Annotated in this window: 49 protein-coding genes, 1 tRNA gene, 2 pseudogenes and 1 riboswitch (1 of these 53 cut by a window edge); of the genes and pseudogenes, 33 read left to right on the top strand and 19 right to left on the bottom strand. The window is 71.6% G+C overall.

Going from position 1 to position 56,029, the window contains the following annotated elements; genetic code table 11:
* On the top strand, window positions 1-1,264 hold the 3' portion of the coding sequence (locus tag ACFY4A_RS22300; protein WP_390831113.1) for a protein kinase. 281 nt of this gene lie to the left of the window's left edge; only the last 1,264 of its 1,545 coding nucleotides appear in the window; its start codon lies off the left edge, out of view; it ends in the stop codon at window positions 1,262-1,264.
* 34 nt (window positions 1,265-1,298) lie between these two features.
* Here ACFY4A_RS22300 and ACFY4A_RS22295 read toward each other — a convergent pair whose 3' ends face one another.
* Both ACFY4A_RS22295 and ACFY4A_RS22290 read right to left on the bottom strand, forming a co-directional pair.
* On the bottom strand, window positions 1,299-1,682 hold the full coding sequence (locus tag ACFY4A_RS22295) for a hypothetical protein (protein ID WP_390831182.1): 384 nt from the start codon (window positions 1,680-1,682) through the stop codon (window positions 1,299-1,301).
* Between the two features lie 136 nt (window positions 1,683-1,818).
* Window positions 1,819-2,517, bottom strand: coding sequence for a hypothetical protein (locus ACFY4A_RS22290; RefSeq protein WP_390831112.1), 699 nt, complete (start codon window positions 2,515-2,517; stop codon window positions 1,819-1,821).
* A gap of 224 nt (window positions 2,518-2,741) precedes the next feature.
* On the opposite strand from ACFY4A_RS22290, the gene ACFY4A_RS22285 reads away from it, so the two are divergent.
* From ACFY4A_RS22285 to ACFY4A_RS22230, 12 genes are all read left to right on the top strand, one after another.
* Window positions 2,742-3,569 carry a glycoside hydrolase domain-containing protein gene (locus ACFY4A_RS22285; protein WP_390831111.1) on the top strand — a complete coding sequence of 276 codons (828 nt, stop codon included), beginning with the start codon at window positions 2,742-2,744 and terminating at the stop codon, window positions 3,567-3,569.
* 256 nt (window positions 3,570-3,825) lie between these two features.
* The gene (locus tag ACFY4A_RS22280) at window positions 3,826-4,473 is read left to right on the top strand and encodes a SurA N-terminal domain-containing protein (RefSeq protein WP_390831110.1); all 648 of its coding nucleotides are present in this window, start codon (window positions 3,826-3,828) and stop codon (window positions 4,471-4,473) included.
* A 103-nt stretch (window positions 4,474-4,576) separates the two neighbouring features.
* On the top strand, window positions 4,577-5,557 hold the full coding sequence (locus ACFY4A_RS22275; RefSeq protein WP_390831109.1) for a nucleoside triphosphate pyrophosphohydrolase: 981 nt from the start codon (window positions 4,577-4,579) through the stop codon (window positions 5,555-5,557).
* 73 nt (window positions 5,558-5,630) lie between these two features.
* Window positions 5,631-6,884 (top strand): cytochrome P450, encoded by a 1,254-nt coding sequence (locus ACFY4A_RS22270; RefSeq protein WP_390831108.1) that lies wholly within the window; start codon window positions 5,631-5,633, stop codon window positions 6,882-6,884.
* Window positions 6,885-7,107: 223 nt separating this feature from the next.
* Entirely contained in the window at window positions 7,108-8,148 is a 1,041-nt protein-coding gene (locus ACFY4A_RS22265) for a transglycosylase family protein (protein WP_390831107.1), read from the top strand.
* 182 nt (window positions 8,149-8,330) lie between these two features.
* Window positions 8,331-8,498: riboswitch (cyclic di-AMP (ydaO/yuaA leader) on the top strand.
* 4 nt (window positions 8,499-8,502) lie between these two features.
* Complete coding sequence (locus tag ACFY4A_RS22260) at window positions 8,503-9,192, top strand: transglycosylase family protein (RefSeq protein ID WP_390831106.1); 690 nt, start codon at window positions 8,503-8,505, stop codon at window positions 9,190-9,192.
* 247 nt (window positions 9,193-9,439) lie between these two features.
* The gene (gene eno / locus ACFY4A_RS22255; RefSeq protein ID WP_390831105.1) at window positions 9,440-10,726 is read left to right on the top strand and encodes a phosphopyruvate hydratase; all 1,287 of its coding nucleotides are present in this window, start codon (window positions 9,440-9,442) and stop codon (window positions 10,724-10,726) included.
* A 128-nt stretch (window positions 10,727-10,854) separates the two neighbouring features.
* A complete protein-coding gene (locus ACFY4A_RS22250; RefSeq protein WP_390831104.1) occupies window positions 10,855-11,331 on the top strand; it encodes a septum formation initiator family protein in 477 nt (158 codons plus the stop codon).
* A gap of 25 nt (window positions 11,332-11,356) precedes the next feature.
* Window positions 11,357-11,902 carry a DUF501 domain-containing protein gene (locus tag ACFY4A_RS22245; RefSeq protein WP_390831103.1) on the top strand — a complete coding sequence of 182 codons (546 nt, stop codon included), beginning with the start codon at window positions 11,357-11,359 and terminating at the stop codon, window positions 11,900-11,902.
* Window positions 11,899-12,840: an exopolyphosphatase gene (locus ACFY4A_RS22240; protein WP_390831102.1), complete on the top strand. Its 942-nt coding sequence runs from the start codon at window positions 11,899-11,901 to the stop codon at window positions 12,838-12,840. The genes ACFY4A_RS22245 and ACFY4A_RS22240 overlap by 4 nt, the downstream gene beginning before the upstream one ends.
* Window positions 12,841-13,273: 433 nt before the next feature.
* Window positions 13,274-14,656, top strand: coding sequence for an NAD(P)/FAD-dependent oxidoreductase (locus tag ACFY4A_RS22235; RefSeq protein ID WP_390831101.1), 1,383 nt, complete (start codon window positions 13,274-13,276; stop codon window positions 14,654-14,656).
* Between the two features lie 209 nt (window positions 14,657-14,865).
* A complete protein-coding gene (locus tag ACFY4A_RS22230) occupies window positions 14,866-16,176 on the top strand; it encodes a class I SAM-dependent methyltransferase (RefSeq protein ID WP_390831181.1) in 1,311 nt (436 codons plus the stop codon).
* A gap of 68 nt (window positions 16,177-16,244) precedes the next feature.
* Here the strand turns inward: ACFY4A_RS22230 and ACFY4A_RS22225 are convergent, their stop codons facing one another.
* Complete coding sequence (locus ACFY4A_RS22225; RefSeq protein ID WP_390831100.1) at window positions 16,245-18,776, bottom strand: ABC transporter permease; 2,532 nt, start codon at window positions 18,774-18,776, stop codon at window positions 16,245-16,247.
* A gap of 68 nt (window positions 18,777-18,844) precedes the next feature.
* The gene (locus ACFY4A_RS22220; RefSeq protein WP_390831099.1) at window positions 18,845-19,627 is read right to left on the bottom strand and encodes an ABC transporter ATP-binding protein; all 783 of its coding nucleotides are present in this window, start codon (window positions 19,625-19,627) and stop codon (window positions 18,845-18,847) included.
* A gap of 428 nt (window positions 19,628-20,055) precedes the next feature.
* On the opposite strand from ACFY4A_RS22220, the gene ACFY4A_RS22215 reads away from it, so the two are divergent.
* The 3 genes from ACFY4A_RS22215 (at window position 20,056) to ACFY4A_RS22205 (ending at window position 22,769) form a co-directional block, all read left to right on the top strand.
* Window positions 20,056-20,142, top strand: a tRNA-Leu gene (locus ACFY4A_RS22215).
* Window positions 20,143-20,477: 335 nt separating this feature from the next.
* A complete protein-coding gene (locus tag ACFY4A_RS22210) occupies window positions 20,478-21,653 on the top strand; it encodes a 4-hydroxybenzoate 3-monooxygenase (RefSeq protein WP_390831098.1) in 1,176 nt (391 codons plus the stop codon).
* A gap of 204 nt (window positions 21,654-21,857) precedes the next feature.
* Window positions 21,858-22,769, top strand: a complete 912-nt coding sequence (locus tag ACFY4A_RS22205) for a Bax inhibitor-1/YccA family protein (protein ID WP_390831097.1) — start codon at window positions 21,858-21,860, stop codon at window positions 22,767-22,769.
* A 112-nt stretch (window positions 22,770-22,881) separates the two neighbouring features.
* Here the strand turns inward: ACFY4A_RS22205 and ACFY4A_RS22200 are convergent, their stop codons facing one another.
* Window positions 22,882-23,109: a DUF4287 domain-containing protein gene (locus ACFY4A_RS22200; protein ID WP_073949570.1), complete on the bottom strand. Its 228-nt coding sequence runs from the start codon at window positions 23,107-23,109 to the stop codon at window positions 22,882-22,884.
* Between the two features lie 98 nt (window positions 23,110-23,207).
* Here ACFY4A_RS22200 and ACFY4A_RS22195 point away from each other — a divergent pair, with 98 nt between their 5' ends.
* Complete coding sequence (locus ACFY4A_RS22195; RefSeq protein WP_390831096.1) at window positions 23,208-23,519, top strand: hypothetical protein; 312 nt, start codon at window positions 23,208-23,210, stop codon at window positions 23,517-23,519.
* Between the two features lie 676 nt (window positions 23,520-24,195).
* On the opposite strand, the gene ACFY4A_RS22190 is transcribed toward ACFY4A_RS22195, so the two are convergent.
* From ACFY4A_RS22190 to ACFY4A_RS22180, 3 genes are all read right to left on the bottom strand, one after another.
* A complete protein-coding gene (locus ACFY4A_RS22190; protein ID WP_390831180.1) occupies window positions 24,196-25,008 on the bottom strand; it encodes a hypothetical protein in 813 nt (270 codons plus the stop codon).
* 320 nt (window positions 25,009-25,328) lie between these two features.
* Window positions 25,329-26,549 (bottom strand): acetyl-CoA C-acetyltransferase, encoded by a 1,221-nt coding sequence (locus ACFY4A_RS22185; protein ID WP_390831095.1) that lies wholly within the window; start codon window positions 26,547-26,549, stop codon window positions 25,329-25,331.
* 406 nt (window positions 26,550-26,955) lie between these two features.
* Window positions 26,956-28,035 (bottom strand): SGNH/GDSL hydrolase family protein, encoded by a 1,080-nt coding sequence (locus ACFY4A_RS22180; protein ID WP_390831179.1) that lies wholly within the window; start codon window positions 28,033-28,035, stop codon window positions 26,956-26,958.
* Window positions 28,036-28,195: 160 nt separating this feature from the next.
* On the opposite strand from ACFY4A_RS22180, the gene ACFY4A_RS22175 reads away from it, so the two are divergent.
* Complete coding sequence (locus ACFY4A_RS22175) at window positions 28,196-29,587, top strand: cystathionine beta-synthase (protein ID WP_390831094.1); 1,392 nt, start codon at window positions 28,196-28,198, stop codon at window positions 29,585-29,587.
* A 467-nt stretch (window positions 29,588-30,054) separates the two neighbouring features.
* On the opposite strand, the gene ACFY4A_RS22170 is transcribed toward ACFY4A_RS22175, so the two are convergent.
* Window positions 30,055-30,483: a hypothetical protein gene (locus ACFY4A_RS22170; protein WP_390831178.1), complete on the bottom strand. Its 429-nt coding sequence runs from the start codon at window positions 30,481-30,483 to the stop codon at window positions 30,055-30,057.
* 304 nt (window positions 30,484-30,787) lie between these two features.
* Here ACFY4A_RS22170 and ACFY4A_RS22165 point away from each other — a divergent pair, with 304 nt between their 5' ends.
* On the top strand, window positions 30,788-31,630 hold the full coding sequence (locus ACFY4A_RS22165) for a MurR/RpiR family transcriptional regulator (protein ID WP_390831093.1): 843 nt from the start codon (window positions 30,788-30,790) through the stop codon (window positions 31,628-31,630).
* A 213-nt stretch (window positions 31,631-31,843) separates the two neighbouring features.
* On the opposite strand, the pseudogene ACFY4A_RS22160 reads toward ACFY4A_RS22165, so the two are convergent.
* From ACFY4A_RS22160 to ACFY4A_RS22145, 4 genes and pseudogenes are all read right to left on the bottom strand, one after another.
* A pseudogene (locus ACFY4A_RS22160) lies at window positions 31,844-32,041 on the bottom strand (roadblock/LC7 domain-containing protein); the annotation flags it as partial.
* Between the two features lie 13 nt (window positions 32,042-32,054).
* Window positions 32,055-32,899, bottom strand: a pseudogene (locus tag ACFY4A_RS22155) (transcriptional regulator).
* A complete protein-coding gene (locus ACFY4A_RS22150) occupies window positions 32,896-33,288 on the bottom strand; it encodes a hypothetical protein (RefSeq protein ID WP_390831092.1) in 393 nt (130 codons plus the stop codon). Before ACFY4A_RS22150 ends, ACFY4A_RS22155 begins: the two are co-directional and overlap by 4 nt.
* A gap of 207 nt (window positions 33,289-33,495) precedes the next feature.
* The gene (locus ACFY4A_RS22145) at window positions 33,496-34,881 is read right to left on the bottom strand and encodes a diaminopimelate decarboxylase (protein ID WP_390831091.1); all 1,386 of its coding nucleotides are present in this window, start codon (window positions 34,879-34,881) and stop codon (window positions 33,496-33,498) included.
* Between the two features lie 193 nt (window positions 34,882-35,074).
* Between ACFY4A_RS22145 and hutU the strand changes: the two genes are divergently transcribed.
* The 4 genes from hutU (at window position 35,075) to hutI (ending at window position 40,609) form a co-directional block, all read left to right on the top strand.
* On the top strand, window positions 35,075-36,739 hold the full coding sequence (gene hutU / locus ACFY4A_RS22140) for a urocanate hydratase (RefSeq protein WP_390831090.1): 1,665 nt from the start codon (window positions 35,075-35,077) through the stop codon (window positions 36,737-36,739).
* 83 nt (window positions 36,740-36,822) lie between these two features.
* A complete protein-coding gene (locus ACFY4A_RS22135) occupies window positions 36,823-38,025 on the top strand; it encodes an allantoate amidohydrolase (RefSeq protein WP_390831177.1) in 1,203 nt (400 codons plus the stop codon).
* Complete coding sequence (locus tag ACFY4A_RS22130) at window positions 38,022-39,410, top strand: formimidoylglutamate deiminase (RefSeq protein WP_390831089.1); 1,389 nt, start codon at window positions 38,022-38,024, stop codon at window positions 39,408-39,410. Before ACFY4A_RS22135 ends, ACFY4A_RS22130 begins: the two co-directional genes overlap by 4 nt.
* A 26-nt stretch (window positions 39,411-39,436) precedes the next feature.
* Complete coding sequence (gene hutI / locus ACFY4A_RS22125; RefSeq protein WP_390831088.1) at window positions 39,437-40,609, top strand: imidazolonepropionase; 1,173 nt, start codon at window positions 39,437-39,439, stop codon at window positions 40,607-40,609.
* Between the two features lie 41 nt (window positions 40,610-40,650).
* Here the strand turns inward: hutI and ACFY4A_RS22120 are convergent, their stop codons facing one another.
* Window positions 40,651-40,851 carry a hypothetical protein gene (locus ACFY4A_RS22120; RefSeq protein ID WP_390831087.1) on the bottom strand — a complete coding sequence of 67 codons (201 nt, stop codon included), beginning with the start codon at window positions 40,849-40,851 and terminating at the stop codon, window positions 40,651-40,653.
* Window positions 40,852-41,104: 253 nt separating this feature from the next.
* Here ACFY4A_RS22120 and ACFY4A_RS22115 point away from each other — a divergent pair, with 253 nt between their 5' ends.
* Window positions 41,105-41,278: a hypothetical protein gene (locus tag ACFY4A_RS22115; RefSeq protein WP_390831086.1), complete on the top strand. Its 174-nt coding sequence runs from the start codon at window positions 41,105-41,107 to the stop codon at window positions 41,276-41,278.
* Between the two features lie 254 nt (window positions 41,279-41,532).
* Here ACFY4A_RS22115 and ACFY4A_RS22110 read toward each other — a convergent pair whose 3' ends face one another.
* Window positions 41,533-42,456 carry an RNA polymerase sigma factor SigF gene (locus tag ACFY4A_RS22110; protein WP_390831085.1) on the bottom strand — a complete coding sequence of 308 codons (924 nt, stop codon included), beginning with the start codon at window positions 42,454-42,456 and terminating at the stop codon, window positions 41,533-41,535.
* Between the two features lie 250 nt (window positions 42,457-42,706).
* On the opposite strand from ACFY4A_RS22110, the gene ACFY4A_RS22105 reads away from it, so the two are divergent.
* Together ACFY4A_RS22105 and ACFY4A_RS22100 are read left to right on the top strand one after the other, a co-directional pair.
* Window positions 42,707-43,084, top strand: a complete 378-nt coding sequence (locus tag ACFY4A_RS22105) for an STAS domain-containing protein (RefSeq protein ID WP_100571008.1) — start codon at window positions 42,707-42,709, stop codon at window positions 43,082-43,084.
* A 252-nt stretch (window positions 43,085-43,336) separates the two neighbouring features.
* Window positions 43,337-43,885: an ATP-binding protein gene (locus tag ACFY4A_RS22100; protein WP_390831084.1), complete on the top strand. Its 549-nt coding sequence runs from the start codon at window positions 43,337-43,339 to the stop codon at window positions 43,883-43,885.
* A gap of 122 nt (window positions 43,886-44,007) precedes the next feature.
* Here ACFY4A_RS22100 and ACFY4A_RS22095 read toward each other — a convergent pair whose 3' ends face one another.
* Window positions 44,008-45,546 (bottom strand): peptide MFS transporter, encoded by a 1,539-nt coding sequence (locus ACFY4A_RS22095; protein ID WP_390831083.1) that lies wholly within the window; start codon window positions 45,544-45,546, stop codon window positions 44,008-44,010.
* 535 nt (window positions 45,547-46,081) lie between these two features.
* Between ACFY4A_RS22095 and ACFY4A_RS22090 the strand changes: the two genes are divergently transcribed.
* Window positions 46,082-46,759 carry a response regulator transcription factor gene (locus ACFY4A_RS22090; protein ID WP_100571005.1) on the top strand — a complete coding sequence of 226 codons (678 nt, stop codon included), beginning with the start codon at window positions 46,082-46,084 and terminating at the stop codon, window positions 46,757-46,759.
* 30 nt (window positions 46,760-46,789) lie between these two features.
* Window positions 46,790-48,061, top strand: a complete 1,272-nt coding sequence (locus ACFY4A_RS22085) for an ATP-binding protein (protein WP_390831082.1) — start codon at window positions 46,790-46,792, stop codon at window positions 48,059-48,061.
* A 129-nt stretch (window positions 48,062-48,190) separates the two neighbouring features.
* On the opposite strand, the gene ACFY4A_RS22080 is transcribed toward ACFY4A_RS22085, so the two are convergent.
* A complete protein-coding gene (locus ACFY4A_RS22080) occupies window positions 48,191-48,736 on the bottom strand; it encodes a GtrA family protein (RefSeq protein ID WP_390831176.1) in 546 nt (181 codons plus the stop codon).
* 292 nt (window positions 48,737-49,028) lie between these two features.
* Between ACFY4A_RS22080 and ACFY4A_RS22075 the strand changes: the two genes are divergently transcribed.
* From ACFY4A_RS22075 to ACFY4A_RS22065, 3 genes are all read left to right on the top strand, one after another.
* A complete protein-coding gene (locus tag ACFY4A_RS22075) occupies window positions 49,029-50,168 on the top strand; it encodes a 5-(carboxyamino)imidazole ribonucleotide synthase (RefSeq protein ID WP_390831081.1) in 1,140 nt (379 codons plus the stop codon).
* 77 nt (window positions 50,169-50,245) lie between these two features.
* Window positions 50,246-50,749, top strand: a complete 504-nt coding sequence (gene purE / locus ACFY4A_RS22070) for a 5-(carboxyamino)imidazole ribonucleotide mutase (RefSeq protein ID WP_390831175.1) — start codon at window positions 50,246-50,248, stop codon at window positions 50,747-50,749.
* Window positions 50,750-50,754: 5 nt separating this feature from the next.
* Window positions 50,755-51,933, top strand: coding sequence for a dipeptidase (locus ACFY4A_RS22065; protein ID WP_390831080.1), 1,179 nt, complete (start codon window positions 50,755-50,757; stop codon window positions 51,931-51,933).
* 44 nt (window positions 51,934-51,977) lie between these two features.
* Here ACFY4A_RS22065 and ACFY4A_RS22060 read toward each other — a convergent pair whose 3' ends face one another.
* A complete protein-coding gene (locus ACFY4A_RS22060) occupies window positions 51,978-52,334 on the bottom strand; it encodes a VOC family protein (RefSeq protein ID WP_390831079.1) in 357 nt (118 codons plus the stop codon).
* A gap of 118 nt (window positions 52,335-52,452) precedes the next feature.
* Here ACFY4A_RS22060 and ACFY4A_RS22055 point away from each other — a divergent pair, with 118 nt between their 5' ends.
* Window positions 52,453-52,959: a CGNR zinc finger domain-containing protein gene (locus ACFY4A_RS22055; protein ID WP_390831078.1), complete on the top strand. Its 507-nt coding sequence runs from the start codon at window positions 52,453-52,455 to the stop codon at window positions 52,957-52,959.
* A gap of 118 nt (window positions 52,960-53,077) precedes the next feature.
* On the opposite strand, the gene ACFY4A_RS22050 is transcribed toward ACFY4A_RS22055, so the two are convergent.
* A complete protein-coding gene (locus ACFY4A_RS22050; RefSeq protein WP_390831077.1) occupies window positions 53,078-54,421 on the bottom strand; it encodes a UDP-glucose dehydrogenase family protein in 1,344 nt (447 codons plus the stop codon).
* A gap of 171 nt (window positions 54,422-54,592) precedes the next feature.
* On the opposite strand from ACFY4A_RS22050, the gene ACFY4A_RS22045 reads away from it, so the two are divergent.
* A complete protein-coding gene (locus ACFY4A_RS22045; RefSeq protein WP_390831076.1) occupies window positions 54,593-55,750 on the top strand; it encodes an acyl-CoA dehydrogenase in 1,158 nt (385 codons plus the stop codon).
* The last annotated feature ends 279 nt before the right edge of the window (window positions 55,751-56,029 follow it).

Below are 56,029 nucleotides of genomic sequence, written 5' to 3'. Positions count from 1 at the left end.
GTACGTCGACGGCGCCGACCTCGCCGACCACCTCGCCGAACACGAGCCGTACCCCTGGCGGTGGGCGGTCGCCGTCGCCGCCCAGCTGTGCGCCGTGCTGTCCGCCGTGCACGCCGTACCGATCGTCCACCGCGACCTCAAACCGCGGAACGTGATGGTGAAGCCGGACGGCACCGTCACCGTCCTCGACCTCGGCGTCGCCTCCGTCCTCAGCACCGAGACCACCCGCCTCACCCGCACCGGCTCACCCATCGGCAGCCCTGCCTACATGGCCCCCGAACAGGCCATGGGCGGCGCCGTCGGTCCGTACACCGACCTGTACGCGCTCGGCGTGGTGCTGCACGAACTCCTCAGCGGAGACGTCCCGTTCGCCGCCTCCACCGCGGTCGGCGTGCTGCACCGCCACCTCTACGAGCCGCCGGTGCCCGTGCGTCGGCTGCGCCCTGAGATCCCCGACGCCCTCGAATCCCTCGTGCTGCGGCTGCTCGCCAAGGACCCCCAGCACCGCCCGGCCAGTGCCCAGGCGGTGTACGAGGACCTGCTGCCGCTGCTGCCCCCGCGCGGCCCGCACACCGGCGGCCCCCTCGATCCGACCCGCCCCTTCCTGCGACCGCACGCCCCCTGGCCCGACCGAGCCGTCATCCCCGCGCCGCGCCCCGAACCGGCCACCGCCGGGGCCGGCGGCCACCACGACGTCGCCACCGCCGTCGACGAGGTCAAGAGGCTGCTCGGCGAGGGCCGCATCACCCAGGCCGTCGACGTCCTCGGCGCGATCCTCCCGGCCGCCGCCGCCCAGCACGGCGAGCACTCCCCGGTGGTGCGCACCCTGCGCAAGCAGTACGCGGCCACGCTGATGGACGACGGTCAGTACCGGCGCGCCCTGCCCGAACTGCGGCGCCTCGCCGACGAACGGGCCACCGAGGCGGGCCCCGCCGACCCGCAGTCCCTCCGGTTCCGCTACGACGCGGCGCAGTGCCTCGAGCAACTCGGCGAGCCGGCCGCGGCACTCACCGAGTACCGGGCTCTGCTGCCCTACTTCGAGAACCGGTTCGCGGAGAACCCGTACACGGCCGCCGATCCCGACCTGCCCTTCGAGATCCGCCGCCGCATCGGGCACCTGCTGCTCGCTCTCGGCGACCGGACCGCCGCCCACGACACCCTGCTGCGCCTGCTGCACGACGCGGAGCGCCGGCACGGACCCGTGCATCCCTTCCCGGCCGAGATCCAGCGCACCCTGCACTGGCTGGGCCAGGTGCACGGCTGACCGGTGCGGTTCAACGCCCGTACAGGGGTGAGGTTCAGCGCCCGTACGGGTAGCCGTACGTGCCCTGCGGCACCGTGGGTGACGAAGGGCCCGCCCCGTACCCGGCCGCTGCCGCCGCTTGCGGCATCCGCCGGTCGAACACGGCGAAGAACAGCATCCCCGTCGCCGCCAGCAGGCACAGGATGATCACGATGCCGAGCACCGCGGCGGCGTCGCTGTCGTCGGGCACGACGAACAGTCCCGGCATCACGGCACACTCGTACAGGACGAACGCGGCGAAGGCGCCCCAGTCCGACCCGCGTCCGCGGCGGATCGCCACGTACAGGAACGGCACCCACACCAGCAGGCCCAGGGAGCCCCAGACCAGGACGGACCAGACGATCCGCTGGAACCAGCCGGCCTCCAGCCGCTTGTCCATCTCCACCCCCAAGCGCTCCGCCGCTCGGGGGACGGAGTCGTCGCAGGGCAAGGTTAAGGCCACGGCGGGGGGCGTGGAGGCCGCATGTGGACGACGGGACGGGCGGCGGGAAGGGGTGAGGGACAGGGGCGCGGGCTCAGGACTCCTTGCGCAGGGCGTCCACGATCCGGAGCGTGAGCTTCTTCGCCGTCGCCGCCCCGTTGTCGTGGCCGTCAGTCGACATGACGCTGACGACGTTCGTGCCGACGCGGGCCGCGACGAGGGTCGAGCCGTTGTCCCAGGACGGGTCCGTGAGGGTGAGGGTGTAGGCGCCGTCGCCCAGGCCGGGCGTGGAGCGGCCGGTGACCCTCACCTTGGTGCGGGTCTGCGAGTCGGTGAAGTCCGTGCAGGCCGTGGCCGCCTTCTCCACGGACTTGAGGACGCTCGCCGCCGTCGTGCCCCGGTAGGCGTCGATCTCCTGACCGATGTCCTCGGAGGTGTTCTTGTCGACGTAGTCGTTCTGCGCGAAGGACACGCCGCTGATCCCGGTGATGTCTATCCAGGCGGTGCCGCCCAGCTTGCCGCAGTCCGGCTTGGCCGCCGGGGCGCTCGACGGGGGCGTGTAGGTGCCGCCGGAGTCCCTGGCCCCGCTCGGGTCGACGGCGAAGCCGGAGGCGAAGAACGACGCCGGGGCGAGCGCCTTCTTCAGCTGGGTGCCCGTGAGCAGACCGGCGTTCGGGTCGCTGGAGGACCCGGAGGACGCATGGCCGGCGGAGCCGGACGAGCCGCAGGCCGTCAGGGCCAGGGGAAGCGCGGCCAGGGCGAGAACACGGGCGGCGCGGGGCGCGAAGTGCATGTGAGGTGCTTTCTCGGGCTGGGCCACAGAGGCGTGGCCAGCGGACCTTATGACGTCCGAGCAGGCCGGATCGGCGCCCGTCGCAGGTAACACGCATGTTTTTGCTGCGCCTTGAATGATTCTTGTGCCCTGCGAGGCGATCACTTTTCAGGCCGGAGAGGTTCCGTCGGTTAGCGTGCCTCCGCAAACGTGCAACATGCACCTAAACGACGACAGGGGTGGGGATGGCCGAGCACCGGCAGTCGAAGAAGCGCAGGTACATCACGTGGGCGGCGGCCGGGGCCGTCGTCGTCGCCGGCGCCGGGATCGCGGCCCAGACGTCCATGGCGGCCACCTCCTGGCCCGCCCAGAAGACCTTCACCGGCCGTGCCTTCGACACCTGCTCGGCGCCCTCGCTGAGCGCCATGAAGGCCTGGAACACCGGCTACTACGGAGCCGCAGCCGTCTACGTCGGCGGCAAGAACCGCGGCTGCGCCCAGCCCAACCTCACCGCCTCCTGGGTGAAGTCGGTGAGCTCCATGGGCTGGAAGCTCATCCCGCTGTACGTCGGCGCGCAGCCGCCCTGCCAGAAGAGCGCCAACCCCGAGCGGCTCACCGCCGCCACGGCCGCCTCCCTGGGCACCAGCGACGCCAAGGACGCGGTGGCCAAGTCGGCGGCGCTCGGCCTCAAGGCGGGCAGCCCCGTCTACCTCGACATGGAGCCGTACGACATCACCGACAAGGCGTGCAACAACGCGGTGCTGACCTACGTCCGAGCCTTCGACAAGGAACTGCGCGCCAAGACGTACCGGGCCGGCTTCTACGGCTTCACCAGCTCCAGCGCCAAGGCCATCGCGACCGCGACGAACAAGACGGACCTGCCGGGCAACCTCTGGTACGCCCTGTGGGACGGCAAGGACACCACCACCACGGACTGGCCCTTCGGCAAGACCCAGTTCACCGACCACAGCCGCGCCCACCAGTACAAGGTCAACAGCAAGGAGACCCGCGGCGGCCACACCATCACCGTCGACCGCGACACCTGGGACGCCCCGGTGGCGATCACCGGCTGACGCCGGGCTTCGGCCTCGGCCGGCGTCCGCTCGGGCGAGAGCGGCGTGATGGTGGGACATCCGTTCGGGCGGGTGTGGCGTGACGGTGCCTGAAGTCGTGGTGAATCGTTGGTCGAATGGGTTGGCCGGAGCCCGGCCGCTGCCTACCATCGATCATCGCAAGACTTTGTGCGCCCGCCCGTCGTTCTACCACCACCCCTGGTGGAGGCGCTGCGCGCCGCACCTGTCGAAGCAATCTCCACAACGGGAGGTTTCCTTGCACCGCCGCCGTCGCACCGCGCTCGTCCTGTCCGCCGCGCTCCTCGCGGCGGCACCCCTGCTCACCGCCTGTGGAAGCGACGCGCGTCCGGGCGCGGCGGCCGTGGTCGGCGGCCAGCGGATCACCCTCGGGCAGTTGCAGAGCCGGGTGAGCGAGGTGCGCGAGGCACAGCGGGCCGCGGTGGCCGACGAGGCGCAGTACCAGCAGGCCGTCGCCGCGACCGGCACGCTCACCCGGGACACGCTGCACCAGATGGTGCTCGACCGGGTGCTGGACCGCGCCGCCCGGAACGCGGGCCTCAGCGTCAGCCGCCGCGAGATCCAGCAGCTGCGCACCGGCCTCGAGCAGCAGGCGGGCGGCGCCAAGGCGCTCGAGGACACCTGGCTCCAGCGGTACGGGGTGCCGCCGCGGCGCCTCGACGACAACCTGCGCCTCCAGCTGGAGGCGCAGAAGCTCGCGGCCCATCTGAACACCGACGCCGGCCAGCCGGCCTTCTGGAAGGCGCTGTCCGAGGCCTCCGCCGAACTCCGCGTCGACCTCAACCCGCGCTACGGCGCGTGGGACGTCGAGAAGAGCACCCTCGTGAACGCGAAGACGCCGTGGCTGCGGGACGTCTCGGCGGCGGACGCGAAGCAGTCGGCCTGACCGGACGCCGGACGGCCGGGCCCGTGGACAACCGGGCCGGGGGACGGCCCTCGGCCTGTGGACAACCGGGGGTGACGTCGGCGGTGTGCGTTACGTTCGGACCGTGAACACCACCAGCGCGACCACCTCCGAAGCGGCCCCGGGCCGGATCATCCTGCTCACCACCAGCCATCGGGTCGCCCCCGGGCTGCTGTCCTGGCCCGCCTGGCAGGCGCTGCGGGCGGCCGACCGGGTGCTGTGCGCGGACGGTGCCCATCCGCAGCTGCCGTATCTGCGGGAGGCGGGCACAGCCGTGGACGAGGCGGCACCGACCGCCGAGGAGCTGGTGGACGCGTGCGCCGGCGGCCGTACGGTCGTCGTCGTGGCCACCGGCGAAGGCGAGCCCGCCCTGACCGACGGCCTGGCCCGCCTGGCCGGCTCCGGCCGTGTGCACATGCCGGAGCTGGAGCTCCTCCCCGCCTCCTACGACCTGCCCGGCGCCCGCCTGCTCGACCTCGTCCAGGTCATGGACCGTATCCGCGCCGAGTGCCCCTGGTCGTCCCGGCAGACCCACAAGGGCCTGGCCAAGTACGGCATCGAGGAGGCGTACGAGCTGGTCGAGGCGATCGAGGACGGCGACCGCGAGGAACTGCGCGAGGAGCTGGGCGACGTCCTGCTCCAGGTGGTCTTCCACGCCCGTATCGCCGAGGAGGACCCCGAGGAGCCGTTCTCCATCGACGACGTGGCCGGGGGCATCGTCGCCAAGCTGATCCACCGCCACCCGCACGTCTTCGGCGACGAGACCGCCACCACCCCGGAGGAGGTCAAGGAGCACTGGCTGCGCACCAAGGCCGAGGAGAAGCGGCGCACCTCCGTGACCGAGGGCGTCCCCCTCGGCCAGCCCGGCCTCGCCCTCGCCGCCAAGCTGGCCTCCCGGGTCCGCACGGCGGGCCTGGAGGTCCCCCTCCCGGCGAAGGAGGGCTTCGGCTACGAGCTGCTGGCCCTGGCCGCCCGCGCCGAGGCGGAGGGCGTCGACCCGGAGGCGGCACTGCGCGCGGCGGCGCGCGCGTACCGGGACGCGATCATAGAAACGGAGGGCACCTGAAGGCCTGAGGGGCACGGGGCGGCATCGGCACGCGGCTCCACCGCGCGGACGCGCCGACGCTAGGGTCAGCCGTATGCACGACCAGCCACCCACCCTGTTCACCTGGGAGTTCGCGAGCAACCCCTACCCGGCCTACGCCTGGCTCCGCGAGCACGCCCCCGTGCACAGGACCCGTCTGCCCAGCGGAGTCGAGGCCTGGCTGGTCACCCGGTACGCCGACGCCAGGCAGGCCCTCGCCGACCAGCGGCTGTCCAAGAACCCGGCGCACCACGCCGAGCCCGCGCACGCCAAGGGCAAGACCGGCATCCCCGGCGAGCGCAAGGCCGAGCTGATGACCCACCTGCTGAACATCGACCCGCCGGACCACACCCGGCTGCGCCGGCTGGTCAGCAAGGCGTTCACCCCGCGCCGCGTCGCCGAGTTCGCCCCGCGTGTGCAGGAGCTGACCGACGGGCTCATCGACGGGTTCGCCGAGCGCGGCACCGCCGACCTCATCCACGAGTTCGCCTTCCCGCTGCCCATCCACGCCATCTGCGACCTGCTCGGCGTCCCCCGCGAGGACCAGGACGACTTCCGGGACTGGGCGGGCATGATGATCCGCCACGGCAAGGGCCCGCGCGGCGGAGTGGCCCGCTCGGTGAAGAAGATGCGCGGCTATCTCGCGGACCTCATCCACCGCAAGCGCGAGGCGCTGCCCGCCGAACCCACCCCCGGCGAAGACCTCATCTCCGGCCTCATCCGCGCCTCCGACCACGGCGAGCACCTCACCGAGAACGAGGCCGCCGCCATGGCCTTCATCCTCCTGTTCGCCGGTTTCGAGACCACCGTCAACCTCATCGGCAACGGCATCTACGCCCTGCTCACCCACCCCGAGCAGCGGGACCGGCTCCAGCGGTCCCTCGCCGAGGGGGACGGCGGCCTGCTGGAGACGGGAGTGGAGGAACTCCTGCGCTACGACGGGCCGGTGGAACTGGCCACCTGGCGCTACGCCACCCGGCCGCTCACCATCGGCGGGCAGGACATCGCCCCCGGCGACCCGGTCCTCGTCGTGCTCGCCGCCGCCGACCGGGACCCGGAGAGGTTCGCCGGCCCCGACGTCCTCGATCTCGGGCGGCGTGACAACCAGCACCTCGGCTACGGACACGGCATCCACTACTGCCTCGGCGCACCGCTCGCCCGCCTGGAGGGCCAGACCGCGCTGGCCACCCTCCTCACCCGGCTCCAGGACCTGCGACTGGATACGGATCCGGCCGACTTGCGCTGGCGCGGCGGGCTCATCATGCGCGGACTGCGGACGCTGCCGGTGCGGTTCACCCCAGGCCGGTAAGTCGCAGGGAAGTCGGACAAGGCCGGAAAAGGCTCCCGCCACCGCACCACGTCCACCCACTGACGGGCACGAAGATGACACACGTTCAACTGTGTGATCTTCACGTGATCTGTGCGGCATGAACTTGTGACAAGCGATCGTCAGCCGATACTTTCACCCATCGGCGTGGCGCCGAGTCCGTGGTCGCCACGCCGGTCACCGCTGTCGCACGAAAGGTCTCCGTATGCTCTCCGGCAACGGTCGTCACCGTCGGCCCCGTCAGGCTCCGGCCCTCCTCGTCGCCGCCGGAGTGACCGGATCCGCCATCGCCATCCCGCTGATCGGCGCCGGCGGCGCCAGCGCGGCCGACGGCAACACGTGGGACAAGGTGGCCAAGTGCGAGAGCGGCGGCGCCTGGAGCGCCAACACCGGCAACGGCTACTACGGCGGCCTGCAGTTGGCGCAGGACGACTGGGAGAAGTACGGCGGTCTCGACTACGCCTCGAGCGCCGACCAGGCCAGCCGGTCCCAGCAGATAGCCGTGGCCGAGAAGCTGCTCGCCGACCAGGGGCCCGGTGCCTGGCCGACGTGCGGGCTGCTCTCCGGGCTCAGCGAGAAGTCCGGGGCGGCGAAGGTCGACACCGGCGTGGGTGATTCTTCGGGATCCTCCAACTCCTCCGGAAAGTCCCTCACGGACGACCTCGGCCTGTCCGACTCGTCGCAGACGTCGACCGGCTCGTCCGGCTCGTCGGACACCGGCCCCGGTTCGGCGGGCTCCTCCGACTCGCCGACCGCATCCCCCGCCACGTCCTCCCCCTCACCGTCCTCGCCCGCCGAGAAGGGCAAGCCGACCAAGTCCGACACGTCCCCCGATGTCGCGGTAAGCGGGCCCCAGTCGCCCGACGCCTCGCCCTCGATCACGCCGGAGCGGGGTGACGCGGACAAGTCGTGGCGGATCGGCGCCACTTCGGCGCTGGTCGACACCGGGGCGCTCGGTACCGGACGGCATCGCGGCGGCAGCGCCGTCGAGGACTCGGCCGACTCTCACGCGGCCGCGTCCTCCGGCCGTCACGCCTCACGCGGCGGGGGCTCCGCGCGCGCCGCGGTCGGCGACTCCTACACCGTCCGTGCCGGCGACTCGCTCGAGTCGATCGCCGACTCCCTTGGCCTCCAGGGCGGATGGGGCGCGCTGTACGCCGCGAACAAGGGGGTGATCGGGTCCGACCCGAACCACATCACCGCCGGTCAGGCCCTGAATGTCCCTATCGAAACGACCCACGACTAGCGGGAGTTCACGTCACACTTCGCGCCGAATGTCCCATTCGCTGAAAGTGTGGGATGAGTCTCAGAAGTACTGATCGTCTTTGGATTTCGGCGGAGCGCATGCCTACGGTCATGACCGCTCGTCACCGCGAGCCCCGGCTGCCGCAACGCCGAATCCTGCCAGCGGCCGCACGGGAACAGTCGTCGCGTCAAGCGCCGTGGGCAGGAGCGGGGGACCCAAGGTAAGTGCCGCGCCGGGCAGTTGACCGGAGCGGCTAGGGGTGGAGCCGTGCCTCACACAGGAGGCACGGCCGGGCAACTCAACCGGCCCGAACCCGACAGCTCACCTCGCAGGCGTCGGTGAGGGGATCCATCCATGCTGTTCTCCAGCAAGGGCAAGCACCGTCGTACGTCCAAGGCCACCCGTGTCATCGCGCTCGCCGGTGTCGCCGGCGCCGCAGTCGCCGCCCCGCTGATGGCGGTCGGCGACGCGTCCGCCGCCACCGCCTCCGAGTGGGACGCGGTCGCCCAGTGCGAGTCGGGCGGCAACTGGTCCATCAACACGGGCAACGGCTTCTACGGCGGACTCCAGTTCACCAACTCCACCTGGGCCGCGTACGGCGGCACCGCCTACGCCTCGCGCGCCGACCTGGCCTCCAAGTCGCAGCAGATAGCCGTCGCCGAGAAGGTCCTCGCGGGCCAGGGCAAGGGCGCCTGGCCGGTCTGCGGCAAGGGTCTGTCCGGCGCCGCCTACACCGGCGGCGCCCCCGCGTCCCCGTCGTCGAGCGGCAGCTCCGCCAAGAGCACCACCACCCGCTCGACCGAGCAGCAGGCCGCCAACCGCTCCGCGACGCGTCCGGCCCCGAGCAAGACCGTCACCACGCCCACCGGCGAGAAGGTCAAGAAGGGCGACGGCGAGTACAAGGTGGTCTCCGGCGACACCCTCAGCTCCATCGCTGCGAAGCACGGGGTCCAGGGCGGCTGGAAGAAGCTGTTCGAGCTGAACAAGGACATCATCGACAACGCCGACCTCATCTACCCGGGCCAGCAGCTCCACCTGAAGTAAGGGCCCGTCCCGCCCTCCATGGGCTCCCCGCCCCGGCGCGTTCCCCCTGCGCGCCGGGGCGGGGCTTTTCGTCTGCCGCTCGCCGGGCCGTTCCCGAACCTTCCCCTCTCCTTTGTTCCGAAAAGGAACAATGGGTGCCGTCACTCTGTCCACGAGGCGGTCGGTCGGCCGGTCGCCGCCCCGGGACGGTTAGGCTCTAGTCGCAAGGCTCACGCCCCGCACTTCCAGCGTCACATCCCAGAAGGAGATGCTCGTGCCGTCCATCGACGTCGTCGTAGCCCGGGAAATCCTGGACTCCCGAGGCAACCCCACGGTCGAGGTCGAGGTCGGCCTCGACGACGGCAGCACCGGTCGTGCCGCCGTCCCCTCCGGCGCCTCCACCGGCGCCTTCGAGGCCATCGAGCTCCGTGACGGCGACCCCAACCGCTACCAGGGCAAGGGCGTCGAGAAGGCCGTCCTCGCCGTGATCGAGCAGATCGGCCCGGAGCTCGTCGGTTACGACGCCACCGAGCAGCGTCTGATCGACCAGGCCATGTTCGACCTGGACGCCACCGACAACAAGGGCTCGCTGGGCGCCAACGCCATCCTCGGCGTCTCCCTCGCCGTCGCCCACGCCGCCTCCGAGGCCTCGGACCTCCCCCTCTTCCGCTACCTGGGCGGTCCGAACGCGCACCTGCTGCCGGTGCCGATGATGAACATCCTGAACGGCGGCTCGCACGCCGACTCCAACGTGGACATCCAGGAGTTCATGATCGCCCCGATCGGCGCGGAGTCCTTCTCCGAGGCCCTGCGCTGGGGCACCGAGGTCTACCACACCCTGAAGAAGGTCCTGAAGAGCAAGGGCCTGTCCACCGGCCTCGGCGACGAGGGCGGCTTCGCCCCGAACCTCGGCTCCAACCGCGAGGCCCTCGACCTCATCCTCGAGGCGATCAAGGAAGCCGGCTACGCCCCCGGCGAGCAGATCGCCCTCGCGCTCGACGTCGCCGCCTCCGAGTTCTACAAGGACGGCAAGTACGTCTTCGAGGGCAAGGAGCGCTCGGCGGCGGAGATGACCGAGTACTACGAGGAGCTGGTGGCCGCCTACCCGCTCGTCTCCATCGAGGACCCGCTGTTCGAGGACGACTGGGCCGGCTGGAAGGTCATCACCGACAAGCTCGGCGACAAGGTCCAGCTCGTCGGCGACGACCTGTTCGTCACCAACCCCGAGCGCCTCGCCCGCGGCATCGAGGAGGGCGCCGCCAACGCGCTGCTGGTGAAGGTGAACCAGATCGGTTCGCTCACCGAGACCCTGGACGCCGTCGAGCTGGCCCAGCGCAACGGCTTCAAGTGCATGATGTCCCACCGCTCCGGCGAGACCGAGGACGTCACGATCGCCGACCTGGCCGTCGCCACCAACTGCGGCCAGATCAAGACCGGCGCCCCGGCCCGCTCCGAGCGCGTCGCCAAGTACAACCAGCTGCTGCGCATCGAGGAGATCCTCGACGACGCCGCGGTGTACGCCGGCCGCTCGGCGTTCCCGCGCTTCAAGGGCTGAGCCGCCCCGGAGGCTGAGCCGCAAAGCGTAAGGCTTCGCCAGTCGCACGTACGTCCCCGTACCCGGTCCCGTACCGTGTCCGGGGACGTACGCGCGTGTGTGCACGGGCACGAACGGGAGGCGGGACGATGGCCGTCAAGGACCGGGACCGGTTCTCCACCACGACCAGGCTCAGGCTGCTCGGTGAGCAGACCGCGGCCCGTGTCTACCGTTCGCAGACCCGCCGCCAGGCCCGCCGCTCCCGCCTCACCGGCCGCGCGGCACTGCTCGCGCTGGTGCTGTGCTCGTTGGTGGTCGCCCTGGCGTACCCGATGCGGCAGTACGTCTCCCAGCGCGCCGACATCGCCGACCTGCAACGGCAGAAGCGGCAGGCCCAGCAACGGGTGGAACAACTGCGCGACCTCAAGGCACGCTGGCAGGACGACGCCTACGCCGAACAGCAGATCCGGCGGCGGCTGCACTACGTGAAGCCCGGGGAGACCGGCTACGTCGTGGTCGACCCGGGCCCGGCCGAGCGGTCCCGCGCCGAGCAGGGGGCGGCCCGCCGCCCCTGGTACGCCAACGTCTGGGACGGGGTCGACAAGTCCGACGCCTCCGACCAGTGAACTGACAGAGAGATGTACGCAAGGCATGGAAACCCCACCGCCGCCCACTGAGCGCACCGAGCCCACCGAGGCGGACGTCGAGGCCTTCAAGCAGCAGCTCGGGCGGCCGCCGCGCGGGCTGCGCGCGATCGCGCACCGCTGTCCCTGCGGGCAGCCCGACGTCGTGGAGACGGCCCCGCGGCTGCCCGACGGCACGCCCTTCCCCACGCTGTACTACCTGACGTGTCCGCGCGCGGCCTCGGCCATCGGCACGCTGGAGGCCGACGGCGTGATGAAGGAGATGACGGAGCGGCTGGCCACCGACCCGGAACTGGCGGCCGCGTACCGGGCCGCGCACGAGGACTACATCCGGCGCCGGGACGAGATCGAGGAGCTGACGGGCTTTCCCAGCGCGGGCGGCATGCCGGACCGCGTGAAGTGCCTGCACGTCCTGGTCGCCCACTCGCTGGCCGCCGGGCCGGGCGTGAACCCGCTCGGTGACGAGGCGATCGCGATGCTGCCCGAGTGGTGGCGCAAGGGCCCGTGCGTGACGCCCGCCGGGCCCGTCGGGACCGAGGAGGGCGGCGCATGACCCGGGTCGCCGCCGTCGACTGCGGTACGAACTCCATCCGTCTGCTGGTCGCGGACGCCGACCCGGCGACGGGGGAACTCGTCGAGCTGGACCGGCGCATGACCATCGTCCGGCTCGGCCAGGGCGTGGACCGCACCGGCCGGCTCGCCCCCGAGGCGCTGGAGCGGACCTTCGCGGCCTGCCGGGAGTACGCCGAGGCCGTCAAGGAGCACGGCGCCGAGCGGCTGCGTTTCGTGGCCACCTCCGCCTCCCGGGACGCCGAGAACCGGGACGAGTTCGTGCGCGGGGTGATGGACATCCTCGGCGTCGAGCCCGAGGTGATCTCCGGTGACCAGGAGGCGGAGTTCTCCTTCACGGGCGCGACGAAGGAGCTGACGGGCCGTGCGGACCTCGACCGGCCCTTCCTGGTGGTGGACATCGGCGGCGGCTCGACGGAGTTCGTCGTGGGCGACGACCACGTCCGCGCGGCGCGCTCGGTGGACGTGGGCTGCGTCCGCATGACGGAGCGTCACCTGGTGCGGGACGGGGTGGTCACGGACCCGCCGACGGAGGACCAGATCGCCGCCATACGGGCCGACGTCGAGACCGCGCTCGACCTCGCCGAGAAGACGGTCCCGCTGCGCGAGGCGCGCACCCTGGTGGGCCTGGCCGGCTCGGTGACGACGGTGTCGGCGATCGCGCAGGACCTGCCCGCGTACGACTCGGCGGCCATCCACCACTCCCGCGTCTCCCGCGAGCGCGTCCGCGAGATCAGCGATCGCCTCCTGCACTCCACGCACGCCGAGCGCGCGGCGATCCCGTCCATGCATCCGGGCCGTGTCGACGTCATCGGCGCGGGCGCCCTGGTCCTGCTGGCCGTCATGGAGCGCATCGGCGCACACGAGGTCGTCGTCAGCGAACACGACATCCTCGACGGCATCGCGTGGTCGGTGGCGTAGGCCCGTTTTCTACTGGTCGGTAGCCTCCGGCTGAGCAGTCCCGATACCGTGTGAGCGCACCCGAGGGGCCCGCCGGGCGCCCCTCGGTGACGCTCCGCCAGGGAAACTTCGTGAAGTTCTTCACAAGGAATTCGGCCCTGTCAAGGGCCGAAAGGGCCTCCGGGGGCCTTTTCGGGGTCTCAGCAGGGAGGAAACCGTGCTCGGGTGAGCGCCGGGAAGACGTTCCGGAAGGGTCGCAGGGCCCCTCCGCAGGGGACCTTCTTCGGTCGGAGGAGCAGCTCACGTGGCCTTGACAACGGTCCGAACCGGACGGTGGCCGTCTGCCGCCGCCAGGGCCCTCCGCGCAGGGGTCGCGCAGTTTAGCACAGGGTCTGCCCAACCTTGTGAAGGGGCGCACGAGCGACCCCCCTGGGGCAGGTGGATACTCGATGCCATGAGCACCACGGAGCGTCCCAGGATCCTCGTAGTAGGCGGTGGGTACGTAGGCCTGTACGCAGCTCGGCGCATCCTCAAGAAGATGCGCTACGGAGAGGCGACCGTCACGGTCGTCGACCCCCGTTCGTACATGACCTACCAGCCCTTCCTCCCCGAAGCCGCAGCCGGCAGCATCTCCCCCCGGCACGTCGTCGTCCCGCTGCGACGCGTGCTGCCCAAGGCGGAGGTCCTCACCGGCCGGGTCACCACCATCGACCAGGACCGCAAGGTCGCCACGGTCGCCCCGCTGGTCGGCGAGGCGTACGAGCTGCCCTTCGACTACCTGGTCATCGCGATGGGCGCGGTGTCCCGCACCTTCCCGATCCCGGGCCTGGCCGAGCAGGGCATCGGCATGAAGGGCATCGAGGAGTCCATCGGACTGCGCAACCACGTCCTGGAGCAGCTCGACAAGGCCGACTCCACTACCGACGAGGAGATCCGCCGCAAGGCGCTCACCTTCGTCTTCATCGGCGGTGGCTTCGCCGGCGCCGAGACCATCGGTGAGGTCGAGGACATGGCCCGGGACGCGGCCAAGTACTACACCAACGTGTCCCGCGAGGACATGCGCTTCATCCTCGTCGACGCCGCCGACAAGATCCTCCCCGAGGTCGGCCCGAAGCTCGGCCAGTACGGCAGGGAGCACCTCGAGGGCCGCGGTGTGGAGGTCTACCTCTCCACCTCCATGGAGTCCTGCGTCGACGGCCACGTGGTGCTCAAGAACGGCCTCGAGGTCGACTCCAACACGATCGTGTGGACCGCGGGCGTCAAGCCCAACCCGGCGCTGTCCCGCTTCGGCCTGCCGCTCGGCCCGCGCGGCCACGTCGACTGCGCGCCCACCCTCCAGGTGCAGGGCACGGACTACATCTGGGCCGCCGGTGACAACGCGCAGGTGCCCGACCTCGTCGGCCGCCGGGCGGGCAACGAGAACGCCTGGTGCCCGCCGAACGCCCAGCACGCGCTGCGTCAGGCCAAGGTCCTCGGCGACAACGTGATCTCCCAGATGCGGGGCTTCCCGCAGAAGGACTACGAGCACGCCAACAAGGGCGCGGTCGCGGGTCTCGGCCTGCACAAGGGCGTCGCGATGATCGTCATGGGCAAGATGAAGATCAAGCTCAAGGGACGCCTCGCCTGGTACATGCACCGCGGCTACCACGGTATGGCCATGCCGACCTGGAACCGCAAGATCCGCATCTTCGCCGACTGGACCCTCAGCATGTTCCTCAAGCGCGAGGTCGTCTCCCTCGGCGCCATGGAGAACCCCCGCGAGGAGTTCTACGAGGCCGCCAAGCCCGCGCCGGTGCCGGCCGCGAGCAAGACCGAGGAGAAGGCCAAGGCCTCCTGACCTCCCGGTCCGACGAACGAACCGAAGGACCTCCCGCCATCCGTGGTGCGGGAGGTCCTTCGGCGTTCCTCCGGGCGTGACGCAGCGCCGTTGCGGTGGAACGGTGGTGTTTGCCCAGTCGTAACTCCGTTGCGGGACTGCGCCCGGCGCGTCCCGGTGTTTACGTGGTGGATGACATTCCGGCGTTCGTCGTCATGGAGGTGTGCACCATGCCCGATGCCGCGCTGCGGCTCACACGACTCCTCGAACAGCTCCTGGGGGCCCCGCTTCCCGTGCGCGTCCGCGCCTGGGACGGTTCCGAGGCGGGGCCGCCGGACGCACCGATGCTCGTCGTACGCAATCGCCGGGCCCTGCGCCGGCTGCTGTTCAAGCCGGGCGAGCTGGGCCTGGCCCGTGCCTGGGTGGCCGGCGACCTGACCGTCGAGGGCGACCTCTACGCCGCCCTGGAACTGCTCTCGGGCCTGATCTGGGAGCGTGGCGAGGACGCCCGCGGCCTCACCCGGACGCTGCGCGACCCGCAGGCCCGCGCCGCCGTCCGCGGCCTGGTGAAGCTGGCCGGCCCGCCGCTGCCGCCCGCCCCGCCCCGCGAGGAGGTCCGCCGGCGCCGCGGCCACCTGCACACCAGGCGCAGCGACAAGCGTGCCATCAGCCACCACTACGACGTCGGCAACGACTTCTACGAGCTCGTCCTCGGCCCCTCGATGGTGTACTCCTGCGCCTACTGGCCGGCCCCGGAACCCCGCGCCACCCTCGAACAGGCCCAGCACGACAAGCTCGAACTCATCTCGCGCAAGCTGGACCTGAAACCCGGTCAGCGCCTCCTCGACGTCGGCTGCGGCTGGGGATCCATGGCGGTCCACGCGGCCCGCGAGCACGGCGCGGGCGTCGTCGGCGTCACCCTGTCCCAGGAACAGGCGGCGTACGCCCGCAAGCGCGTCGCCGACGAGGGGCTCACCGACCGGGTGGAGATCCGCGTCCAGGACTACCGGGACGTGGACGACGGCCCCTACGACGCGATCTCCTCCATCGGCATGGCCGAACACGTCGGCGCCGCCCGCTACCTGGAGTACGCGCGTGATCTGCACGCCCTGCTGAAGCCCGGCGGACGGCTGCTCAACCACCAGATCGGCCGCCGCCCGCAGCGGGACGAATCGGCCTACCACGTGGACGAGTTCATCGACGCCTACGTGTTCCCGGACGGCGAGCTCGCGCCCGTCGGCGCCACCGTCACCCAGCTGGAGCGGGCCGGCTTCGAGGTGCGCGACGTGGAGTCGATCCGCGAGCACTACGCGCTCACCCTGCGCCGCTGGGTGGCCAACCTGGAGGCGGACTGGGACCGGGCGGTGCGGCTCACCAGCCCCGGCCGCGCCCGCGTCTGGCGCCTGTACATGGCGGCCTCCGCGCTCGCCTTCGAGCGCAACCGCATCGGCGTCAACCAGGTGCTGGCCGTGCGGCCCCCCGGATCCGGTGACTCGGGGATGCCGCTGCGGGCCCGCACCTGGGGCGCGCCCGCCGCCTAGCGCCGCACACCGAAGGGGCCCGTTCCGTCACGGAACGGGCCCTTCGGTGCAGAGGTCGCGGAGGGCGGCTACTCCGACTTGATGGCCTGGAGCATGTTCAGCCGCGCCGCGCGCCGGGCCGGCCACAGGGCCGCCAGCACGCCGACCGCCGCCGCGAGCAGCAGGAAGACGGCCAGCCGCGACCAGGGCAGGATCAGCTCGTACGTCGACAGACTGGTGCCCAGCAGCTCACCGGCCGCCCAGCCGAAGAACACGCCGAGCCCGATGCCGAGGACGCCGCCGAACAGGGAGATCACCAGGGACTCCAGGCGGACCATCCGCTTGATGCCCTTGCGGTCCAGGCCGATCGCGCGGAGCATGCCGATCTCCTGGGAGCGCTCGAACACCGACATCGCCAGGGTGTTGATGACTCCGAGGACCGCGACGATCACCGCCATGGCGAGCAGGCCGTAGAGCAGGTTCAGCATCAGGGTGAACATCTGCGCGATGCCGTTGGAGATGTCCTTCTTGTCCTGGACCTTGATCGCCGGGTTGGAGCCGAGGGCCTTCACCAGCCGGTCCTTGGCCGCGTCGGACGCGCCGTCGGCGGTCTTGACCATGACCTGCATGTCGGTCGGGTGGGGCTGGTGCGGCGCGAGGGTGGCGTTGTCCAGCATGATCCCGCGGATCATCTCGTTGCCCTCGTAGACCCCGGCGACGGTCAGGCGCTGCTTCTTTCCGTCCTCGAAGGCGGCGGTGAAGACCGAACCGGCCTTCCAGCCGTGCGATTTGGCGGTCTTGCCGTCCACGACGACCTTCGTGCCGACGACCGTGAAGGAGCCGTCGTCGACCTGGAGATCGGTCAGCTCGCCGATCGCCTCGCCGTTCACCCCGGTCAGGAACTCGGATTGGCCGTCGATGCGGGAGGGCGCGTTGCGCAGCGGGCTGGTGGCCGTCACGTCCTCGGCGGCGCGCAGCTTCCTGTCGACCTCCGGGGAGAGGAAGTTGCCGTTCGCCATCGACACCACGTAGTCGGCGCGGATCGCGGACGAGGCCATCTTGTCGATCGCGTGCTGGAGGCTGCCCGCCATCACCGTCATGCCGGTGATGAGGGTCAGGCCGATCATCAGCGCGGACGCGGTGGCCGCCGTACGGCGCGGGTTGCGCACCGAGTTCTGCCGGGCCAGCTTGCCGGAGACGCCGAAGGCGCGCAGGACGGGGGCCGCGGCGGCGATCAGCGGACGGGACAGCAGCGGGGTCAGGACGAACACGCCGATGATCAGCAGCACCGCGCCGAGACCCATGGGCGCCTGGGCGGCTTCGATGTCGTCCATCGCCGTGGCCACCAGGACCACGGCGACACCGGCGGCCGAGAACAGGGCACCGATGGTGTTGCGCAGTACCAGAGACTTGGTGGTCGCCCGCGCGTGCACGCTGCTCATCGCCGCCACCGGCGGGATCCTGGCGGCCCGGCGGCCGGGCAGCCACGCGGCCAGCATGGTCACGAGGACACCGACCGTGAGGGCGGCGGCGACGGTGCCGGGCGTGACGACCAGCGGCCCGTCGGGCACGGTGGCGCCCATCGAGCCCAGCAGGGACTTCAGCCCGGCGCCGATGCCGATGCCCGTGACCAGACCGGTCACGGCGGCCACCGCGCCCACCAGGAACGCCTCGATCAGCACGGACCGGGTGACCTGCCGGCGGGAGGCGCCGACCGCGCGCAGCAGCGCCAGTTCCTTGGTGCGCTGGGCGACCAGCATGGTGAAGGTGTTGGCGATGATGAACGTACCGACGAACAGCGCGATGCCGGCGAAGACCAGCAGGCCCTGACGCAGTCCGCTCATCGAGTCCGAGATCATCCGCGCCTGGTCGTCGGCGAGCTGCCTGGCGGTGGTCGTCTCGGTCTTCCCCTTCGGCAGCACCCGGTCCAGCTGCGCCTTCAGCGCCGCCTGGCTGGTGCCCGCCTTCGCCTGCACGTCGATCTCGTCGTACGTGCCCGGCTTGCCGAACAGCTTCTGGGCGGTCGCCGTGTCGAACAGGGCGAGGCTGCCGCCGGCGGCGACGTTGCCGTCGTCGGTGGTGAAGACGCCGCTGACGGTGGGCGTCAGGACGGGGCCGTCGACGGAGACGCGGATGGTGTCGCCGACCCGGTACCCGGCGCGCCGGGCGGTCTCGGAGTCGATGAGGACCTGGCCCTCGCCGTGCGGGCTGGTGCCGGACTTCAGCGGGTACCGGGGGTCCTTCGCGCCCCAGTAGTTCCCGCCCCGGGACTGGAAGCCGCCGCCGATCAGCTTGCCGTCCTTGTCGGCGATGGCGGTGAAGCCGTGCACGACACCGATGGCGGAGCCGGCGCCGGGGACCCGGGCGCTGTCGTCCAGCAGCGCCTGGGTCAGCTCGGGCTGCTTGCCGACCCGGTCGCCCTTGCTCTGCTGGTACTTGGACCGCACGGCCACGTCGACATGGTCGAAGCCCTCGGCGGAGCTCTTCTGGAACGCGTCCGAGATGGTGTTGGTGAAGACCAGGGTCCCCGACACGAAGGCGACGCCGAGCATCACGGCGAGCACGGTCATGAGGAGCCGGGCCTTGTGCGCGAGTACGTTGCGCAAGGCTGTGCGGAACATGGGTTCGTCTCAGTCCTGGGTGTACGAGGGGGTGGTGGGAAGCAGGCGGGAGGCCAGCTGGTGCGGCTCTAGTCGAGATCGGCGGTCCGGGGACTCCCCCCGGGAAGACGCCGCATGCGGTCGAGGACCGCGTCCGCCGTGGGCTCGTACACCTCGTCCACGACCCGCCCGTCCGCGAGGAACACCACCCGGTCCGCGTACGCCGCGGCCACCGGGTCGTGGGTCACCATCACCACCGTCTGGCCCAGTTCGCGCACGGAGTTGCGCAGGAAGCCGAGCACCTCGGCCCCGGCCCGCGAGTCGAGGTTTCCGGTGGGCTCGTCACCGAAGATGATCTCCGGCCTGGCGGCCAGCGCCCGGGCGACGGCGACGCGCTGCTGCTGACCGCCCGACAGCTGGGAGGGCCGGTGCCCCAGCCGGTCGGCGAGCCCCACCATCCGGATCACGGAGTCGAGCCACTGCTGGTCCGGCTTGCGGCCGGCGATGTCCATCGGAAGGGTGATGTTCTCCAGGGCCGTGAGCGTCGGCAGCAGGTTGAACGCCTGGAAGATGAAGCCGATCTTGTCCCGGCGCAACCGGGTGAGCTGCTTGTCCTTCAGCGAGCCGAGCTCGGTGTCACCGATGCGCACCGAACCGGAGGAGAACGTGTCCAGGCCCGCCACGCAGTGCATCAGCGTGGACTTGCCGGACCCGGAGGGGCCCATGATCGCGGTGAACTCGGCCTGGTGGAAGTCGACGGAGACCCGGTCGAGGGCGACCACCTGGGTCTCGCCCTGTCCGTAGATCTTCGACAGATCCGTGGCACGCGCGGCCACGGCGGTGGTCCGGCCGGCGAGGGAAGAGGTGGTCACGGGTGGGCGCTCCTGACGGGACGACGACGTTTCGCGGGACGTAGACCATCGTCGCGGCCGATCGGGGCCGTGCAGTCAGCCGCTGTTCCCGTTCCGGGGGCCGACTCGGGTCGGACCGGGGCCGGGCACGTCATACCTGGGGATGAGGGCCGTCCCTGATACCTGGGACGAGGGACGGCCCTGAGACGCGTCCTCCCGGCCGGGTCGTCGAGAACAGGTGGAGCCCCCCGGTTCGGACGGTGAAATTCCGTCATTCCGCGTGCGCGTCCGGCGCTCGCCCGCAAGGCTGATGGCAAGTGCCGATGGCCACCCCCGCACGCTGATGCTCCCTCAGTTACCAATAAAATAAGACAACATGAGTCCACCCGCCCGCTGTTCGGGGAAGGCGTCCCGATAGGGTCGGAGCCGCAGCGCGGAGCCCATGGCCTGCCCGGATGGTGGAAAGCAGACACGGCGAGCTTAAACCTCGCTGCCCCTTCGCGGGCGTGCCGGTTCAAGTCCGGCTCCGGGCACCACCACGTCGGACACGGTCCGACCAGCGGGCCGTGCCCCGCGGTGGGAGGGCGGGTCCGAGCAGGTCTCCCCGCATCCGGGCCCGCGCGCCCCTCACTTCGGCCGCACGAGCGCGCTTCTTCGCGCGAGCTGAGCCGCCGATCGGTCGTCACCTGCGATCCGCCGACGCGGGCGCTCATCGACGCGAACCCTCATCGACGCGGACAACCATTGACATCGGGTGGGTCCGGACGGAAACTCAGAGGCGCCCGATAGTGAAAGAAATTTCACTACGCGAACGGCAGCGTACATCCAGTCATCCACCCAGGCGACGACGCCCACCCGAAGGGAACGACCGATGCGCACCACCGTCGGCATCATCGGAGCCGGACCGGCCGGCCTGCTCCTCGCCCGGCTGCTCCACAACGCCGGGATCGACTCGGTCGTCCTGGAGAGCCGCGACCGTGCCTACGTCGAGCACCGGCAGCGGGCCGGGATCCTGGAGCAGGGCACCGTGGACGCGCTGCGCGCGGCCGGGGCGGGGGAGCGGATGGACCGCGAGGGGCTGCGGCACGACGGGATCGAGCTGCGCTTCGACCGGCGCCGGCACCGCGTCGACTTCCCCGCGCTCACCGATGGGCGGTCGGTGATGGTCTACGCCCAGACCGAGGTCTGCAAGGACCTCATCGCCCTGCAGCTCGAGGAGGGCGGCCCGCTGCTGTTCGAGGCGGAGGCGCTGGCCGTGGAGGGGGCGGAGAGCGACCGTCCCTCCATCCGGTTCCGCCGCCAGGGGCGCGAGGACGTCCTCGAGTGCGACTACGTCGTCGGGTGCGACGGCTTCTGGGGCGTGGCCTGCAAGGCCGTCCCGACCTCGCTCTCCCAGGTGTTCGAGCGGACGTACCCCTTCGGCTGGCTCGGCATCCTCGCCGACGTGGCCCCCTCGCACGACGAGCTGGTCTACGCCCGCCACGACCGCGGGTTCGCCCTGCTGTCCATGCGCTCCCCGTCCGTCTCCCGTCTGTACCTCCAGGTGCCCGCGGACACCGACGCCAACGAGTGGAGCGACGAGGAGATCTGGGACGAGCTCGAACGGCGGCTGGAGACCGACGACGACTGGACCCTGCACCGCGGTCCGATCACCCAGAAGTCGGTGACCCCGATGCGCTCCTACGTCCACGAGCCCATGCGCCACGGCCGCCTGTTCCTGGCCGGGGACGCCGCCCACATCGTGCCGCCGACCGGGGCCAAGGGGCTGAACCTCGCCGTCGGCGACGTCGTCACCTTCGCGCGGGCGCTCGTGCACGAGAAGGAGACGGGGTCCGCCGAACTCCTCGACGCCTACTCGGCGACCTGCCTGCGGCGCGTCTGGCAGGCCGAACGCTTCAGCTACGACATGACGACGATGCTCCACAGCGATCCGGACGCCACCGCCTTCGAGGGGCGCCTGCAACTGGCCCGCCTGGACCGGATCGGCTCCTGCCGGGCCGCCGAGACCGACCTCGCCGAGGGCTACACCGGATTCCCGATCGGCTGACGGACACCCGGGTGGTCTCCGGCCGGTTCCGGACGTGTTCCGGGTCGGTCATGAACGGGGCCCTCCCTGGCCGGGAATCTTGCGGCGACGTAGCGTGTTCCGCAGCAGGCGAGGGAAAGATCCTTCCCAGGTACTAGGGTCAGTCCTTTGCCTTTCCATTACTCTTGAGGCCAAGGCCGCGCCGTGCGGCCATGGAGGAGTGAGATGAGGAGCAGAAACCCGGTCTTCTCGCGACGGGGGTTCAGCCGCGACAACGGCTACGCGGGCTTCGACGCCGCGCCGCAGGCCGGGGGCCCCGCTGTCGGCACGCAGGGCAGTCCGTACGCGCAGGGCAACCCGTACGCCCAGCCGAGCGGCAACCCCTACGCGCAGAACCCTTACGCTCAGCAGGACCTCCAGCAGGGCGCGCCGCCGCAGGCCCCGGCCACCACCGGCCGGATGACGATGGACGACGTCGTCCTGCGCACCGCGTCCACGCTCGGCACGCTGATCGTGACGGCCGCGCTCGCCTGGGCGCTGCTGCCGGTCGACAGCGCCAACATCAACCGTTCCTACGGGATCGGTGTCGGCGCCATGGTGATCGGCATGGTGCTGGCCCTGGTGCAGTCGTTCAAGCGCAAGGCCTCGCCCGCGCTGATCCTGACCTACGCCGCGGTCGAGGGCGTGTTCCTCGGCGTCGTCTCCAACATCGTCGACACCCACGTCGCCAGTGGCGCGGCCATGCAGGCCGTGCTCGGCACGATGGCCGTCTTCGTCGGCGTGCTGCTGGCGTACAAGGCGGGCTGGATCCGTGTCACCCGCCGGTTCTACGGCTTCGTGATGGCGGCGGCGCTCGGCTTCGTGCTGCTGATGGCGGTCAACCTGCTGTTCGCGGTGTTCGGCGGCGGTGACGGCCTCGGCTTCCGCAGCGGCCCGCTCGGCATCCTCTTCGGCGTCATCGGCATCATCCTCGGCGCCTGTTTCCTGGCCCTGGACTTCAAGCAGGTCGAGGACGGCATCGCCTACGGCGCGCCGCGCGAGGAGGCCTGGCTCGCGGCCTTCGGCCTCACGCTGACGCTGGTGTGGATCTACATGGAGTTCCTGCGGATCATCGCGATCCTCAACCAGAGCGACTAGTCCCACAGCGCACACCTCGCGCAGGACGAACGCAAGGGCCCCGGGTCTTCCCGGGGCCCTTCGTCGTTCCGGCGCCGTGTCCGTCCGGCGGCGCCGGCTCTCCGCTGCACGCCTAGAGCAGCTTGCGCGCGGCCCTCCTCAGGTCGTACTCGTGGATGAGCGCCTTGGCGTGGCCGTACGCGAGGTCGTGCTCGTGGCGGAGCCAGCTGACCTTCTCCTCGAAGCGGAGCGCGGGGCCTTCTTCGACGGTGCGCAGCCAGTCGGAGATCTCACGACCGGTGCAGTGGGGGATGCGGGCGAGCAGATTGCGATGGGTCTCTTCGGAGAAGACTTGGGACATCGGCGCCTCCGGACGCATTCGAAGCCGGTCCTTCACGTCACCGTGCCTGAGGGTTCGCGCATTGGCAACAGTCGTGCCGCGACGCGTAGTCTCACGGCGTGGTTGACACGACATCTCTGACCCGGGCAGTGGATCACTTCGCCGACCGCCTCAGGGCGGCGCCGCAGAGCCGGCTGCAACGGGCGGGCGCGGCGCAGGCACTGGCGCTGGCCAGGGAGTTCGCCCGGCGGGCCCAGCTCGCCGAGCGCCCCGGGTGCGAGCCGCGGGAGATGCCGGACGCGGGCATGTTCGCCGCCGCGGACCAGGTCACGGTCGCCGGTCACGACCTTGCACTCGTACTGAAGAACGAGGCCGAGGTCGAGGAGGCCGTACGACTGGTGCAGGAGGCACTGAAGCGCGCCGGCGTCTGAGACACGGGCCGGGTCCGGGGCGGACGGGGTCTGAGATTCGGGCCGGACCTGAGAAGTCGGCCGGGCCTGGGACAGGGGCCGGGTCTGGGGGATGGGGCCGGGTCTGGGGGATGGGGCCTGAGACGCCGGCCGGGTAAGACGCCGACGGGGTCTGAGAAGTCGGCCAGGCCTGGGACGCGGACGGGGTCTGAGTCGCGGGCCGGTTCCGGGGCGGATGGGGCCTGAGGCACCGGCCGGGTCTGGGACAGACGGTGGCCTGAGAGGCCGGGCGGTGCATGAGACGCGGGCGGTGCTTGAGACGTTGGCGGGGCCTGACACGCGGGCGGGGCCTGAGACGCTGACCGGGCCTGAGAAGTCGGCCAGGCCTGGGACGCGGACGGGGTCTGAGTCGCGGGCCGGTTCCGGGCGGATGGGGCCTGAGGCACCGGCCGGGTCTGGGACAGACGGTGGCCTGAGAGGCCGGGCGGTGCGTGAGACGCGGGCGGCGCGTGAGACGTTGGCGGGGCCAGGAGGCTGGCGGGGCCAGACATGCAGGCGGTGCTTGAGACGTTGGCGCCTGACACGCCGGCGGGGCCTGACACGCCGCCGGGGCCTGACACGCCGCCGGGCCAGGGACGCGGACGGGGCCCGGGCACGGGTGGCAGGGCGCTGATGGGACCGGGAGGCGGTGCGGTCGCTACAGCGATGCGATGACCCGGTCCGCCAGGATGTACACCTGCTCCGCACCGCAGGTGAAGGTGAGCGTGTAGGCCCCGGAGATGCCCGAACCGCCGAGCAGCACCGGGGTCTCGCCCGCCCGCAGGGCGTCGGCCAGGCGTTCCGCGGTCTCGCGGTGTCCTGGGGTCATGCACAGGGTCGTACCGTCGGCGAAGACGTAGACGTCGAGGGTGCCCAACGGGCCCGGGCGGACGTCGGCGAGCTCCACGCGGGACTCGGCCAGGTCCTCCAGCGTGGCGAGCGTCTGCTCGTGGTCGCCCCCGACGGGCGAGGGGTGCGGGGTGAAGTCCGGGTGCGAGGGGTGCCGGCGGCGGGCCGCGGCAAGCTCAGGGGACTCGCCGGAGGCACCGCCCTGGACGCAGTCCTTGCCGGAGAACTCGTCGGCCTCGGGGCCGGACTCGGTCACCGGCTCCAGGTGGTCGAGCCCGGTCAGGTCGGCCTGACGGGGCAGGAACAGCTCGCTGTCGGGCAGCCCCAGCAGGGAGGGCGTGTCGGCGGCGTCCCGGGCCTCCTGGGCGGCCCAGAAGGCGCGCGCCTCGGCCAGCTCCCGCTCCCGCTCCTCGGCGAGCGCCTCGACCACGGCTGTACGTATCTGCTCCGCGTCCGCGTGACCGCGGGCGGCGGGCAGCAGTGCGCGCGCGGTGGCCGTGTGGTTCTCCGCGAGCTGGGTGTGCAGGGCCGCGACCTGGCGGCGCAACACCCACAAGGCGCGCAGGACGGCGACGCCCACGGCGCCGGTGGCGGCCGTGGTGAGCAGCAAGGCGATCGGCATGGCGCTCACTGACGTACTCCCGGGTTCAAGGTCGACCCCCGACTTCCTACAACAGCTTGAAGGGCGGACTATCCAAGTGTCAGTGCGTAATGTCACGAAACGGACAGAAGTATGGTCCGATGCGACCCCAGGGGCCCTCTGGGGTAAAGCGCTGACCTGGGTAAACCTCTCCGTCCAGGGAGATAGGTCACATCCTGAGGGAGATTGGATCACAAAACAGCCCGGAACCAAGGGGTTTCTTGGATTCCGGGCCATTCGGTCACAGCGGGTGGTAAAGCGGCCACTGACGGTCTCTCTCGTGGCCTTTGTGGCGCGGTAAGTCAGCTGAGGCGTTCGATGACCATCGCCATGCCCTGGCCGCCGCCCACGCACATCGTCTCCAGGCCGAACTGCTTGTCGTGGAACTGGAGGGAGTTGATGAGCGTGCCGGTGATGCGCGCGCCGGTCATGCCGAAGGGGTGGCCCACGGCGATCGCGCCGCCGTTGACGTTCAGCCTGTCCAGGTCGATGCCGAGGTCGCGGTAGGAGGGGATCACCTGGGCCGCGAAGGCCTCGTTGATCTCGACCAGGTCGATGTCGCCGATGGTCAGCCCGGCCCGCTTGAGGGCCTGCCGGGACGCCTCGACCGGACCGAGGCCCATGATCTCCGGGGACAGGGCGGAGACACCGGTGGAGACGATCCGGGCGAGCGGGGTGAGGCCCAGCTCGCGGGCCTTGGTGTCGGACATGATGACGAGCGCGGCGGCGCCGTCGTTGAGCGGGCAGCAGTTGCCGGCGGTGACCAGGCCGTCCGGCCGGAAGACCGGCTTCAGTCCGGCCACGCCCTCCATGGTCACGCCGGGGCGCGGGCCGTCGTCCTTGCCGATCACGGTGCCGTCGGGCAGCGTCACCGGGGTGATCTCCCGTTCCCAGAAGCCGTTCTTGAGGGCCTCCTCGGCGAGGTTCTGCGAACGCACGCCGAACTCGTCCATCTCTTGGCGGGTGACGCCCTTGAGGCGGGCCAGGTTCTCCGCGGTCTGGCCCATCGCGATGTAGGCGTCGGGGATCAGGCCGTCCTCGCGCGGGTCGTGCCAGGTCGAGCCGCCTTGCTCGGCCCTGGCCGCGGTACGGGCCTCCGCCTCGGCGAACAGCGGGTTGTGCGTGTCCGGCAGGCTGTCGGAGTTGCCCTTGGTGAACCGGGAGACCATCTCGACTCCGGCCGAGACGAACACGTCGCCCTCGCCGGCCTTGATCGCGTGCAGGGCCATCCGGGAGGTCTGGAGCGACGAGGAGCAGTAGCGGGTGATCGTGCAGCCGGGCAGGTGGTCCATGCCCATCTGCACGGCGACGATCCGGCCGAGGTTGTTGCCCTGCTCGCCGCCGGGCAGGCCGCAGCCGAGCATCAGGTCGTCGATGTCCCGGGGGTCCAGCCCGGGGATCTTCGCGAGCGCCGCCTGGACGATCGTGGCGGTGAGGTCGTCGGGGCGCAGGTCCTTGAGGGAGCCCTTGAAGGCCCGGCCGATGGGGGAGCGGGCAGTCGAGACGATGACGGCTTCGGGCATCACGACTCCATGTAGATAGGGCGGCGCGCGGCGCTCGTGGAGCGCGGTGGTCGGGCGACCGGGCGGCCGTGTGGTCGATCGAGGTCTTCCGTTTGGATCAGGCCGGGCTCGCGGGGTCTGGCACCGCTCCCCCATGCTCTTCGAGCGGGGGACCCCAGTCGCGTTGTCGTCGGTCGGCGGGGCTCCGCCCTGCCGACCTCCTCCGCCTTGCGATGCCCCCGCTGAAGGGCGTTGGAGTGCCCCATCACCAGACCCCGCTCCCTGGTCCGGCCTGATCCAAACGAAAGACCCCGAGGGCGGCTGCTTGGAAGTTACCCGTACGTTCGGTCAGGGTCACTCCCGCCGGGGTGTGACTCTGGCCGCAATTTTCTAAGCGCTTGCTTTCCCTGCTCGGCCGGGGTCGCTCTCAGACCGCCCGGAGACCGCCCTCGGACTCCTCCCAGCTCGTCGAACCGAGGGGCTCCTCGGACGGGCCGGAAGCGGCCGGCTCGGGCTCGGGCACCCGGCGCCGCCGGCGCCGCTTGAGCAGGGCCCACGGTCCGCGCGGACCGGTCGGCAGCGCCGCCGTGACCTCCGTGCCCGCCTGCGACGCGGCCTCCGCCGCCGCGCGGGCCACCGGCAGGAACCCCTCGCTCCGGGACACGTCCGGACGCTCCTCCTCGGCCGGCCACAGGCCCAGCGCCGCGCACACCGTCGGCAGCACCGCCATCGCCGCCGTCGCGTAACCCTCCGCGGAGGGGTGGTAGTTGTCCGGACCGAACAGCTCCCGCGGGTTCGCCGCGAACTCCGGACCCAGCAGGTCGCCCAGCGACACGGTCCGGCCCCCCTGCTCCACCGCCCCGATCGTCTGCGCCGCCGCCAGCTGACGCGAGGCCCGCCGGGCCAGCCACCGCAGCGGCTGCTGGACCGGCTCGATCGTGCCGAGGTCCGGGCAGGTGCCGACGACCACCTCGGCGCCCGCCGTGCGCAGCCGCCGCACCGCCGCCGACAGATGGCGCACCGAGCGCGTCGGCGGCATCCGGTGCGTCACGTCGTTCGCGCCGACCATGATCACGCAGATGTCCGGCACCCGCTCCGGATCGCCCAGCACCAGCGCCACCTGGCGGTCCAGGTCGTCCGACCGGGCACCGGGCAGCGCCACGTTGCGCAACCGCACCGGACGTTCCGCCACCGCCGCCAGGCCCGACGCCAGCAACGCGCCCGGCGTCTGCCCGGCCCGGTGCACACCCTGCCCCGCGGCCGTGGAGTCGCCGAGCATGACCAGGCTCAGCGGCGGCTCGCCGGGGGTTTCGTAGGCGCGGCCGTACAGACCGTCCGCGACCGGCACGTGGTTGTCCGTGCCGTTGCCCACGTGACGCTTGGCCATCTGCACCTCGGCCAGCAGCAGACCGACGGCCGCGGCACCGACCAGACCGAGTCCGCCGCCGCCGTACGCGGCGCCGGCCGCGATCCGCCGGGCCACTCTCGCCCTCGACATGTTCGTCATGCCCGCCGACACCTCCTCGTAGCCGTACATCCACTCCTTGCCCCGTACGGACCGTCGTCCAATCTCGACGGGGAGTGAACACCCACCCGGGGGCGGTCCCCCTGGCCTTAGGCTGGCGGCACACTACGACCACATCTTTTTGCGGCAACCGGAGACAACGGTGCAATTCCACGACTCGATGATCAGCCTCGTCGGCAACACCCCGCTGGTGCGGCTCAACAGCGTCACCAAGGGCATCAAGGCGACAGTCCTGGCGAAGGTCGAGTACTTCAACCCCGGCGGCTCCGTGAAGGACCGCATCGCCCTGCGCATGATCGAGGCGGCCGAGCAGAGCGGGGAGCTCAAGCCTGGTGGCACGATCGTCGAGCCGACCAGTGGGAACACCGGGGTGGGACTGGCCATCGTGGCCCAGCAGAAGGGCTACAAGTGCATCTTCGTGTGCCCGGACAAGGTCTCCACTGACAAGATCAACGTGCTGCGCGCGTACGGCGCCGAAGTGGTCGTGTGCCCGACGGCCGTCGCGCCGGAGCACCCGGACTCCTACTACAACGTCTCCGACCGGCTGGTCCGGGAGACCCCCGGCGCCTGGAAGCCCGACCAGTACTCCAACCCGAACAACCCTCTGTCGCACTACCACTCCACCGGTCCCGAGCTGTGGGAGCAGACCGAGGGCAGGATCACCCACTTCGTGGCCGGCGTCGGTACCGGCGGCACCATCTCCGGCACCGGGCGCTACCTGAAGGACGCCAGCGACGGCAAGGTCAAGGTCATCGGCGCCGACCCGGAGGGCTCGGTGTACTCCGGCGGCTCCGGGCGGCCCTACCTCGTCGAGGGCGTCGGTGAGGACTTCTGGCCGACCGCCTACGACCGGACCGTGGCCGACGAGATCGTCGCCGTCTCCGACAAGGACTCCTTCCAGATGACCCGCCGCCTCGCCAAGGAGGAGGGCCTGCTGGTCGGCGGCTCCTGCGGAATGGCGGTCGTCGCGGCGCTGCGGGTGGCCGAGCGGCTCGGCCCGGACGACGTCGTGGTGGTCCTGCTGCCGGACAGCGGGCGCGGGTACCTGTCGAAGATCTTCAACGACGAGTGGATGGCCGACTACGGCTTCCTGGAGGACGAGGGCCCGAGCGCCCGCGTCGCCGACGTGCTGAACGACAAGGAGGGCGACTCCATCCCCTCCCTGGTCCACATGCACCCGGACGAGACCGTCGGCCAGGCCATCGAGGTGCTGCGCGAGTACGGCGTCTCGCAGATGCCGATCGTGAAGCCGGGCGCCGGCCACCCGGACGTCATGGCGGCCGAGGTGGTCGGCTCCGTGGTCGAGCGGGAGTTGCTGGACGCGCTGTTCACCCGGCGGGCCGCGCTGGAGGACCCGCTGGAGAAGCACATGTCGGCCCCGCTGCCCCAGGTCGGCTCCGGCGAGCCGGTCGCCGACCTGATGTCGGTGCTGGGCACGGCGGACGCGGCGATCGTGCTGGTGGAGGGTAAGCCGACCGGGGTCGTCAGCCGTCAGGACCTGCTCTCCTTCCTGGCCAAGGGCGGAAAGCACTGACGCACCTCCGCCGCGCCCGATGTGCCGGCGTGCCGGCGGGAACGTGCGGTGACCCGCGACTGAGAGGCAGTCGTGGAAACGGTACGAGCGTGTCACGTGCGCGCAGCACCCGCTTAACACGCGTCCGGCACATTGGTGGACGTCGGAAGGGGCGGCGGATCGCCTCCCGGGCGCCGAGCGCCGGGGGAGGCCCTCTGCCCCGGCCGGCGCCGTGCGGCGTCGCGGACCTCCGGAGCGGCTCCCGGACCTCCATGGACGCCACGGACGCGAAGGCCCGGTCCTGACCCGGCCCGCGTCCGCCGCGGGGACCGCCGTCGTCCCGCCCCCCGGTCGACGGGGGTGCGGCGGTCCCCGCGCATACGCCTTGCACCCGCGCGGTCGTGCGGTGGGTGCGACGGCTCACTCGCGCGGTCGTGCCATGGGCGTGGCGGCTCACTCCTGCCGGGCGTCGTCCTCGGCGCGCCGGCTCAGTCCTTCCAGGTGTCGTCCTCGGCGCGGTCGCGGCGGCGGCCGGTGAACAGGCCCGGGTTGGTGCGGGCGGCCTGGACGGCGTTGACGCCCACGATCCCGAACCAGGCGACGATGAGGCCGGGCAGGTGCGCGACGGCGCCGCCGATCGCGGACAGCGGCACGGCCAGCACCAGCGAGACGATGCCGAAGCCGAAGCGCTCGCCCCAGGAGTCGGTGGCCCTCGGCGAGCGGGAGCCCCGGGCCACTGTCATCTGCTGCTCGGCGAACTGCCGGCGCATCCGGCGTTCGACGGCCCCGTCGATGCGCTGGTCGACCTTCTCCAGAAACGAGTCGACCAGCGCCGACTCGTACTCCTCGCCCAACTCCCTGCGGGCCTGCAGAGAGGCGTTGAGGTCCTTCTTCAGGTCCGTGTCCCGCGCGTCCATTCCGGTCATGCCGACCAGGCTAGGGAGCCGGGGTGCCCGCCGCACTGGGGATAGCCTCCCTGTCGGGACGGGGGCGAGCCGCCGTCGGTGTCGCCGGGGCTGCGGCCGGCGACACCGGCGGGGCCTGCTCACACTAAGCACGCCGATTGTCGCGTTCTGTGGCTGCCTGGGCGGATTTAATGACACTTGGTCGATCTCTTGCCCTGGCTGTATGGCCTCATGCAGAGTTCTTGGTGTCTGAATAGAAACTGGTCGGGGAGATACCCTCCCGGAGCGTCGACGACATCTGGAGGGGGAGCACGTCATGAGCGTGACCGACAGCGCTGCCGCGCGGCTGCAGGCGCTCTTCGAGGGGCACCGGCTCACACCGACCCAGCGGCGCATCGCGCACAGCATGGTGCGGAGGGCCGCCGACGTGCCCTTCCTGTCCAGCGTCGAGCTGGCCGAACTGGCCGGGGTCAGCCAGCCGTCGGTGACCCGCTTCGCGGTCGCCCTGGGCTTCGACGGCTACCCGGCGCTGCGCCGGCACCTGCGCGAGGTCGCGCCGACCGAACCGGCGGCCCAGCCTGCCTCGTACAACGAGTACCAGCAGGCGGTCGAGGCCGAGATCGAGAACCTGCGGCACCTGGCGGAGGCGCTGGCCGATCCGCGGCCGGTGCGCAGGGCGGGACAGGTGCTCGCCGCCTCACGTCCGCTGCCGGTGCTCGGCCTGCGGGCCGCGGCCGCCCAGGCCTACGGCTTCGCGTACTTCGCCGCCAAGGTCCACCCGGACGTACGGCTGCTCGACGAGGGCGGCACGATGATCCAGGACCGTGTCGACGGCGCCGTACGAGCGGGCGCCTCGGCGCTGCTGTGCTTCGCGCTGCCGCGCCATCCGCGCGAGGTCGTGGACACCCTCGCCTACGCCAAGGACGCGGGGCTGACCGTCGTCACGGTCGCGGACTCGGCCTTCGCGCCGGTCGCCAAGCACTCCGACCTGCTGCTGCCCGCCGCCGTCGGCACCGGGCTCGCCTTCGACACCGCGTGTGCGCCGATGCTGCTCGGCAGGGTGCTCCTGGAGGCGATGTGCGACGACCTGCCCGACGCGCAGGCGCGCCTGGAGGAGTTCGACGGGAAGGCGGCGGCACGGGGGCTCTTCGTGGAGTGACCCTCGTGGAGTGAGGCCCGGGGCCGGGTGCTCTCAGACTCGTCTCACGAACGCTCGCCAGCCACGAGGACACACTGCTGTGGGTGCGCGCCGACTGGCTGGGCAAGCGGGGCGGGCACCCCGCCGGCAAGGCGGTGCGGGGCCACCGCGGTACCGGCCTCGCGGCGGGCGACGCGGTCCGGGCGGAGCACGCCGCCGCACCGCGGCGCTCGGCTGGCCGGTCACGTCCGCCATGCGCACGGCGACGCCGAGGGCGGTCGCGGTGAGTGCCGCCACGCTCTCCGGCTCCACGCCGGGGGTGTCGTGGGCCAGTACGAGGCCGTCGACACTGGCGGCGAGGGCGCCGGTGAGCTAGGGTACCCGGGCTTTGAGCCGACGCAGTTCGTCCAGGATCTCGGGCTCGGCTGCCATCCGGTGTCTCCTCTCAAAGGGCCTCCAGCGCATCCCTGAGCCTCTTCAGCAGCGTGATGTGGGGGTCGGTGGTGTACGCAAGCCGGTCGGCGAGCGCGGGGGTCTGCCCGGCGCCGTCCGGCACGGGCGCGTCCCGTGGCGCGACGGCCGGCGCGACGAGTCCCGCGGCCGCCAGACGCCGTACGTCCACCAGGGTGTGGAATGCCTGCCGGCCCAGTTCACTGGCCAGGTCGGTGGCTGTGCGGGTGCCGTCGATCCGCTCCAGGAGCGTCTGCTGACGGGGCGTCAGCTTCGGTGCCGCGGTGGTGTGCCGCGTCTGGCCCGACGCCGCGCCGGACAGAGCCCCGCTGGTGCGTGCAGCAGCTCACGGCGGCGCAGGATCTCGCGCTCCAGGGCGGCCACCGGGACCGGCAGGACGGGGCCGAGCCGGTGGGCGATGCCGTAGCGGAACCGGCCCGGGGTGCTGCTCGGGGCGAGCGCGAAGTAGGCGGCGTCGTGGAGCGCGCCCAGGTGGCACAGCTCCAGGGCGCCCTCGGTCAGGTGGCCGCCGTCCAGCAACAGGTGTGCGGCGCCGTGCCGGTCGTCGGCCCGGGCGACCGCGTCCCGCCACGCCTCGGCCGTCAGCGTGCCGTGGGCGGTGAGCAGCAGGTCCAGGCCGGGGGTCAGGGGGCTCTCGGCGTGCACCACGCGGCCCTCGGCGAGGTAGAGCGTGCCGTGCTCGCGGACCAGGACGCCGGTGGCGTGCTCGGCGGCGAGCCGGGTCAGCGTCGGGGAGAGGCCGCCCCAGGCCCGGTCGGCGTGGGCCGGCTTGCTGCGCACCGGCAGCTGGGGCGGGGGCGGGGTGTCGACCACGGTCATCCCAGCACCAGCCGCTCGGCCATCTCGCCCAGGCGTATGCGGGCCAGGGCGAGGTTGCCCTCGGCGCGGGTCAGCCACAGATGCAGGAACACGCTGCTGTCGAAGGACGTGTCCACGAACCGCAGCAGGTGGTAGCTGTCGCGGTTGCTGACGATCAGGTCCTCCACCGGGGGACGCTCGCCGCCGGGGTCCTCGGCGGCGGCGAAGGCGCCGTGCTCGGCGGCCAGCCGGGCCAGTTCGGCGGCCTCCGCCGCGGTGGTCTCGTGGTCGCCGCCCGGGGACTCCCCGACGGTGCCCAGGGCAAGTCCGCTCGTCCAGTCGACCAGCGCGGCGCCTCTGGCACCGGGCAGCCGCATGGCTTCCAGTAGGCACTCGTCGATTCCGGGCACCGTTGTTCCTCTCCCACCGGGGGTTCGGCTGAGTGATGCCGACGCTACGCACGGTGTGCGACGGTGGTGAGGGCTACGGCATTTTTTTCCGGTGGAACATGCGACCGAGGGGCTAACGTGGGTCGACTGAACCGGGTTTCAGCGGGTCTCGTCGTGTCCGCGGTGTGCCTCGAGGCCTTCGGTGTGCCTCACGGTCTTCGGCGTTCCTCAAGTTTGCTCGGGTGCGCGCAGGGTGGTGAGTGCCGACGCGTGCGCCCCTCCTGCCTCGGTCACGATCTCCTCGACCGGCTGCGGCTCGCGCACGACCGCGAAGGCGACACCGCCCGAGCCGTCCGGGGCGAAGCCGTAAACCCCGGGCCGGGGCAGGGAGTTGTAGGCGTAGTGGTGGGCGAAGTAGTAGGCCCCGGTGTCCAGTGCCGCCACGTGGTCGCCCGGTTCGAGCGGGGCGAGCGCGCGGGCCTCGGCGAGCAGGTCGCCCGCGAAGCAGGCGGGCCCGGCCACGTCCTGCACCACCTCGGGTCCCGGCTTGGGCCGCCCCTTCGCGTCGTACGCGGCCAGGCGCAGCGGCCAGGCCTCCGGCACGTAGACCGTGCGCGTGGCCACCTGCACGCCCGCGTGGGTCACGGCGACCGGCCGCCCCCCGGCGCTCTTGGTGTACTCCACCCGGGCCACCATCGTGCCCTGCTTGGCCAGCAGCGACCGCCCGAACTCGGTCACCAGCCCGTACCGCCCCTCACACAGCCCCGGCACCACCTCGCGCAGCAGCCGCGCGTACTGCGCGTACGTCGGCGCGGTCGCCTCGGAGCCGAAGTTCACCGGCAGCCCGCCGCCGATGTCGAGGGTGTCGATCTGCCGCCGCCCCGCGCGCGCGTTGATCTCCTCGGCGAGCTCGTACGTCCGGGCCACGCCCTGCGCCATCAGGGAGAGCGGGATGCCCTGGGACCCGGTGTGGGCGTGCAGCCGGGTCAGCCACGGACGGTCCAGATACGCCCGTACGACCCACTCGCGGGCGCCCTCGTCGCGCAGCGCCACCCCGAACTTCGAGGTCGCCGTGGCCGTCGACAGCGCCTCGATGGCGCCGCCGCCGACCTGCGGATTCACCCGTATCCCGAGCGGTGAGCGAGGGGCGGCGGAGCCCACGAGGGCGTCGATGCGGGCCAGCTCCTGCGGGTTGTCCGCGTTGACGGCGATGCCCAGTTCCAGCGCCTCGCGCAGTTCGGCCGGCGTCTTGGCGGGTGAGTCCAGCACGGTGCGGGCGGGCGGCACCCCGGCCGCCCGCGCCAGCGCCAGTTCCCCCGGGCTCGCCACCTCGGCGCCGATGCCCTCCTCGTACAGAAGCCGCAGGACGGGCACGAGCGGGGTCGCCTTGACCGCGAAGGCGTGCAGTACCGGAGTTCCCGGCACCAGCACCGCGTCGAACGCCGCCCGGAGCGTCGCCGCGGACTCCCGGATGCCGGTGACGTCGAGCAGGCCCACGATGGGGGAGTCGGGGCCGAGCAGCCCCTGGGTCACCGCGGCCCGCACCGCCTCGTCCCGCCGCACGGACCGCTCGCGGTCCGCCTCGCCGGCCTTGTCGCCGTGGTTCTGGTCCATGCCCTCGTCCATGCCGCGCCCCCGGTCCCGTCGGTGTGCCTCCAGGTCCTGCCTTCCTGACCTGGAGCCGGCCAAACATCCGCCGGTCGCGCGTGCCGGCCCGCGCACATGTATTGACTAGCTCTATTCATCACGCCAGGATGTGAATAGTCGCAGTAACAATCCACCGGGAGCACCCACCAGGAGGCAGACCATGTCAGGACCCCGCCCCGTACGAGCGCCGCGCGGTACGGAACTGAGCGCCCTGGGATGGCAGCAGGAAGCCGCCCTGCGGATGCTCCAGAACAACCTCGACCCCGAGGTCGCCGAGCACCCCGACAAGCTCGTCGTCTACGGCGGCACCGGCAAGGCGGCCCGCGACTGGCGCTCCTTCGACGCCATGGTCCGCACGCTGAGGACCCTCAAGGCCGACGAGACCATGCTCGTCCAGTCCGGCCGCCCGGTCGGCGTCATGCAGACCCACGAGTGGGCCCCGCGGGTGCTTCTGGCCAACTCCAACCTCGTCGGCGACTGGGCCAACTGGGAGGAGTTCCGCCGCCTGGAGGCCCTCGGCCTGACCATGTACGGCCAGATGACCGCCGGGTCCTGGATCTACATCGGCACCCAGGGCATCCTCCAGGGCACCTACGAGACCTTCGCCGCCGTCGCCGCGAAGAAGTTCGGCGGCACGCTCGCCGGGACGATCACCCTGACCGCCGGCCTCGGCGGCATGGGCGGCGCCCAGCCGCTCGCCGTCACCATGAACGACGGCGTGGCCATCTGCATCGACTGCGACCCGCGCGCCATCGAGCGGCGCATCGAGCACCGCTACCTCGATGTGAAGGCCGACTCCCTGGAGCACGCCCTCCAGCTGGCCGTGGAGGCGCGCGACCAGCGCAAGGCCCTGTCCATCGGCGTCCTCGGCAACGCCGCCGAGCTCGTCCCGCAGCTGCTCGCGATGGGCGCGCCCATCGACATCGTCACCGACCAGACCTCCGCCCACGACCCGCTGTCCTACCTGCCGCTGGGCGTCGACTTCGAAGACATGGCCGACGCCGCCGCCAAGGACCCGGCCGGCTTCACCACCCGGGCCCGCGAGTCCATGGCCCGGCACGTCGAGGCCATGGTCGGCTTCATGGACGCCGGCGCCGAGGTCTTCGACTACGGCAACTCGATCCGCGGCGAGGCACAACTCGCCGGGTACGAGCGGGCGTTCGCCTTCCCCGGGTTCGTCCCCGCCTACATCCGGCCGCTGTTCTGCGAGGGCAAGGGCCCGTTCCGCTGGGCCGCGCTGTCGGGTGAGGCGTCCGACATCGCCAAGACCGACAAGGCGATCCTGGAGCTGTTCCCCGAGAACGAGTCCTTGGCGCGCTGGATCAAGATGGCCGGCGAGCGCGTCCACTTCCAGGGCCTGCCCGCGCGCATCTGCTGGCTCGGCTACGGCGAGCGCGACAAGGCGGGCGAGCGGTTCAACGACATGGTCGCGAGCGGTGAGCTCCAGGCGCCGATCGTGATCGGCCGCGACCACCTCGACTGCGGCTCCGTCGCCTCCCCGTACCGGGAGACCGAGGCCATGCTCGACGGCTCCGACGCGATCGCCGACTGGCCGCTGCTGAACGCGATGGTGAACGTGGCGTCGGGCGCGTCCTGGGTGTCGATCCACCACGGTGGCGGCGTCGGCATGGGGCGGTCCATCCACGCCGGACAGGTGACGGTGGCCGACGGTACGAAGCTCGCCGGGGAGAAGATCCGTCGGGTGCTCACCAACGACCCCGGCATGGGCGTGATCCGGCACGTGGACGCCGGGTACGACATCGCGGAGTCGGTGGCCGGCGAACGCGGAGTGCGGGTGCCCATGCGCGAGGGTGACCAGGCGTGACGCGGCGTCCGGCTGACCCGAGCGAGAGCCGTCCGGCCGGGACGCGGACCCCGTCGCCGGCCAAGGGTGACTCCTTCCACACGATGTGGCGGGAGCTGCGCCCCATCGGGCGCCACCCCGAGTCCGGCGGTTACCGGCGCTTCGCCTGGACCGCGGCCGACGCCGAGTGCCGGGCCTGGTTCCGGCAGCAGGCCGAGGACCGCGGGCTGGCCTACGAGGTCGACCGCAACGGCAACCAGTGGGCCTGGCTCGGGGATCCCACGACCGGGGACGCCGTGGTCACCGGGTCGCACCTCGACTCCGTGCCCGACGGCGGGGCCTTCGACGGGCCCCTGGGCGTCGTGTCCTCCTTCGCCGCCGTCGACGAACTGCGCGGCAGGAACGCGCGGTTCACCAAGCCGCTGGCCGTCGTCAACTTCGGTGACGAGGAGGGCGCCCGGTTCGGGCTGGCCTGTACCGGGTCCCGGCTGACGGCCGGTCAGCTCACCGCCGAGCAGGCGCACCGGCTCACCGACGCCGACGGTGTCACGCTGCCCAGGGCCATGGAGGCCGCCGGGTACGACCCCGACGTCATCGGGCCGGACCCGGAGCGACTCGCACGCATCGGCGCCTTCGTCGAACTGCACGTCGAGCAGGGGCGCGCCCTCGACCTCACCGGCGACGCCGTCGGTGTGGCCAGCGCCATCTGGCCGCACGGGCGGTGGCGGTTCGACTTCCGGGGCGAGGCCAACCACGCGGGCACCACCCGGCTCGTCGACCGGCGCGACCCGATGCTGCCGTACGCCGAGACCGTGCTCGCCGCCCGCCGCGAGGCCGCGCTCGCCGGTGCCGTCGCCACCTTCGGCAAGATCGCCGTCGAGCCGAACGGCGTCAACGCGATCCCGTCCCTAGTGCGCGGCTGGCTCGACTCCCGCGCCGCCGACCAGGCGAGCCTGGACACCGTGGTCACCGGCGTCGAGAAGGCGGCCCGCGAGTACGCCGCCGCGCACGGCGTCGACCTGGACGTGGTCCGCGAGTCCTTCACGCCCGTCGTCGAGTTCGACCACGCGCTGCGCGACGAACTCGCCCGTCTCCTGGGCACGGACACCGACCTGAGGGTGCCCGTCCTCGGCACGGGCGCCGGACACGACGCCGGAATCCTGTCCGGGAGCGTCCCGACCGCCATGCTGTTCGTGCGCAACCCCACCGGTGTCTCGCACTCCCCGGCCGAGTTCGCGGCCGAGGACGACTGCGTGGCCGGGGTGCGCGCGCTCGCCGACGTACTGGAAGGGCTGGCCTGCACGTGACCCCCACCGAGCAGACGCGGACGTACTGGCTGGAGCAGGCCTGGCTCGGCACCCTCCCCCAAGCTCTCGACGGCGCTCGAGCAGGGGGGACCCCCATCGAGCCGGGCGTGGCGCTCGACGTGCGCGACGGTCGCATCGCGGCCGTCCGCACCGGCGTGCCCGTCCCGCCGCCGGGAGCCGAGGTGCTTCGGGGCCTCACGACCCCGGGCCTGGCCAACGCGCACAGCCACGCCTTCCACCGGGCCCTGCGCGGCACCGTTCAGGTCGGCTCCGGGACGTTCTGGACCTGGCGCGAGGTCATGTACGCCACCGCCGACCGGCTCACCCCCGAGACGTACCACGCGCTGGCCCGCGCGGTGTACGCCGAGATGGCGCTGGCCGGCATCACCGCCGCCGGCGAGTTCCACTACGTCCACCACGCCCCGGGAGGCGCCCGGTACGCCGACCCGAACGCGATGGGCGAGGCCCTGATCGAGGCCGCCGCCGAAGCCGGTATTCGCATCACCCTCCTCGACACCTGCTACCTGTCCTCCGGATTCGGTCAGCCGCCCGACACCCACCAGCTCCGCTTCTCCGACGGGACGGCCGAGGCCTGGGCCGAACGCTGTTCAGTTCTCAAGGAACACGATCACGCGCGGATCGGTGCCGCCGTGCACTCCGTACGGGCCGTGCCCGCGCGGGAACTGGCGACGGTGGCGCGGTGGGCCGAGGAGCGGCGGGCCCCGCTCCATGTGCACCTGTCGGAGCAGACCGCCGAGAACGACGCCTGCCAAGCCGCCCACGGGTGCACCCCGGCCCGGCTGCTGGCCGACCACGGCGTCCTCGGCCCGCGCACGACCGGCGTGCACAACACCCACCTGACCGAAGAGGACATCGCCCTGCTCGGCGGATCCGGCACCGGCACCTGCATGTGCCCGACCACCGAGCGGGACCTGGCCGACGGCATCGGACCGGCCGTCGCCCTCCAGCGCGCCGGCTCCCCGCTCTCCCTCGGCTCCGACAGCCACGCCGTCGTCGACCTGCTCGAAGAGGCCCGCGCGATGGAACTGGACGAACGGCTGCGCACCCGCACCCGCGGCCACTGGACGGCCGCGGCCCTGCTGCGGGCCGCCACCGCCGACGGTCACGCCGCCCTCGGCTGGCCCGAAGCAGGCAGCCTCACCCCCGGCGCCCTCGCCGACTTCACGACGATCGCGCTGGACTCGGTCAGGACAGCGGGGACGCTGCCCAGGCTCGGCGCCGAGACGGCCGTATTCGCCGCGACTGCGGCGGACGTACGCCATACGGTCGTGGGCGGTCGGCACATCGTGCGGGACGGCGCCCACACCCTCGTACCGGATGTGCCGTCGGCGCTGGCAGGTGCCGTCGAAGCACTGCGCGGCTGAATCCCCCCGTCACCCTTGAGGACACCATGAGCAGCACCGTCATCACCAACATCGCCACACTGGTCACCAACGACCCCTCCCTCGGTGACGGCTCCCCCCTCGGACTGGTCCGGGACGCGGCCGTCGTCATCGACGGCGACCGCGTCGCGTGGACCGGTGAATCCAGCAAAGCACCCGCCACTGACAACCGGGTCGACGCCGGCGGCCGGGCGGTGATCCCCGGCTTCGTCGACTCCCACTCCCACCTGGTCTTCGCGGGCGACCGCACCGAGGAGTTCAACGCCCGCATGTCCGGCCGGGCCTACAGCGCGGGCGGCATCCGCACCACGGTCGCCGCCACCCGCGCCGCCACCGACGCGGAGCTGGAGGCCAACCTCACCCACTACCTCGCCGAGGCCCTGCGCCAGGGCACGACCACGTTCGAGACCAAGTCCGGCTACGGCCTCACCGTCGCCGACGAGGCCCGCGCCCTGCGCATCGCCGCCGCGCACACCGACGAGGTCACCTACCTCGGCGCCCACATCGTCTCCCCGGACTACGCCGAGGACCCGGCGGCGTACGTCGCCCTGGTCACCGGGGAGATGCTGGACGCCTGCGCCCCGCACGCCCGCTGGATCGACGTCTTCTGCGAGAAGGGCGCCTTCGACGGCGACCAGGCCCGGGCGATCCTCACCGCGGGCAAGGCCAAGGGACTGCTCCCGCGCATCCACGCCAACCAGCTCTCCCACGGCCCCGGCATCCAGCTCGCCGTCGAGCTCGACGCGGCCAGCGCCGACCACTGCACCCACCTGACCGACGCGGACGTGGACGCGCTGGCGAACGGGAACACGGTCGCCACGCTCCTGCCCGGCGCCGAGTTCTCCACCCGCGCCCAGTGGCCCGACGCCCGCCGCCTCCTCGACGCGGGCGTCACGGTCGCCCTGTCCACCGACTGCAACCCGGGCTCGTCCTTCACCTCCTCGGTGCCCTTCTGCATCGCGCTCGCCGTACGGGACATGGGCATGACCCCGGGCGAGGCGGTCTGGGCGGCGACCGCGGGCGGTGCGAAGGCCCTGCGCCGCGGCGACATCGGCCGTCTGTCCGCGGGCGCCCGCGCCGACCTCGCCGTTCTGGACGCGCCCAGCCACGTCCACCTGGCCTACCGGCCGGGCGTCCCGTTGGTGACCCAGGTCTGGCGGCGCGGCGTACGCGAGGTCTGACCAGCGCCTGACCGGCCGCCTGGGTTTTCGGCCGAGTCCGGTCAGGTGCTGCCCGCCACTTCTGCGCCGCACTTTCCGCCGCGCGGGTCGAGGGAGAGACAGCCGTCCGGGTGCGGGGTGAGGGCGGTCCCGCCGGCGATGGCGGGGCGGATCACGCCGTCCGGGTCGACGGTGAAACGCAGGTTGCGGCCGTTCCTGCCGTCGACCGACGAGCACCTCCAGATGCCGACGCCGTTGTCCACGGAACCGCGGCTGTAGGCAGAAATCGGGGTCCGCCGCCGACTGGAGCACCTGACGGTGGGCGTCGAGCCGCCAGCGCCGGGTGGAGGCGGACCCGCACGGGGCGGTGACGACGTCCGTGCCGATGTCGAAGTCGCCGGCCACGTCCAGGCAGCGGCCCGAGGCGGCGTTCACCACCTGCGCGTGGGCCGCGCCCGGCGGATGCACGGGCGCGGGCGACGGGCTGGGCGGCGGCTTCGGGCGCGCCGCCCGGGAGTGGCGCGGCGTCGGCTCGGGGAGGGGTGCCGGGAGGGCGGCCGGGAGGTCGCGGACGGAGAGGGTGCCGGCGGGGTCGCCGACACCGTGGCCGTCACCGTGACCCGCACCGGCGGCGTGGGCACGGTCACCGCGCCCGCCGCCCGCTGGTGCGGTGTGCCGTCGTTCGAGTGACCAGGAACAGCGGCAGCGGCGCGAGGGCCACGCCGAGCGCCGCCGACGCCAGTGCGTAGCGGCGGGAGGGCGGCCTGTGGCCCGCGCCCGGGCTGCCGGAAGCGGATCGGCCGGCCGGTGTGCGACGTAGGCGGCGCCGCCCCGGGGCAGCAGGCCCTCGGCCACCGCGGTGCGCGGGTGGTCGCGCAGGCACTGGGGGCGCTGTCCGCCCGGCACCACCGACGGCACCGGACGGAAGCGTCCCCGTCACCCCGTCACTCCTCGAGTGTCAGGCCCTTGCGCAGTTGCCCCAGCGTGCGGGAGAGCAGCCGGGACACGTGCATCTGCGAGATGCCGAGTTCCTCGCCGATCTCGGACTGGGTCATGTTGGCCACGAACCGCAGGGACAGGATCTTCCGGTCACGGGAGGGCAGCTGGGCGATCAGCGGCTTCAGCGCCTCGACGTACTCGATGCCTTCCAGCCCGTGGTCCTCGTAGCCGATGCGGTCCGCGAGGGCGCCCTCGGAGTCGTCCTCCTCGGGCTGGGCGTCCAGCGACGACGCGGTGTAGGCGTTCGAGGCGGCCATGCCTTCCACCACCTCGTCGTTGGACAGACCGAGATGCTCTGCGAGTTCCGTGACCGTCGGGGCGCGGTCGAGCCGCTGGGCCAGTTCGTCACCGGCCTTGGCGAGGTCCAGGCGCAGTTCCTGGAGCCGGCGCGGGACGCGCACGGACCACGAGGTGTCGCGGAAGAAGCGCTTGATCTCTCCGATGATGGTGGGCATCGCGAACGTCGGGAACTCCACGCCCCGCGACAGTTCGAACCGGTCGATCGCCTTGATCAGGCCGATGGTGCCGACCTGGATGATGTCCTCCATCGGCTCGCTGCGGGAGCGGAAGCGGGAGGCGGCGAACTTGACGAGCGCGAGGTTGAGCTCGACGAGCGTGTTGCGGACGTACGAGTAGGCGTGGGTGCCTTCCTCGAGGGACTCCAACCGCTCGAAGAGGGCCTTGGACAGGGCCCGGGCGTCGTCGGGGGCCACTTCGTCGTACGGGGGAATGTCCGGAAGTCCGGCCAGTGCGTCGGCCTGATCGGCCCGCTCGGCGCGTACGTCGTGGAACGCGATGGGATCCAGGTGCTCCGTGGGGGGTGCCGACGTCGCCATCTGGGTATGCGATGCGTCGAGCCGGGGTGACATGATGTCCTCCATCGTTCTCGGCATACGGCTGCCGAAGCCAATACGTGCACTGCGGTGTGCGGCGCCTCCAAAGCCGGCCGTGTCGGGTGCGGGTCTCTACTAGCCCTACCCGCTTTCCCAACACCGCCGCAAGTTCCTTATGTGGAGGTATGTCCGGTTGTGTGCGGTTGTCGGCTGTCGGAGCGGTGAGGGAAGGCGTAGTGTTCGAGGGCGTCAGTCAGCAGCCAAGACCCCGGGAGAGAGAGACGGCATGGACCGCGGGACGGTCGGCAGCGCACAGTCGGGCCGGCTTCTGGTGGAGGTGCGGCAGGAGGGCTCCAGTGCCGTCGTGACGCCGGCGGGTGAGCTCGATCACCACACGGCCGACCTGCTGCGCGAACCGCTCGAGGAGTGCCTCGACAAGGGGCGCTCGCGCCTGGTGGTGGACTGTTCACGCCTGGAGTTCTGCGACTCCACGGGGCTGAACGTGCTGCTGGGCGCGCGGCTGAAGGCAGAGGCGGCCGGAGGGGGTGTGCATCTGGCCGGGATGTTGCCGGTAGTGGCCCGTGTGTTCGAGATCACAGGGGCGGATGCGGTCTTCACCGTGCACGACTCCCTGGAGGACGCCCTGGCCGACGAGGCCGGCTGAGCCGGCCTCGGGCTCGTCGACGTGCCCCTTCCGTGTTCCGCGCCCGGCGTACGCCGGGCGCCCGCACGGCGGGCCGAAAACGGGGGTGTTCCCCCCGATCGGTCGGGCAGGAGACATCCTGAGACGATCGGCCGCCCTCGCGGGAGTCGGCGACCGGGGTTCGGCATGTGTACGGACGTACCGACCGTGTGCGTGTGAAGTGACTGGTGACTTTTGAATCGTGAACTGGTGAATCGGTGAGGTGAAGCGCTGATGAGCACCACCCGGCCTTACTCGCCGGGCGACCGCGGCCCGGAGCCCAGCGGCGCTTCCGGGGCGTCCGAGGGGGACGCGCCGACGGGCGCGGTACCCACAAGGGGTGCGACGGCCGTGCCGGCGGCCCCGTCCGGGAGTCGCCAGATCCGCAGGCTGAGCTTCGACGGCGAGAGCGGCGTCGTGCCGCTCGCCCGCGACTTCGCCCGCCAGGCGCTGTACGCGTGGGGCTGGCTGCCCGCCGCGACCGCCGACCAGCGGGCCGCCGCCGAGGACGTGCTCCTGGTCGTCTCCGAACTGGTCACCAACGCCTGTCTGCACGCCGAGGGCCCCGATCAGCTGGAGATCACCTGTGACAACAAGGTGATCCGCATCGAGGTCTCCGACCGCGGCACCGGCCAGCCCGCTCCGCGCACCCCGCACCGCGCCGGCCGCCCCGGCGGCCACGGCATGTTCATCGTCCAGCGGCTGTGCCTGGACTGGGGAGTCGTCCGCGCCCCCGGCGTCACCGGCAAGAGAGTGTGGGCCGAGCTGGGGGCACCCGCCTGAACCGGGGGAGCCGCTCGGCAAGGCCCGACGGCGACCGCGGCACGAGGACCGCAACACGAAGACCGCAACGCGAAAGGGCCGCCCCAAGAGGGGCGGCCCTTTCGGTGACCGTAGGGGTGACGTCAGTGGACGTCGCCCATCAGGGACTTCACCTTCCGGCGGTACATGTAGACCGCGACACCGGCGAGGGCGGCGAGGACCGCCTCCAGCGCGACCGCTCCCGTGCCGCTGAGGTCGACCCCGGCCACGGCGGGGTTGGACAGCAGGCCGGTGATGGAGTCGCCCGCGGTGACCGCGAGGAACCACACACCCATCATCTGGCTGGCGTACTTGGCCGGCGCCATCTTGGTCGTCACCGACAGGCCGACCGGGGAGAGGCACAGCTCGCCGACGGTCTGGATCAGGTAGATGCCCACCAGCCACATCGGGCTGACCAGGGTGTCACCGTTGGCCATGCCCAGCGGCAGCAGGAAGAAGAAGAACGAGACGCCGATGAAGAACAGGGCGGCCGAGAACTTCGCGACGGTGCTCGGCTCCTTGCCCTTGCGGTTCAGCCACAGCCAGAACCAGGCGAAGACCGGGGCCAGGGCCATGATGAACACCGGGTTCAGCGACTGGTACCAGGAGGACGGGAAGTCGAAGCCCAGCAGCGAGGAGGAGGTCTTGGTCTCACCGAACGCCTGGACCGTGGAACCGCCCTGGTCGTAGATCATCCAGAAGGCGGCGGCCGCGACGAAGAACCAGATGTAGCCGGTCATCTTGGACTGCTCGACGGACGACAGCTCCTTGTCGCGCTTGATGCGCAGCAGGACGCCGGCCGGGATGACCAGACCGATGACGGTGAGCGGGATCATCGCCCAGTTCAGGGTGAAGTGGCCGGTGAAGCCGACGATGCCGTAGAAGACGGCGCCGACGGCGAGCCAGGTCAGGCCCTTGCGCAGCCAGGAGGCACGCTCGGCGGCGTCCAGCGGCTTGGGCACGGTGTTGCTCTGCGGGCTCAGGTTCCGGGTGCCGATGAGGAAGGCCGCGAGGCCGATCGCCATGCCCACGGCGGCGAGGCCGAAGCCGAGGTGCCAGCTGACCTGCTGACCGACGGTGCCGATGATCAGTGGCGCGAAGAAGGCACCCATGTTGATGCCCATGTAGAAGATCGTGAAGCCACCGTCGCGGCGCGGGTCGTCCGGGCCGTTGTAGAGGTGGCCGACCATGGTGGAGATGTTGGCCTTCAGCAGGCCGGAGCCGAGCGCGACCAGCGCGAGACCGGCGAAGAAGGGCGCCTGGCCGCCGGGCAGCGCCAGGACCGCGTGGCCCGCCATGATCGTGATCGCGGCGATCGCCACCGTCTTGCGGGGGCCCCAGACGCGGTCGCCCAGCCACCCGCCGGGCATGGCGAGCAGGTACACCATCGACAGATAGACGGAGTAGATCGCGGTGGTGGTGGCCAGATCCATGCCGAGCCCACCGCCCATGCTCCCCTTCTTGGCGTCGGGACCGCCGGAGAGCAGGTATACGACGAGTAGGGCCCGCATGCCGTAGAAGCTGAAGCGCTCCCACATCTCGGTCATGAAGAGGGTGGCCAGGCCGCGGGGGTGGCCGAAGAAGGTCTTCTCGGAACCGGGGGTGCCCGGATGGGCCGAGTCCTTCGTCAGGCTGGACGCCATGGTCGTTCCTTGCTGGTCGGGACGCGCCGCCTCGGCGGGTACGCGCCCGGTGGGGGTAGCCGGCACCGGCAGGCCTGAGGTCCACCCCACGCCCAGGGGGAGCCCGCTCCGGATCGCGAAGCGGCGGACGACGGCCACCGGGATCCACACCTCTGCCCGCGTCGACGCGCGTACGAGGCCCGGCCCTAGGTCATTCTTCCCGGGCCGGCCGGGGCCGACCCGCCCACAAAAGAGACCTTCAGCGTCAAGACGATCGCCAAAGGTCCCCTGTGTGCATCAGACGTTCGATCCACCATACGGCAGGACACTGCCGGATATGGAAGGAGTTGAGACACGGATCACAGGTCGATGGGGAACCCTGCCCCGCTTTCGAAGGTCTATTACCGAGGCCTCAAAGGATCGCGTCCAGCGCCGACCGGACCGTGTCACGGGGCCGCACGGATGGCACCCGACCGGCCGCAAGGTAAGAACCGCGCGCGTCGATCACACCGCAGGACCACCCCAGCGGGCGGCACAGGCGGACTACCATCGGCTCATGACCCGTGTACTGCTCGCCGAGGACGACGCGTCCATCTCGGAGCCGCTGGCCCGCGCACTGCGCCGGGAAGGTTACGAGGTCGAGGTGCGTGAGGACGGACCCGCCGCGCTCGACGCCGGAATGCAGGGCGGTGTCGACCTGGTCGTGCTGGACCTCGGGCTGCCCGGCATGGACGGCCTGGAGGTCGCCCGCCGGCTGCGCTCCGACGGCCACACGGTGCCCATCCTGATCCTGACCGCGCGCGCCGACGAGGTGGACACCGTCGTCGGTCTCGACGCGGGCGCCGACGACTACGTCACCAAGCCCTTCCGGCTCGCCGAACTGCTCGCCCGCGTCCGGGCCCTGCTGCGGCGCGGCGCCGCCGAGCCGCAGCAGCCGCCCGCCACGCACGGCGTGCGCATCGACGTCGAGTCCCACCGCGCGTGGATGGGCGACGAGGAGCTGCAGCTCACCGCCAAGGAGTTCGACCTGCTCCGGGTGCTCGTCCGGGACGCGGGCCGGGTCGTCACCCGCGACCAGCTGATGCGCGAGGTCTGGGACACCACCTGGTGGTCGTCCACCAAGACCCTCGACATGCACATCTCCTGGCTGCGCAAGAAGCTCGGCGACGACGCGGCGAACCCCCGGTACATCGCGACCGTGCGTGGCGTGGGCTTCCGCTTCGAGAAGAGCTGAGAGACGCCGCCCGCGCTTTGGTAGGAGGACATGCGCCGCCGACTGATCCAGTCCACGCTCGCCGTGGTGCTCGTCGTGATCGCCGTCTTCGGCGTGTCCCTGGTGATCGTCGAGACCCGCACCATCAGCACCAGCGCCCAGGAGCGGGTCGACTCCGAGGCGCTGCGGCTGGCCAGCATCGTCGACAGCAGGCTGCTCGGCGCGGCGACGGTCAACGCGGACGTCCTGCGCAACCAGGTGGCCGACGGCCAGTACGCCGTGGTCGGCATCCCCGGACAGCGGCCCATCCAGGTCGGTGCCAAACCGTCCGGTGACGTGATCCACTCCACGGCCACGGGAGAGCAGGGCGAGACCGTCCGGGTGGAGGAGCCCCGCTCCTCGGTGACCCGCGAGGTCGGCCGCACGCTGCTGATCATCGGCCTGGTGGCGCTGCTCGCGGTGGTCGCCGCGGTGCTGCTCGCGGTCCGCCAGGCCAACCGGCTCGCCTCCCCGCTGACCGACCTCGCGGAGACCGCCGAACGCCTCGGATCCGGCGACCCGCGCCCCCGCCACAAGCGCTACGGCGTCCCGGAGCTGGACCGGGTCGCGGACGTGCTCGACGGATCGGCCGAGCGCATCGCCCGCATGCTGACCGCCGAGCGGCGGCTCGCCGCCGACGCCTCCCACCAGCTGCGTACGCCGCTGACCGCGCTGTCCATGCGGCTGGAGGAGATCACCCTCACCGACGACCCGGACACGGTGAAGGAGGAGGCCAACGTCGCGCTCGCCCAGGTCGAGCGGCTGACCGACGTGGTGGACCGCCTGCTGACCAACTCCCGCGACCCCCGTACCGGCTCCGCCGTCTCCTTCGACCTCGACGAGGTCATCCAGCAGCAGATCGCCGAGTGGCGCCCCGCCTACCGCAGCGCCGGCCGGGCGATCGTCAGCTCCGGCAAGCGGCACCTCCAGGCCGTGGGCACGCCGGGCGCCGTCGCGCAGGTGCTGGCCGCGCTGATCGAGAACTCCCTCATGCACGGCGGCGGCACGGTGGCGCTGCGCACCCGCGTGACCGGCAACCAGGCCGTCGTGGAGGTCACCGACGAGGGCTCCGGCGTCCCCGCCGACCTGGGCGCCCGTATCTTCGAGCGCACCATCAGCGGCCGCAACTCGACGGGCATCGGGCTCGCCGTCGCCCGCGACCTCGCCGAGGCCGACGGCGGCCGCCTGGAACTGCTCCAGGCCCAGCCGCCCGTCTTCGGCCTGTTCCTGTCCCGCACCCCACCGCCGAAGAAGCAGTCGGAGGACCACCCGACGGTGCGCTGACCGCCGCCGGCAGGACGGGACCCAGGACCTTCCGTCTGGATCATGCCCGCTCGCGGGGTCTGGTGCCGCTCCCCCAGGCTCTTCGAACAGGGGACACACCCAGCCGCGCTGTCGTCGGTCGGCGGGACCCTAGCGGAAGACCTCGGGCCGCGGCTTCTTCGACTCGGTCTGGAGGAAGGACTCCGCGCCCGCCACGGTCTGCCGGGCCGGCAGGGCACGGAAGACCCAGGTGCGGTACGACCAGAAGCGGAACAGGGTCGCGATGCCGATGCCGAGGAACTTGAAGACGTTGCTCTGCAGCGGGCTGTCCCAGCCGAAGCCGTACGTCGCCAGGTACAGCACGCCGTTCTCGATCACCAGGCCGACCACGCTGAACAGCAGGAACAGTGTCAGTTCCCGGGTGCGCCCGCTCTTGTCGCGGTCCCGGTACGTGAAGTAGCGGAAGCCGATGTAGTTGAAGACGATCGCGACGACGGTCGCGATGACACTCGCCCGCACCACCTGAAGTCCGGTCACGTGCCGCACCAGGTTGAACACGAGCAGGTTGACCAGCAGCCCCGCTCCCCCCACCGCGCCGAACTTGACGACCTCGCGCCACAGCTGGTCCACGCGCCTGCGTAGCGCGCCGCGGGGCGCCGGGGGCGCCGGTCGAAGCCCCGAGGAACCATGTTCCATGGTCGTGCAGGCCCCCGTCTCGGTCGGTTCAGTCAACCCGGCCATGCTAACCAGCGCTCCACGCCCGCGCCTGTGGACGAGGCATCAGCTCGGGAACAGGTCGGAAAGAGTCCGGGAAAAGGCGGGAAAGAGCCGTCGAAGCGACTGGTAAGAGCGCCGACGGGGACGCCGGTACGGTCGGACGCGTACGTCAGTGCGGCGGGTGACTCTCAGCGTGGGTGGGCGCGGGCGCCGGTACGGCCCCGGCGGGCGCGGAAGCGGGGTGCGCCGCGGCGGCCGATACCCTAGGAGCGTGACGTTCCCGGTAATCGGCATGGTCGGCGGTGGCCAGCTCGCTCGTATGACACACGAGGCGGGCATCCCGTTGGGCATCAGGTTCAAGCTCCTCAGTGACACTCCCCAGGACTCCGCGGCGCAGGTGGTGAGCGACGTCGTCATCGGCGACTACCGCGACCTGGACACGCTGCGCGCGTTCGCGCGGGGCTGCGACGTGATCACCTTCGATCACGAGCACGTCCCCACCGAGCACCTGCGGGCCCTGGAGGCGGACGGCATCCCCGTACGCCCCGGCCCCGACGCGCTCGTGCACGCCCAGGACAAGGGCGTGATGCGCGCGAAGCTCGACGCGATCGGCGTGCCGTGCCCCCGGCACCGGATCGTGGCCGACCCGAAGGACGTGGCCGCGTTCGCGGCCGAGGGCGACGGTTTTCCCGTGGTCCTCAAGACCGTCCGCGGCGGTTACGACGGCAAGGGTGTGTGGGTGGTCGACTCCGCCGAGGAGGCCGCCGAGCCCTTCCGCGCCGGCGTGCCCGTCCTCGCCGAGGAGAAGGTCGACTTCGTCCGGGAGCTGGCCGCCAACGTCGTACGCTCCCCGCACGGTCAGGCCGTGGCCTACCCGGTCGTGGAGTCGCAGCAGGTGAACGGCGTCTGCGACACCGTGATAGCCCCGGCCCCCGACCTCGACGAGAGCCTCGCCCTCCAGGCCGAGCAGCTCGCGCTGACGGTCGCCAAGGAACTCGGTGTCGTCGGTCACCTCGCCGTCGAGCTGTTCCAGACCCGCGACGGCCGCATCCTCGTCAACGAGCTGGCGATGCGCCCGCACAACTCCGGCCACTGGTCGATGGACGGCGCGATCACCTCCCAGTTCGCCAACCACGTCCGCGCGGTCCTCGACCTGCCGCTCGGCGACCCCCGCCCCCGCGCCCGGTGGACCGTCATGGTGAACGTCCTCGGCGGCGACTACCCCGACATGTACTCCGCGTACCTGCACTGCATGGCCCGCGACCCCCAGCTCAAGATCCACATGTACGGCAAGGACGTGAAGCCCGGCCGCAAGGTCGGCCACGTCAACACCTACGGCGACGACCTGGACGACGTGCTGGAACGCGCCCGTCACGCAGCCGGCTACCTGAGAGGCACCATCACCGAATGAGCCCCGCCCACCCGTCACCCGACCGCCACCCCTCAACGAGTGCTGACACGCGCCCCTTCCCTCTGGTGGGCATCGTCATGGGGTCGGACTCCGACTGGCCCGTCATGGAGGCCGCCGCCGAGGCGCTGGACGAGTTCGAGATCTCCTACGAGGTCGACGTCGTCTCCGCGCACCGCATGCCGCGCGAGATGATCGCGTACGGCGAGCGGGCGGCGGACCGCGGACTGAAGGCGATCATCGCGGGTGCGGGCGGGGCCGCCCACCTGCCCGGCATGCTCGCCTCCGTCACCCCGCTGCCGGTGATCGGCGTGCCCGTCCCGCTGAAGTACCTGGATGGCATGGACTCCCTGCTGTCGATTGTGCAGATGCCGGCCGGGGTCCCGGTGGCGACGGTGTCCGTCGGCGGCGCCCGCAACGCGGGTCTGCTCGCCGCCCGGATCCTCGCCGCGCACGACGAGGACCTGCTCGCCCGGATGCGGGAGTTCCAGCAGGAGCTGAACGACCAGGCCACCGAGAAGGGCAAGCGGCTGCGCGCCAAGGTCGAGAACTCCGGCGGCTTCGGCTTCGGCACGGGGAAGTGACGCCGATGTCCTCGCTCAACGAAGCCCGGGCCCTGCTGCGCGAGTTCCCCGTCGTCGACGGCCACAACGACCTGCCCTGGGCGCTGCGCGAGCAGGTCCGCTACGACCTCGACGCCCGCGACATCGCCACCCCCCAGAACGACCACCTGCACACCGACCTGCCGCGCCTGCGCGAGGGCGGCGTCGGTGCCCAGTTCTGGTCGGTCTACGTCCGCGCGGATCTGCCCGACCCGGTGCCGGCGACGCTGGAGCAGATCGACTGCGTACGGCAGCTGCTCGACCGCCACCCGGCCGACCTGGCCCCTGCTCTGACCGCCGCCGACATGGAAGCGGCGCGCGCGGACGGCCGTATCGCCTCCCTCATGGGCGCCGAGGGCGGCCACTCCATCGCCGACTCCCTCGGCACGCTGCGCGGTCTTTACGCGCTCGGCGTGCGCTACATGACGCTCACCCACAACGACAACGTGGCGTGGGCGGACTCGGCGACGGACGAGCCGGGCGTGGGCGGTCTGTCGGCCTTCGGCCGCGAGGTGGTCCGGGAGATGAACCGGCTCGGCATGCTGGTCGACCTCTCCCACGTGGCCGCGACGACCATGCGGGACGCACTCGACACCACGAGCGCGCCGGTGATCTTCTCGCACTCCTCCGCGCGAGCCGTGTGCGACCACCCCCGCAACATCCCGGACGACGTGCTGGAGCGGCTGCCCGCCAACGGCGGGATCGCGATGGTGACGTTCGTGCCGAAGTTCGTGCTCCAGGCGGCCGTGGACTGGACGTCCGCGGCCGACGAGAACATGCGCGCGCACGGCTTCCACCACCTCGACACCACCGCCGAGGCGATGAGGGTCCACCGTGCCTTCGAGGAGGCGAACCCGCGCCCGGTCGCCACGGTCGCCACGGTGGCCGACCACCTCGACCACATGCGCGAGGTCGCCGGCATCGACCACCTGGGCATCGGCGGCGACTACGACGGCACGGCCTTCACCCCCGACGGACTGAACGACGTCTCCGGCTACCCGAACCTGATCGCGGAACTCCTGGGCCGCGGCTGGTCCAGGACCGACCTGGCCAAACTCACCTGGCAGAACGCGGTACGCGTCCTGGGCGCGGCGGAGGACGTCGCCCGTGACCTGCGAGCCACCCGGGCGCCGTCCAACGCGACGATCGGCGAACTGGACGGCTGAGTTCTCGTACTCCGACGACCGCTACAGCGAATGACGGACGCCTCTCAGCAGGCGCATAGGCAGAACGGGTGCCCGGCGGGGTCGGCGTAGACCCGGAAGCTGCTGCCGCCCTGCTCGGCCAAGGGCTTCGCGCCGAGCGCGAGCACGCCCTTCTCCGCCGCGTCCAGGTCCTCCACGACCAGGTCCAGGTGGAGCTGCTGCGAGGCGTCCGCGGCCGGCCACTTCGGCGGCACGTACCCCGGCGCCTTCTGGAACGCCAGCGCCGACCCGCCCGGCACCTTCAGATCCACCCAGTCGCCCTCGCCCTCCACGGTCCCGCCGAGCACCTCGGCGTAGAAGCCGGCGAGGGCGCGCGGGTCGGGACAGTCCAGGACGACGACACCCAGCTTGGCGAGAGCCATTACTTCCTCCCAGTCGGGGACGGTGTTACCCGTTGGCGCGGGCAACCAGTAACCGTTACCGCATGCTCACACACTGCCGGTAACGGCGCAACCGGATTCACGAGGTACCGTCGCTGACATGAGTGAGAGATCGTCCGCGCCCGGGAGCCTGGCGCTGGTCGAGGCCCTGGTGAACACGCTGGACATCGAGACGGGAGCCGACTCGCTCGACACGGTTGAGGGCCGGGCGCGTCTGGGGATCCCCGAGGCGGAACTGCCGCAGGCGCGCGAACTGCGCGAGTCGCTGCGCGCGACGCTGCTGGCCCACGCCGGTCACCCGCCGCACCGGGAGGTGACACCGCTGGGCGAGCTGCTGGCGCGGGCGCCGCTGCTGGTGGCCGTCGACGCCCGGGACGGCTCCGCCACGCTCGCCCCCGCCGACGACGGCCCCCTGCTCTCCCGGGTCGCCGCCGCCGTCGCCGGGGCCCTCGTCGCGGGCACCTGGACCCGGCTGAAGGCCTGCGAGGCGGTCACGTGCCACTGGGCGTACTACGACCGCAGCCCGGCCGGACGCGGCCGCTGGTGCTCGATGCAAGTGTGCGGAGCGCGCGCGAAGATGCGCCGCTATCGGGCGAAGCAGACCTGATCCACGGGGAGTTCGCCGCCCAGGCCGTGCCCCGGTGGTGCACAATGCCCGCAGACGCCGGTTCGGCCGACTGAGCCTCGGCCGAACCGGCGTCACACGTCTGCCGGCTTGTGGGGACTTACGCGGTCGGGCGTCCCATCGCCCGGTACGTCCACCCGGCCCGCCGCCACAGCTCCGGGTCCAGCGCGTTGCGTCCGTCGAGGACCACCCGGGCGGCCACGACCTCGCCCAGCCCGGCCGGGTCCAGCTCGCGGAACTCCCGCCACTCGGTCAGGTGCAGGACGACGTCCGCGCCCCGCACGGCCTCGAGCGCGGAGCCGGCGTACCCGAGCGTGGGGAACACCCGCCGGGCGTTGTCCATGCCCTTGGGGTCGTAGACGGTCACCTGGCCGCCCTGAAGATGGATCTGCCCGGCGACGTTGAGCGCGGGGGAGTCCCGTACGTCGTCCGAGTCCGGCTTGAAGGTGGCGCCGAGCACCGCGACCCGCTTGCCGAGGAACGGCCCGCCGCCCAGTGCCTGCCGGGCCAGCTCCACCATCTGCCCGCGCTGGCGCATGTTGATCGAGTCGATCTCGCGCAGGAAGGTCAGCGCCTGGTCCGCGCCCAGCTCACCCGCGCGCGCCATGAAGGCCCGGATGTCCTTGGGCAGGCAGCCGCCGCCGAAGCCGATCCCGGCCCGCAGGAACTTCCCGCCGATCCGGTCGTCGTACCCGATGGCCTCGGCCAGCTTGGCCACATCGCCGCCGGCGGCCTCGCAGACCTCGGCCATCGCGTTGATGAAGGAGATCTTCGTGGCCAGGAAGGAGTTCGCGGAGGTCTTCACCAGTTCCGCGGTGGGGAAGTCGGTGACCACGAACGGGGAACCCTCGCCGATCGGCGTGGCGTACACCTCGCGCAGCAGCTTCTCCGCCCGCTCGCTGCGCACGCCGACCACGATCCGGTCCGGGCGTAGCGTGTCCTGTACGGCGAAGCCCTCGCGCAGGAACTCCGGGTTCCAGGCCAGCTCCACGTCGGCGCCCGCGGGCGCGAGCTCGGCGATCGCACGGGCCAGGCGGTCGGCGGACCCCACGGGCACGGTCGACTTGCCGACGACGAGCGCGGGACCGGTCAGGTGCGGGGCGAGCGAGGTGACGGCGGAGTCGACGTGACTCATGTCGCAGGCGTACTCGCCGTGCTTCTGCGGGGTGTTCACGCAGACGAAGTGGATGTCCCCGAACGCGGCCGCCTCCGCGTAGTCCGTCGTGAAGCGCAGCCGTCCGGTCGAGCCCTCGATCCCGGCCACGTGCCGGCGCAGCAGTTCCTCCAGACCGGGCTCGTACATCGGGACCTCGCCCCGCCGGAGCATCTCGATCTTCTCGGGGACGACGTCCAGACCCAGCACCTCGAAACCGAGCTCGGCCATGGCCGCGGCGTGCGTCGCGCCGAGATAGCCGGTGCCGATCACGGTGATCTTGAGGCTCATGGGTGCTCCAGGAGAGACGACGGTGATGCGGTGCCCGAGCATATCGGGGGCATGCGCGGGGCCTTCGCCGGGCAATGTCCCCGCTGTCGCCAAGCTCACGTATCACTGGCGTGGGCGGCCGCCTAAAATTCGGGTTACTTAACGGTAATTAGCGTTGGAGCGTGAGAGACCTTGGCCGGATCGGCTGACTTCGACCTGTACCGCCCGTCCGAGGAGCACGACATGCTCCGCGACGCCGTCCGCTCGCTGGCCGAGGCGAAGATCGCGCCGTACGCCGCCGCGGTGGACGAGGAGGCCCGCTTCCCGCAGGAGGCCCTGGAGGCGCTGGTCGCCAACGACCTGCACGCCGTGCACGTACCCGAGGAGTACGGCGGCGCGGGCGCGGACGCCCTCGCGACGGTCATCGTGATCGAGGAGGTGGCCCGCGTCTGCGCGTCCTCCTCCCTCATCCCGGCCGTGAACAAACTGGGGTCGCTGCCGGTGGTGCTCTCCGGCTCCGATGACCTGAAGAAGAGGTACCTGGCCCCGCTCGCCAAGGGCAACGCGATGTTCTCGTACTGCCTGTCCGAGCCGGACGCGGGCTCCGACGCGGCAGGCATGAAGACCAAGGCGGTCCGCGAGGGCGACACGTACGTCCTCAACGGCGTCAAGCGCTGGATCACCAACGCGGGCGTGTCCGACTTCTACACGGTGATGGCCGTCACCGACCCCGACAAGCGCAGCAAGGGCATCTCGGCGTTCGTCGTCGAGAAGTCGGACCCCGGGGTCTCCTTCGGCGCCCCGGAGAAGAAGCTCGGCATCAAGGGCTCCCCGACCCGCGAGGTCTACCTCGACAACGTCCGGATCCCCGCCGACCGCATGATCGGCGCCGAGGGCACCGGCTTCGCCACGGCGATGAAGACCCTGGACCACACCCGCATCACCATCGCGGCCCAGGCCCTCGGCATCGCCCAGGGCGCCCTCGACTACGCCAAGGGCTACGTCAAGGAGCGCAAGCAGTTCGGCAAGCCCATCGCCGACTTCCAGGGCATCCAGTTCATGCTCGCCGACATGGCCATGAAGATCGAGGCCGCCCGCAACCTCACCTACGCTGCCGCCGCCAAGTCCGAGCGCAACGACCCGGACCTCACCTTCCAGGGCGCCGCCGCCAAGTGCTTCGCCTCGGACGTCGCCATGGAGGTCACCACGGACGCCGTCCAGCTCCTCGGCGGCTACGGCTACACCCGCGACTACCCGGTCGAGCGCATGATGCGCGACGCCAAGATCACGCAGATCTACGAGGGCACGAACCAGGTCCAGCGGATCGTGATGGCAAGGAACCTTCCCTAGCGCTGTGACCGGAAGGGTTCACCGGCTCGCGACGCCCGGTACGGCACCTCGCCGCGTTGTCGCATCACCCGAGTACGTCCAGTACGCGGGCGGCGCTCCGCCTTGCGATGCTCCCCCACTGCCTGAAGGAGGTGCCCCCGGCACCGGGCGCCGCGAGCTTCCCGGCAAACCTTCCCGGCCACAGCACTAGTGCCCCGGCAGGCAACGTTTGCCCGTTGAGGAGCGGCGTCCGGTGCGTGCTCTCGGTGTGCCGACCGGAAGTCCTCGTACTGGGCGTAC

It is taken from the genome of Streptomyces sp. NPDC001292 (assembly GCF_042896465.1).
Classification (GTDB): domain Bacteria; phylum Actinomycetota; class Actinomycetes; order Streptomycetales; family Streptomycetaceae; genus Streptomyces.
This window is presented reverse-complemented; position numbering and strand designations above follow the sequence as displayed.

Bases quoted from the DNA above. Each gene is read 5' to 3' on its own strand.
- ACFY4A_RS22085 (WP_390831082.1), top strand. From the start codon at position 46,790: ATGCGCCGCCGACTGATCCAGTCCACGCTCGCCGTGGTGCTCGTCGTG.
- ACFY4A_RS22055 (WP_390831078.1), top strand. From the start codon at position 52,453: ATGAGTGAGAGATCGTCCGCGCCCGGGAGCCTGGCGCTGGTCGAGGCC.
- ACFY4A_RS22190 (WP_390831180.1), bottom strand. From the start codon at position 25,008: ATGCCGATCGCCTTGCTGCTCACCACGGCCGCCACCGGCGCCGTGGGC.
- purE (WP_390831175.1), top strand. From the start codon at position 50,246: ATGGGGTCGGACTCCGACTGGCCCGTCATGGAGGCCGCCGCCGAGGCG.
- ACFY4A_RS22095 (WP_390831083.1), bottom strand. From the start codon at position 45,546: ATGGCGTCCAGCCTGACGAAGGACTCGGCCCATCCGGGCACCCCCGGT.
- ACFY4A_RS22065 (WP_390831080.1), top strand. From the start codon at position 50,755: ATGTCCTCGCTCAACGAAGCCCGGGCCCTGCTGCGCGAGTTCCCCGTC.
- ACFY4A_RS22235 (WP_390831101.1), top strand. From the start codon at position 13,274: ATGAGCACCACGGAGCGTCCCAGGATCCTCGTAGTAGGCGGTGGGTAC.
- ACFY4A_RS22270 (WP_390831108.1), top strand. From the start codon at position 5,631: ATGCACGACCAGCCACCCACCCTGTTCACCTGGGAGTTCGCGAGCAAC.
- hutU (WP_390831090.1), top strand. From the start codon at position 35,075: ATGTCAGGACCCCGCCCCGTACGAGCGCCGCGCGGTACGGAACTGAGC.
- ACFY4A_RS22090 (WP_100571005.1), top strand. From the start codon at position 46,082: ATGACCCGTGTACTGCTCGCCGAGGACGACGCGTCCATCTCGGAGCCG.
- ACFY4A_RS22165 (WP_390831093.1), top strand. From the start codon at position 30,788: ATGAGCGTGACCGACAGCGCTGCCGCGCGGCTGCAGGCGCTCTTCGAG.
- ACFY4A_RS22295 (WP_390831182.1), bottom strand. From the start codon at position 1,682: ATGGACAAGCGGCTGGAGGCCGGCTGGTTCCAGCGGATCGTCTGGTCC.
- ACFY4A_RS22290 (WP_390831112.1), bottom strand. From the start codon at position 2,517: ATGCACTTCGCGCCCCGCGCCGCCCGTGTTCTCGCCCTGGCCGCGCTT.
- ACFY4A_RS22250 (WP_390831104.1), top strand. From the start codon at position 10,855: ATGGCCGTCAAGGACCGGGACCGGTTCTCCACCACGACCAGGCTCAGG.
- ACFY4A_RS22285 (WP_390831111.1), top strand. From the start codon at position 2,742: ATGGCCGAGCACCGGCAGTCGAAGAAGCGCAGGTACATCACGTGGGCG.
- ACFY4A_RS22210 (WP_390831098.1), top strand. From the start codon at position 20,478: ATGCGCACCACCGTCGGCATCATCGGAGCCGGACCGGCCGGCCTGCTC.
- ACFY4A_RS22200 (WP_073949570.1), bottom strand. From the start codon at position 23,109: ATGTCCCAAGTCTTCTCCGAAGAGACCCATCGCAATCTGCTCGCCCGC.
- ACFY4A_RS22245 (WP_390831103.1), top strand. From the start codon at position 11,357: ATGGAAACCCCACCGCCGCCCACTGAGCGCACCGAGCCCACCGAGGCG.
- ACFY4A_RS22050 (WP_390831077.1), bottom strand. From the start codon at position 54,421: ATGAGCCTCAAGATCACCGTGATCGGCACCGGCTATCTCGGCGCGACG.
- ACFY4A_RS22230 (WP_390831181.1), top strand. From the start codon at position 14,866: ATGCCCGATGCCGCGCTGCGGCTCACACGACTCCTCGAACAGCTCCTG.
- ACFY4A_RS22110 (WP_390831085.1), bottom strand. From the start codon at position 42,456: ATGTCACCCCGGCTCGACGCATCGCATACCCAGATGGCGACGTCGGCA.
- eno (WP_390831105.1), top strand. From the start codon at position 9,440: ATGCTCGTGCCGTCCATCGACGTCGTCGTAGCCCGGGAAATCCTGGAC.
- ACFY4A_RS22205 (WP_390831097.1), top strand. From the start codon at position 21,858: ATGAGGAGCAGAAACCCGGTCTTCTCGCGACGGGGGTTCAGCCGCGAC.
- ACFY4A_RS22105 (WP_100571008.1), top strand. From the start codon at position 42,707: ATGGACCGCGGGACGGTCGGCAGCGCACAGTCGGGCCGGCTTCTGGTG.
- ACFY4A_RS22240 (WP_390831102.1), top strand. From the start codon at position 11,899: ATGACCCGGGTCGCCGCCGTCGACTGCGGTACGAACTCCATCCGTCTG.
- ACFY4A_RS22185 (WP_390831095.1), bottom strand. From the start codon at position 26,549: ATGCCCGAAGCCGTCATCGTCTCGACTGCCCGCTCCCCCATCGGCCGG.
- hutI (WP_390831088.1), top strand. From the start codon at position 39,437: ATGAGCAGCACCGTCATCACCAACATCGCCACACTGGTCACCAACGAC.
- ACFY4A_RS22060 (WP_390831079.1), bottom strand. From the start codon at position 52,334: ATGGCTCTCGCCAAGCTGGGTGTCGTCGTCCTGGACTGTCCCGACCCG.
- ACFY4A_RS22145 (WP_390831091.1), bottom strand. From the start codon at position 34,881: ATGGACCAGAACCACGGCGACAAGGCCGGCGAGGCGGACCGCGAGCGG.
- ACFY4A_RS22170 (WP_390831178.1), bottom strand. From the start codon at position 30,483: ATGGACGCGCGGGACACGGACCTGAAGAAGGACCTCAACGCCTCTCTG.
- ACFY4A_RS22080 (WP_390831176.1), bottom strand. From the start codon at position 48,736: ATGGAACATGGTTCCTCGGGGCTTCGACCGGCGCCCCCGGCGCCCCGC.
- ACFY4A_RS22225 (WP_390831100.1), bottom strand. From the start codon at position 18,776: ATGTTCCGCACAGCCTTGCGCAACGTACTCGCGCACAAGGCCCGGCTC.
- ACFY4A_RS22100 (WP_390831084.1), top strand. From the start codon at position 43,337: ATGAGCACCACCCGGCCTTACTCGCCGGGCGACCGCGGCCCGGAGCCC.
- ACFY4A_RS22265 (WP_390831107.1), top strand. From the start codon at position 7,108: ATGCTCTCCGGCAACGGTCGTCACCGTCGGCCCCGTCAGGCTCCGGCC.
- ACFY4A_RS22135 (WP_390831177.1), top strand. From the start codon at position 36,823: ATGTGGCGGGAGCTGCGCCCCATCGGGCGCCACCCCGAGTCCGGCGGT.
- ACFY4A_RS22260 (WP_390831106.1), top strand. From the start codon at position 8,503: ATGCTGTTCTCCAGCAAGGGCAAGCACCGTCGTACGTCCAAGGCCACC.
- ACFY4A_RS22180 (WP_390831179.1), bottom strand. From the start codon at position 28,035: ATGACGAACATGTCGAGGGCGAGAGTGGCCCGGCGGATCGCGGCCGGC.